Annotated in this window: 50 protein-coding genes and 2 pseudogenes; 28 read left to right on the forward strand and 24 right to left on the reverse strand. The window is 60.4% G+C overall.

Translation table 11 applies throughout. The features are described 5' to 3' along the window. Positions 1-313 precede the first annotated feature (313 nt). On the reverse strand, positions 314-754 hold the full coding sequence (locus FBY12_RS19305) for a YkgJ family cysteine cluster protein (protein ID WP_101207684.1): 441 nt from the start codon (positions 752-754) through the stop codon (positions 314-316). 270 nt (positions 755-1024) lie between these two features. On the opposite strand from FBY12_RS19305, the gene FBY12_RS19310 reads away from it, so the two are divergent. The 5 genes from FBY12_RS19310 to FBY12_RS19330 all read left to right on the forward strand — a co-directional run bounded on the left by FBY12_RS19310 (position 1025) and on the right by FBY12_RS19330 (position 10657). Continuing rightward, on the forward strand, positions 1025-3475 hold the full coding sequence (locus tag FBY12_RS19310) for a glycogen/starch/alpha-glucan phosphorylase (protein ID WP_121731623.1): 2451 nt from the start codon (positions 1025-1027) through the stop codon (positions 3473-3475). 260 nt (positions 3476-3735) lie between these two features. Then, on the forward strand, positions 3736-7395 hold the full coding sequence (locus tag FBY12_RS19315) for a DUF2339 domain-containing protein (protein WP_145255014.1): 3660 nt from the start codon (positions 3736-3738) through the stop codon (positions 7393-7395). Beyond that, entirely contained in the window at positions 7392-8765 is a 1374-nt protein-coding gene (locus FBY12_RS19320; RefSeq protein ID WP_121731621.1) for a DUF3999 domain-containing protein, read from the forward strand. Before FBY12_RS19315 ends, FBY12_RS19320 begins: the two co-directional genes overlap by 4 nt. A gap of 275 nt (positions 8766-9040) precedes the next feature. Further along, positions 9041-10051: a class 1 fructose-bisphosphatase gene (locus FBY12_RS19325; RefSeq protein WP_121731620.1), complete on the forward strand. Its 1011-nt coding sequence runs from the start codon at positions 9041-9043 to the stop codon at positions 10049-10051. Positions 10052-10054: 3 nt separating this feature from the next. Further along, complete coding sequence (locus FBY12_RS19330) at positions 10055-10657, forward strand: DUF924 family protein (RefSeq protein ID WP_145255017.1); 603 nt, start codon at positions 10055-10057, stop codon at positions 10655-10657. A 12-nt stretch (positions 10658-10669) separates the two neighbouring features. Here FBY12_RS19330 and FBY12_RS19335 read toward each other — a convergent pair whose 3' ends face one another. The 4 genes and pseudogenes from FBY12_RS19335 to FBY12_RS28175 all read right to left on the reverse strand — a co-directional run. Next, the gene (locus tag FBY12_RS19335) at positions 10670-11002 is read right to left on the reverse strand and encodes a type II toxin-antitoxin system RelE/ParE family toxin (protein ID WP_145255020.1); all 333 of its coding nucleotides are present in this window, start codon (positions 11000-11002) and stop codon (positions 10670-10672) included. Next, positions 10999-11271, reverse strand: a complete 273-nt coding sequence (locus FBY12_RS19340; protein ID WP_145255023.1) for a type II toxin-antitoxin system Phd/YefM family antitoxin — start codon at positions 11269-11271, stop codon at positions 10999-11001. Before FBY12_RS19340 ends, FBY12_RS19335 begins: the two co-directional genes overlap by 4 nt. A gap of 199 nt (positions 11272-11470) precedes the next feature. Beyond that, positions 11471-12235, reverse strand: coding sequence for a methyl-accepting chemotaxis protein (locus FBY12_RS28170; RefSeq protein ID WP_371918738.1), 765 nt, complete (start codon positions 12233-12235; stop codon positions 11471-11473). Positions 12236-12328: 93 nt separating this feature from the next. After that, a pseudogene (locus tag FBY12_RS28175) lies at positions 12329-13363 on the reverse strand (cache domain-containing protein); the annotation flags it as partial. Between the two features lie 283 nt (positions 13364-13646). Between FBY12_RS28175 and FBY12_RS19350 the strand changes: the two are divergent. Both FBY12_RS19350 and FBY12_RS19355 read left to right on the forward strand, forming a co-directional pair. Continuing rightward, positions 13647-13901, forward strand: a complete 255-nt coding sequence (locus FBY12_RS19350; protein ID WP_092274627.1) for a hypothetical protein — start codon at positions 13647-13649, stop codon at positions 13899-13901. A 31-nt stretch (positions 13902-13932) separates the two neighbouring features. Further along, positions 13933-14502, forward strand: coding sequence for a lipocalin family protein (locus FBY12_RS19355; RefSeq protein WP_092274624.1), 570 nt, complete (start codon positions 13933-13935; stop codon positions 14500-14502). Positions 14503-14625: 123 nt separating this feature from the next. On the opposite strand, the gene FBY12_RS19360 is transcribed toward FBY12_RS19355, so the two are convergent. Then, the gene (locus tag FBY12_RS19360) at positions 14626-15990 is read right to left on the reverse strand and encodes a formimidoylglutamate deiminase (protein ID WP_145255029.1); all 1365 of its coding nucleotides are present in this window, start codon (positions 15988-15990) and stop codon (positions 14626-14628) included. Positions 15991-16190: 200 nt separating this feature from the next. Here FBY12_RS19360 and hutC point away from each other — a divergent pair, with 200 nt between their 5' ends. From hutC to FBY12_RS19450, 18 genes are all read left to right on the forward strand, one after another. Continuing rightward, positions 16191-16859 carry a histidine utilization repressor gene (gene hutC, locus FBY12_RS19365; RefSeq protein ID WP_231987162.1) on the forward strand — a complete coding sequence of 223 codons (669 nt, stop codon included), beginning with the start codon at positions 16191-16193 and terminating at the stop codon, positions 16857-16859. 10 nt (positions 16860-16869) lie between these two features. Next, a complete protein-coding gene (locus FBY12_RS19370; RefSeq protein ID WP_145255032.1) occupies positions 16870-17436 on the forward strand; it encodes a HutD family protein in 567 nt (188 codons plus the stop codon). A gap of 461 nt (positions 17437-17897) precedes the next feature. Beyond that, positions 17898-19598 (forward strand): urocanate hydratase, encoded by a 1701-nt coding sequence (gene hutU / locus FBY12_RS19375; RefSeq protein WP_145255035.1) that lies wholly within the window; start codon positions 17898-17900, stop codon positions 19596-19598. A gap of 142 nt (positions 19599-19740) precedes the next feature. Then, on the forward strand, positions 19741-21210 hold the full coding sequence (locus tag FBY12_RS19380) for a cytosine permease (RefSeq protein WP_145255038.1): 1470 nt from the start codon (positions 19741-19743) through the stop codon (positions 21208-21210). A gap of 167 nt (positions 21211-21377) precedes the next feature. Then, positions 21378-22346 carry an ABC transporter substrate-binding protein gene (locus FBY12_RS19385; RefSeq protein WP_145255041.1) on the forward strand — a complete coding sequence of 323 codons (969 nt, stop codon included), beginning with the start codon at positions 21378-21380 and terminating at the stop codon, positions 22344-22346. Between the two features lie 70 nt (positions 22347-22416). Beyond that, the gene (locus FBY12_RS19390) at positions 22417-23268 is read left to right on the forward strand and encodes a proline/glycine betaine ABC transporter permease (protein ID WP_092274602.1); all 852 of its coding nucleotides are present in this window, start codon (positions 22417-22419) and stop codon (positions 23266-23268) included. Further along, a complete protein-coding gene (locus tag FBY12_RS19395; protein ID WP_121731612.1) occupies positions 23265-24095 on the forward strand; it encodes a glycine betaine/L-proline ABC transporter ATP-binding protein in 831 nt (276 codons plus the stop codon). Before FBY12_RS19390 ends, FBY12_RS19395 begins: the two co-directional genes overlap by 4 nt. Positions 24096-24263: 168 nt before the next feature. Further along, positions 24264-25787 carry a histidine ammonia-lyase gene (hutH, locus tag FBY12_RS19400; RefSeq protein ID WP_145255044.1) on the forward strand — a complete coding sequence of 508 codons (1524 nt, stop codon included), beginning with the start codon at positions 24264-24266 and terminating at the stop codon, positions 25785-25787. Between the two features lie 119 nt (positions 25788-25906). Next, complete coding sequence (hutH, locus tag FBY12_RS19405) at positions 25907-27439, forward strand: histidine ammonia-lyase (protein ID WP_145255047.1); 1533 nt, start codon at positions 25907-25909, stop codon at positions 27437-27439. 248 nt (positions 27440-27687) lie between these two features. Then, entirely contained in the window at positions 27688-28911 is a 1224-nt protein-coding gene (gene hutI / locus FBY12_RS19410; RefSeq protein ID WP_145255050.1) for an imidazolonepropionase, read from the forward strand. Beyond that, on the forward strand, positions 28904-29707 hold the full coding sequence (gene hutG / locus FBY12_RS19415; RefSeq protein ID WP_145255053.1) for an N-formylglutamate deformylase: 804 nt from the start codon (positions 28904-28906) through the stop codon (positions 29705-29707). The genes hutI and hutG overlap by 8 nt, the downstream gene beginning before the upstream one ends. 191 nt (positions 29708-29898) lie before the next feature. Beyond that, positions 29899-30870 (forward strand): prolyl aminopeptidase, encoded by a 972-nt coding sequence (gene pip, locus FBY12_RS19420; protein ID WP_121731607.1) that lies wholly within the window; start codon positions 29899-29901, stop codon positions 30868-30870. Beyond that, positions 30867-31304 carry a D-aminoacyl-tRNA deacylase gene (gene dtd, locus FBY12_RS19425; protein WP_092274581.1) on the forward strand — a complete coding sequence of 146 codons (438 nt, stop codon included), beginning with the start codon at positions 30867-30869 and terminating at the stop codon, positions 31302-31304. The genes pip and dtd overlap by 4 nt, the downstream gene beginning before the upstream one ends. Before the next feature lie 275 nt (positions 31305-31579). Further along, entirely contained in the window at positions 31580-33415 is a 1836-nt protein-coding gene (locus FBY12_RS19430) for a glucan biosynthesis protein (RefSeq protein ID WP_145255056.1), read from the forward strand. Continuing rightward, positions 33408-35978, forward strand: coding sequence for a glucans biosynthesis glucosyltransferase MdoH (gene mdoH / locus FBY12_RS19435; RefSeq protein WP_121731605.1), 2571 nt, complete (start codon positions 33408-33410; stop codon positions 35976-35978). The genes FBY12_RS19430 and mdoH overlap by 8 nt, the downstream gene beginning before the upstream one ends. Positions 35979-36550: 572 nt before the next feature. Next, entirely contained in the window at positions 36551-37348 is a 798-nt protein-coding gene (locus FBY12_RS19440) for a transporter substrate-binding domain-containing protein (RefSeq protein ID WP_092281566.1), read from the forward strand. A 60-nt stretch (positions 37349-37408) separates the two neighbouring features. Beyond that, positions 37409-38368, forward strand: coding sequence for an amino acid ABC transporter permease (locus tag FBY12_RS19445; protein WP_145255059.1), 960 nt, complete (start codon positions 37409-37411; stop codon positions 38366-38368). Then, the gene (locus tag FBY12_RS19450; RefSeq protein WP_101208534.1) at positions 38361-39095 is read left to right on the forward strand and encodes an amino acid ABC transporter ATP-binding protein; all 735 of its coding nucleotides are present in this window, start codon (positions 38361-38363) and stop codon (positions 39093-39095) included. Before FBY12_RS19445 ends, FBY12_RS19450 begins: the two co-directional genes overlap by 8 nt. Before the next feature lie 126 nt (positions 39096-39221). Here FBY12_RS19450 and FBY12_RS28180 read toward each other — a convergent pair whose 3' ends face one another. From FBY12_RS28180 to ubiE, 11 genes and pseudogenes are all read right to left on the reverse strand, one after another. Further along, on the reverse strand, positions 39222-40094 hold the full coding sequence (locus FBY12_RS28180) for a methyl-accepting chemotaxis protein (protein WP_371927501.1): 873 nt from the start codon (positions 40092-40094) through the stop codon (positions 39222-39224). Then, positions 40080-41294 (reverse strand): annotated as a pseudogene (locus FBY12_RS28185) (methyl-accepting chemotaxis protein); the annotation flags it as partial. The pseudogene FBY12_RS28185 and the gene FBY12_RS28180, both read right to left, overlap by 15 nt. Before the next feature lie 75 nt (positions 41295-41369). Further along, the gene (locus FBY12_RS19460; RefSeq protein ID WP_145255064.1) at positions 41370-42077 is read right to left on the reverse strand and encodes a 16S rRNA (uracil(1498)-N(3))-methyltransferase; all 708 of its coding nucleotides are present in this window, start codon (positions 42075-42077) and stop codon (positions 41370-41372) included. Beyond that, positions 42074-42868, reverse strand: a complete 795-nt coding sequence (tatC, locus tag FBY12_RS19465; protein ID WP_092274559.1) for a twin-arginine translocase subunit TatC — start codon at positions 42866-42868, stop codon at positions 42074-42076. The genes FBY12_RS19460 and tatC overlap by 4 nt, the downstream gene beginning before the upstream one ends. Continuing rightward, on the reverse strand, positions 42865-43353 hold the full coding sequence (tatB, locus tag FBY12_RS19470) for a Sec-independent protein translocase protein TatB (protein ID WP_145255067.1): 489 nt from the start codon (positions 43351-43353) through the stop codon (positions 42865-42867). The genes tatC and tatB overlap by 4 nt, the downstream gene beginning before the upstream one ends. Positions 43354-43363: 10 nt before the next feature. Further along, a complete protein-coding gene (locus tag FBY12_RS19475) occupies positions 43364-43642 on the reverse strand; it encodes a twin-arginine translocase TatA/TatE family subunit (RefSeq protein WP_121731600.1) in 279 nt (92 codons plus the stop codon). A gap of 31 nt (positions 43643-43673) precedes the next feature. Beyond that, the gene (locus FBY12_RS19480; RefSeq protein ID WP_008025232.1) at positions 43674-44006 is read right to left on the reverse strand and encodes a phosphoribosyl-ATP diphosphatase; all 333 of its coding nucleotides are present in this window, start codon (positions 44004-44006) and stop codon (positions 43674-43676) included. Beyond that, positions 43999-44400: a phosphoribosyl-AMP cyclohydrolase gene (hisI, locus tag FBY12_RS19485; RefSeq protein ID WP_092274551.1), complete on the reverse strand. Its 402-nt coding sequence runs from the start codon at positions 44398-44400 to the stop codon at positions 43999-44001. The genes FBY12_RS19480 and hisI overlap by 8 nt, the downstream gene beginning before the upstream one ends. A 78-nt stretch (positions 44401-44478) precedes the next feature. Next, positions 44479-46083 carry a ubiquinone biosynthesis regulatory protein kinase UbiB gene (gene ubiB / locus FBY12_RS19490; RefSeq protein WP_145255070.1) on the reverse strand — a complete coding sequence of 535 codons (1605 nt, stop codon included), beginning with the start codon at positions 46081-46083 and terminating at the stop codon, positions 44479-44481. After that, on the reverse strand, positions 46080-46703 hold the full coding sequence (locus tag FBY12_RS19495) for an SCP2 domain-containing protein (protein ID WP_092274546.1): 624 nt from the start codon (positions 46701-46703) through the stop codon (positions 46080-46082). Before FBY12_RS19495 ends, ubiB begins: the two co-directional genes overlap by 4 nt. Then, positions 46703-47473 (reverse strand): bifunctional demethylmenaquinone methyltransferase/2-methoxy-6-polyprenyl-1,4-benzoquinol methylase UbiE, encoded by a 771-nt coding sequence (gene ubiE, locus FBY12_RS19500; RefSeq protein WP_092274543.1) that lies wholly within the window; start codon positions 47471-47473, stop codon positions 46703-46705. The genes FBY12_RS19495 and ubiE overlap by 1 nt, the downstream gene beginning before the upstream one ends. Before the next feature lie 155 nt (positions 47474-47628). Here ubiE and FBY12_RS19505 point away from each other — a divergent pair, with 155 nt between their 5' ends. The 3 genes from FBY12_RS19505 to FBY12_RS19515 all read left to right on the forward strand — a co-directional run bounded on the left by FBY12_RS19505 (position 47629) and on the right by FBY12_RS19515 (position 49512). Continuing rightward, the gene (locus FBY12_RS19505) at positions 47629-47904 is read left to right on the forward strand and encodes a polyhydroxyalkanoic acid system family protein (RefSeq protein ID WP_121731598.1); all 276 of its coding nucleotides are present in this window, start codon (positions 47629-47631) and stop codon (positions 47902-47904) included. Positions 47905-48155: 251 nt separating this feature from the next. After that, on the forward strand, positions 48156-48578 hold the full coding sequence (locus tag FBY12_RS19510; RefSeq protein WP_145255073.1) for a phasin family protein: 423 nt from the start codon (positions 48156-48158) through the stop codon (positions 48576-48578). Positions 48579-48588: 10 nt separating this feature from the next. Further along, complete coding sequence (locus FBY12_RS19515; protein WP_145255075.1) at positions 48589-49512, forward strand: phasin family protein; 924 nt, start codon at positions 48589-48591, stop codon at positions 49510-49512. A gap of 188 nt (positions 49513-49700) precedes the next feature. On the opposite strand, the gene FBY12_RS19520 is transcribed toward FBY12_RS19515, so the two are convergent. The 7 genes from FBY12_RS19520 to hslV form a co-directional block, all read right to left on the reverse strand. Continuing rightward, complete coding sequence (locus FBY12_RS19520; RefSeq protein WP_109519905.1) at positions 49701-50321, reverse strand: TetR/AcrR family transcriptional regulator; 621 nt, start codon at positions 50319-50321, stop codon at positions 49701-49703. A 59-nt stretch (positions 50322-50380) separates the two neighbouring features. After that, positions 50381-52063, reverse strand: coding sequence for a class II poly(R)-hydroxyalkanoic acid synthase (gene phaC / locus FBY12_RS19525; protein ID WP_145255078.1), 1683 nt, complete (start codon positions 52061-52063; stop codon positions 50381-50383). 125 nt (positions 52064-52188) lie between these two features. Next, complete coding sequence (gene phaZ / locus FBY12_RS19530; protein ID WP_092274519.1) at positions 52189-53043, reverse strand: poly(3-hydroxyalkanoate) depolymerase; 855 nt, start codon at positions 53041-53043, stop codon at positions 52189-52191. Between the two features lie 146 nt (positions 53044-53189). Further along, a complete protein-coding gene (gene phaC, locus FBY12_RS19535; RefSeq protein ID WP_121731592.1) occupies positions 53190-54869 on the reverse strand; it encodes a class II poly(R)-hydroxyalkanoic acid synthase in 1680 nt (559 codons plus the stop codon). Positions 54870-55130: 261 nt separating this feature from the next. Beyond that, entirely contained in the window at positions 55131-55508 is a 378-nt protein-coding gene (locus FBY12_RS19540; protein WP_092274514.1) for a gamma-butyrobetaine hydroxylase-like domain-containing protein, read from the reverse strand. A gap of 129 nt (positions 55509-55637) precedes the next feature. Continuing rightward, on the reverse strand, positions 55638-56978 hold the full coding sequence (gene hslU / locus FBY12_RS19545) for an ATP-dependent protease ATPase subunit HslU (RefSeq protein ID WP_092274510.1): 1341 nt from the start codon (positions 56976-56978) through the stop codon (positions 55638-55640). Between the two features lie 54 nt (positions 56979-57032). Beyond that, positions 57033-57563 (reverse strand): ATP-dependent protease subunit HslV, encoded by a 531-nt coding sequence (gene hslV / locus FBY12_RS19550; protein WP_090176604.1) that lies wholly within the window; start codon positions 57561-57563, stop codon positions 57033-57035. Between the last annotated feature and the right edge of the window lie 108 nt (positions 57564-57671).

Consider the following 57671-nt stretch of genomic DNA (forward strand, 5'->3'; position numbering starts at 1 on the left):
TGGAGGTGCTGCGACCTGAAAGATTGAGTCGAACTCAAGTTTTGAAAAGCTTGAAGATCAGCTCCCTTTCCTCCTCTCCCTGGGGGGGGCTGGCCGAGGTGTTTAGTGGAGGTACGGCGACCTGAAAGATCGAGTCGAACTCAAGGTTTGAAAGGGGCGGAGGGGGCTGATTGGAAGTACTGCAGCCTGAAAGATCGAGTCGAACTCAAGTTTTGAAAAGCTTGAAGATCAGCCCCCTTTCCCCCTCTCCCCATTGGGGAGAGGGTTGGGGTGAGGGGAGGGTTCTGACGCCTGGCACCAACCTCAGCAACGATCAGAACTTCTCGAAGGTGCGACGGCTCTCGCTGGTCTCGCGCGCCACTTCTTTTGGCTTGTAAGCGCAATACCCCGGCCGTGGGCCGATTTTCGGGTGGTTGCGGCAAGTGTCCGGGCGCTTTTCATAAATAGTGCACAGGCGGCTCTTGCGATCCAGGTACAGGCAATCGTTGTTGCTCATGCGCTGCAGCGTAAAGATCTCGGACTTCTGGTTGTAACGCTCGACGATCCCTTCCTTCTGCAACCGCTTGGCGATGTTCTTCGCCGGTTCGCCGCGCTCGAACTCGTCGACGATGCCGATGCGGATCAGATCCTTGATCTTGACCTCGACCGGCAACGTGCAGCAGCTGGATATGCATGAGCCGCACATCGGCGCAGAGTATTTGGCCCAGGTATCGAGGCGGTCGATCTCTGCGGCAGCGATCAGGTTGGACTTCATCATCGGTTGTTACCAGCGTGTGCATCAGGGCGCGCGATCATACCGGGACTGGTGGATTTTTGAACAACCTTTCGCCGGTTTTTTTCCGCAACGCCCAATAACCCGCGTTAATCCGGCACGGCCCCTGCATTCATTCGAGTACATGACAATCTAATGCCGGCCTATCGCGCACTATCGGGCACTATCGGGATCAACCCGGCGAACCACAGTCCCGTCCGTTTGTCAGACCGTCTAGGCTCAACTACTCCACGCTCGCTCGAGGTCCTATCGATGACTCAAGAACCACTTGTTCGCGAAGCAGAGGTGGCCGCATTTCGCGATGCCGTCTTGACCAAACTCACTTACGCGGTGGGCAAAGACCCGGATCACGCCTTCGACCACGACTGGTTCGAAGCCATTGCCCTGGCCGCGCGCGACCACATGGTCGAACACTGGATGGACCACACCCGGCAGATCTACCGCAAAGGGCAGAAACGCGTTTATTACCTCTCGCTGGAATTTCTGATCGGCCGTCTGCTCTACGACAGCCTGAGCAACCTTGGCTTGCTCGACGTCGCCCGCGAAGCCATGACCGAACTTGGCGTCGACATTGAGCGCATCCGCCTGCTGGAGCCCGATGCGGCGCTCGGCAACGGCGGCCTCGGTCGCTTGGCGGCGTGCTTCATGGAAAGCATGTCGACCCTCGGCATCGCCGGCCACGGCTACGGCATTCGTTACGAGCACGGCTTGTTCCGCCAGGCCATCGTCGACGGCTGGCAGCAGGAACAAACCGAACACTGGCTGGATTTCGGCAACCCGTGGGAGTTCGAGCGGCCAGAAGTGGTTTACCCGATCGGCTTCGGCGGCAGCGTCGAAACCGTCACCGACGAGGCCGGCAAATCGCGGCAGGTCTGGACTCCGGCGGAAACCGTGCGCGCAATTGCCTACGACACGCCGGTAGTCGGCTGGCGCGGTGCGAGCGTCAACACCTTGCGCCTGTGGCGTGCCCGCGCCATGGAAGATTTGCACCTGGAACGCTTCAACGCCGGTGACCACTTGGGCGCCGTTGCCGAAGTGGCGCGCGCCGAAAGTATCTCCCGCGTGCTCTACCCGGCGGACAGCACCGAAGCTGGCCAGGAACTGCGTCTGCGTCAGGAATACTTCTTCGTCGCGGCCTCGCTGCAGGATTTGCTGCGGCGCCACCGCAACACCCACAGCTCGGTACTGACCCTGGGCGACCACGCGGCCATCCAGCTCAACGACACGCACCCCTCGATTGCCGTCGCCGAGCTGATGCGTCAATTGGTCGACGTCTACGATGTCGCGTGGGAGGCCGCGTGGCAGGTCACGGTCGACACGCTGTCGTACACCAACCACACGCTGCTGCCCGAAGCGCTGGAAACCTGGCCGGTCGGTTTGATGGAACGCATGCTGCCGCGGCACATGCAGATCATCTATCTGATCAACGCCCAGCACATCGACTCGCTGCGCGCCAAAGGCATTCACGATTTCGACGTTTTACGCGCGGTGTCGCTGATCGAAGAAGACAACGGCCGCCGCGTGCGCATGGGCAACCTCGCGTTCCTCGGTTCGCACAGCGTCAACGGCGTGTCCGGTTTGCACACGCAACTGATGCGTAAAACCGTGTTCTCCGAACTGCACAAGCTCTACCCGGAGCGGATCAACAACAAAACCAACGGCATCACGTTCCGCCGCTGGCTCTACCAGGCCAACTCCGAGCTGACCTCGATGCTGGTCGATGCGCTTGGGCCTGACCTGCTGGACAACCCGGAAGAGCGCTTGCTCGACCTCGAACCGTTCGCCGAAAAACCGGCCTTCCGCAAAGCCTTCGCCGATCAGCGACTGCACAGCAAAAAAGCCCTCGCGTACCTGATTCACGAACGTCTGGGCATTGCGGTCAACCCGGCGGCGATGTTCGACGTGCAGGTCAAACGGATCCACGAATACAAACGCCAGTTGCTCAACCTGATGCATACCGTGGCGCTGTATCAGGCGATTCGTGCCGAGCCGGAAATCGATTGGGTGCCGCGCGTGAAGATCTTCGCCGGCAAGGCTGCGGCGAGTTATCACCAGGCCAAACTGATCATCAAACTGACCAACGACATCGCCCGCGTCGTCAACAACGACCCGACCGTGCGCGGTTTGCTCAAAGTGGTGTTCCTGCCCAACTACAACGTCAGCCTGGCGGAAAGCATTATTCCGGCGGCGGATTTGTCCGAGCAGATTTCCACCGCAGGCTTCGAGGCGTCGGGCACCAGCAACATGAAGTTCGGCCTCAACGGCGCGCTGACCATCGGCACGCTGGATGGCGCCAACGTCGAAATGTGTGAACGGATTGGCGCCGAGCACATGTTCATCTTCGGCCTCAGCGCTCAGCAAGTGGAGGCGCGCAAGCAGAATCAGGAGTTCAACGCGACGCCGGATATCGCCGCTTCGCATCGCCTGAATGACGTGCTGCAAGCGATTCGCGGCGGGGTGTTCTCGCCGGATGATCCGTCGCGCTACGCCGGGCTGATCGATTCGCTGGTGGACTACGACCGCTTCCTGGTCTGCGCCGATTTCGACTCTTACTGGGAGGCGCAAATGCGCGTCGAAGCGCATTGGCATGATTCGCAGCAATGGTGGCGTTCGGCGGTATTGAACACTTCGCGCATGGGCTGGTTCTCCTCGGACCGGACGATTCGCGAGTACGCCACGGATATCTGGAAGGCATTGGAGTAACTTTTAGCAATAAATACGCGCAAGGCCCAACGCCTGTTGGGCCGGATCGATATACTAAGCGCCAGTTTTGCCGGATGTTTCAGTGACATCTGCGCGGATGCTTTCGCGGGCAAGCTCCGCTCCTACAGGTTTTGCGTGTGCCATGGATTGAGCCACGACACATAACCTGTAGGAGCGAGGCTTGCCCGCGAAGGCGTCAGCGCAGGACGCCACAGGACTTCTGGACTTGCCCGCCAATGGGCCGCTTAGGGATATCGACCATGCAATGGATTTTTGTGCTGATTGGTTTGGTGCTGGGCTGGGTGTTCGACGAGTCGTTCAGCGATGCGCTATTGGGCGCGTTGCTCGGCTTGGGCATTGGCCAGGCGATTCGCATTGCGCGCCTCGACGCGCAGGTGGCCGAGCAGCATCGGTTGACCCAAATCGCCCAGAACACGCTGCTGCAACGCCTGGCAGCGCTGGAACGCGCGGACCTCAAACCTGTCGACACACCGCAGCCGACTGCCGCGCCATCCGCCGCCGCCAGTCAGCCCGACGCGGTTGCCACACCTGAATTCATTCTCGACGACATCCTCGAAGAAGCGCCTGCGCGATCCCCGACATTGATCTGGGACTTGCCGCCCGAATTGCAACCGGTCGCCGCCAGCGCCAGCGAAGCCACTCGTCCGCTGCCCGACGATGTCTGGACGCCGCAGCCAGCCGCCCGCGAGCCGGTCACCCCTGAACCACGCCAACCCGCCGCCCCACGCGAGCCGAACATTCTCGACCGCGCGATCAGCGGCGCGCGCAATTGGCTGTTTGGCGGCAACACCGTGCTGCGCGTCGGCGTGGTGCTGTTGTTCCTCGGTCTGGCGTTCCTGTTGCGCTACGCCACCGAAGGCATGGTCGTGCCGATCGAAATGCGTTACGCCTGCGTCGCCGCCAGTGCGCTGGGCTTGCTCGGGCTCGGCTGGTGGCTGCGCCATCGCAACAACCATTACGCGCTGATGCTGCAAGGCACCGGGATCGCCGTGTTGTACCTGACGGTGTTTGCGGCGATGCGTTTGCATCCGCTGCTCGACCCGACTGCCGCGCTGGGTTTGCTGGTTGCCGTGACCGTGTTCTCGGCGATTCTGGCGATTACCCAGGACTCGCTGGCATTGGCCTGCGCCGCCGCGCTCGGCGGTTTCGCCGCGCCGATCCTGACCTCGACCGGCGCCGGCAACCACGTCGCGCTGTTCAGCTACTTCGCGCTGCTCAACACCGGCATCCTCGCCATCGCCTGGTTCAAGGCGTGGCGCCTGCTCAACCTGATCGGATTCGTCGGCACCTTCGGCATCGGTTTCGCCTGGGGCCTGCGTTCTTACACGCCGGAACTGCTGTGGAGCACCGAGCCGTTTCTGATTCTGTTCTTCCTGATGTACCTCGGTATCGGGCTGTTGTTCACCCGTCGCAAGTTGCTGGAAATGCCCGACGCACCGCAGGACGACAGTCGTCAGGCGCTGCTGCACTGGTCGGCGCGCAAGGGCGATTACGTCGACGGCACGATGCTGTTCGGGCCGCCGCTGGTGGGCTTCGGTTTGCAGTTTGCGTTGGTCCAGCATCTCGAATTTGCCGCAGCGTTCAGTGCGTTGGCGCTGGGCATGATCTACATGGCGCTGGCCCGGGTGTTGATGGGCGGGCGCGCGTTGCTGCTGGCGGAAACCTGTTTGGCGCTGGGGGTGATTTTCACCAGTCTGGCGATCCCGCTGGGCCTCGACGCACGTTGGACTGCCGCCGCGTGGGCGGTGGAAGGTGCGGGGATTTTCTGGCTCGGTTTGCGCCAGCAACGACCGCTGGCGCGGGCCTTCGCGTTGCTCCTGCAACTCGGTTCGGCGCTGGCGTTTCTCAGCGAATTGGGGGTTGGCGAGAGCAGCTTGCTCGACGGTTCATGGCTCGGCGCGCTGATGCTCGGCGTGGCGCTGCTGTTCAGTTTCTATCAATTGCACAAAGCCGCGCCGGAGCAGATTTCGACGTGGGAACGACAAGGCTCGCCAGTTTTGGCGTGCCTCGGGTTGAGCTTCCTGTACCTGCTGGCGCCGCTGTTCTTCTTCACCCAAGGCACGGCGATCACTTGGGCGCTGGCCGGTCTGGTCACGCTGTTCGCCGGCCTGCGTGTGCAATCGCGCACGTTCCTGTTCACCGCGTTTGCCGTGCAATTGCTCGGTGGCGCGTTATTCCTGTTGCGCTTGCAAGGCGCGAGCAGCGATTCGACGGCGGTGTTCAGCGCCGGTTGGAGCGGCCTGCTCAGCGCTTCGCTGATTGGCTTGGCGCTGATCGCCGGCATGCTGCTCGCGGCGCGCGACGACATGGTTCGCAGCGACGTGCGCCTGTTGCGCGGCTTGTCGGTGGTGTTGCTCGCCGGCCTGGTGCTGATCAACCTTGCGGTGCTGTTCGTGCTGCCGTGGCAAACCGCGAGTGCGGTGTGGGCGGCCAGCGGCTTGTTGATCATCTGGCTGAGTCTGTACCTCAAGCAGCGTGTGAGTTTTGTCTTCGGCCTGGTGTTGCAGGTAATCGGCGGCGCGGCGTTCCTGTTTGCCGGGCCAGCATTATTTGGTAGTGGGCTACTACGGTTTGAGATGCTGGGCCCGCTGGCCGCTGAAGGTTTGAGGCCGCTGGCGCATAGCGGTTTCTGGACGCCGTTGGTGCTGGGTCTGGCGGCATTGATTGGCGCGTGGCGCTTGCAGGTCGGCAATCATGCGGCGGCGTTCGATGGCCTGAGTTTGCAGCGCTTGTCCGACGTGTTGCTGGCGTGGGGTGCGGGTTGGTGGGCGTTGGCGTGGCTCAGCGAAGTGCTGCGTTTTGCCGCGCCGGAGTTGCAAGCGCCGCTGTTGCTGGCAGTCACGGCGCTGAGTGTAGCGCTGTGGACGCTGCTGGCATTGCGGCTCAATTGGTCGTCGCTGGGCTTGCTTTGCACCTTGCTGATGCCGGCGGCGGCACTGGTGCTGGTCGCCGCGTGGCACTCGCGTTATCACCCGGCGGCCAACTTCGGTTGGCTGGCGTGGGCGGCGCTGTTTGCCGTGCATTTCTTCTCGCTGCGCTGGTTGGCGCCGATGCTGCCGGCGCGTGCCTTGAGCGCCGCGCATGTGCTCGGCTGCTGGCTGTTGCTGGGCGTGCTGGCGCTGGAGTTGCGTTTCGGTTTGCTGTTGTTGTCCGAGCAATACAACGCCTGGCGCTGGTTGGGTTGGGCGATTCTGCCAAGCCTGTATCTGGTGCTCGCCGCCGCACCGCGCGCCTGGCCGTGGCCGGTGTCGGCGCATGCCCGCGAATACCGGGTGTACGCCGCCGCGCCGCTGGCGCTGTTGCTGCTCGGCTGGTTCTGGTTGGCCAACACCTTCAGCGACGGCAGCGCCGAACCGCTGCCGTATGTGCCGCTGATCAACCCGCTGGAATTGGGCCTGCTGTTTGCGCTGTTCGGCGTCTACGTGTGGTCGCGCAGCGCGATTGCGCAATCGACTATTCGCCAGGACCGCGCCGACAACGCCACGCAACTGATTGCTGGGGTTTCGCTGTTCGCCTTCTTCACCGCGCTGGTCAATCGCACCGCGCACCATTGGGGCGGCGTGCCGTTTGAACTCGATACGCTGCTGGCGTCGATGCAGGTGCAGGCCGGTCTGTCGATCGTCTGGACCTTGATGGCGCTGGGCTTGATGATCGGCGGCCATTTGCGCCATCGCCGGGAAGTCTGGCTGATCGGTGCCGCGCTGATTGGCGTGGTGGTGGCCAAACTGTTCTTTGTCGAATTGAGTAACCGTGGCGGACTGGCGCGGATCGTTTCGTTTATCGGCGTGGGCGTGCTGTTGCTGGTGGTCGGCTATTTCGCGCCGTTGCCGCCCAAGCGTGCCGAAACGTTGCCGGAGGCTGATAAACCGGCCGCTGAACCTGAAGGAGTGTCGTCTTGAGTCAGAAGCTGAACCTGGGTTGGTTGGGCGCCGTTGCGCTGGGCGTGGCGCTGTCGGCCGGGGCGCAGGAAAAACCGGCGGACTTCAGCACGCAAGTACCGCTGTCGGTGAGCGGCGAAGGCCCGTGGTATCGCCTCGAATTGCCGCTGAGCGTGCAACTGAATGCGCAGCAAACCGATCTCAGCGACGTGCGCGTATTCAACGCGGCCGGCGAGCCGCAGGCCTACGCCATGGCGCGGGCGACGGCGCAGTCTGCGCAAGATCGCAACGTGACCGAGGTGAAGTGGTTTCCGCTGTACAACGCGGCGGACGACACCGAGCGCGCGCCGAGCGTGCGCGTGCAATCGAGCGCCAACGGCACGCTGGTCGAAGTGCAACCGTCGAGCCAATTGGAGGCGGGCGAAGAAGTGCTGCGCGGCTGGTTGCTCGATGCCAGCGCGATCAAGGCGCCGTTGCAGCAGTTGATCCTCGACTGGACCAGCGAGCGCGACGGTTTCCAGCGCTTCAGCATTGAGGCCAGTGACGATCTGCAGCATTGGCAGTCGTGGGGCGAAGGGCAGGTCGCGCGATTGTCGTTTGCCGAGGAGCGCGTCGAGCAGCATGAAGTCGGTCTGCCGGGGCAATCGGCGCGTTACCTGCGCTTGCTCTGGAACGCCCCGCAAGCGGCACCGACGCTGACTTCGGCGCAACTGGAAAGCGCCAGCACCCGCAGCCTGCCGTTGCCGTTGGTCTGGTCGCAACCGCTGGCCGGGAGCAGCGCGAAGGCCGGTGAATACACTTGGCAATTGCCGATGGGCGTCAACGTCGAGCGCGTGCAGATTGAATTGAATCAGCCCAACAGTCTGGCGCCGGTGACGCTGGCGGGTCGGCGTGAAAGCAGTTTGCCGTGGCAACCGCTGAGCAGCGGTTTGCTCTATCGCCTGACCCAGGGCGGTCGGGACGTGGTGCAGGACGAATTGCAGTTGTCCGGGCAAACCGTGCAGCAATTGAAGCTGACCGTGGATGAGCGCGGCGGCGGTTTGGGCGCCGCGGCACCGAGCGTGAAATTTGCCGTGCGCTCGACGCAAGTGGTGTTCCTCGCGCGCGGCGCCGGGCCGTACACGCTGGCGCTGGGCAACGCGACGGTGAAAGCGGCGAACCTGCCGTTGTCGACGCTGATTCCGGATTACAGCGCGGCGAAGTTTACGACGCTGGGCAAGGCTGCGATCGATGGCGGGGCCGTGGTCACGCAAGCAGCACCGGCGGTTGCCGCAGCGACGGCGGACACCAACTGGAAGAAATTCGGGTTGTGGGCGGTGTTGCTGCTGAGCGTGCTGTTTCTGGCGGTGATGGCGTTCAGTCTGCTGCGCAAACCGCCGGCCAAATCCTGAGAATGGCCGGCGCTGCGCGCCATTCGCGGGCAAGCCTCGCTCCCACAAGTTCGCGTCGTGCCAATGTCCGCGAACGACACAAAACTGTAGGAGCGAGGCTTGCCCGCGAAGGCGGCTTGCCTGCCACCAAAAATCCCGAAACCGCGTCGGTTTCGAACTACGCTCAACCCGACGCATGAACTCTCTTCGGCGTATCACGTCTGATAGGAGGAAATGCGCCCCGACTCGCGCTAAACTGCGCGGGTTTTTAGCCCCCCATTCCACCGGAGCCGTCCATGTCCCGCGTTACCCTGAGTCGCTATTTGATTGAGCAGACCCGTAGCAACAACACCCCTGCCGATCTGCGTTTCCTGATCGAAGTGGTGGCGCGCGCTTGCAAGGAAATCAGCCACGCCGTTTCCAAAGGCGCCCTGGGCGGCGTTCTGGGCAGCATGGGCACTGAAAACGTCCAAGGTGAAGTGCAGAAGAAACTCGACGTGATGTCCAACGACATCCTGCTCGAAGCCAATGAATGGGGCGGTCACCTGGCCGGCATGGCGTCCGAAGAAATGGACAATGCCTACCAGATCCCGGGCAAATACCCGAAAGGCGCGTACCTGTTGGTATTCGACCCACTGGACGGCTCGTCGAACATCGACATCAACGCCCCGGTCGGCACGATCTTCTCGGTACTGCGTTGCCCGAACGAATACCTGACTCAGAACGAGCCTCTGAACGAGAAGGCCTTCTTGCAGCCAGGCACTCAGCAAGTCGCCGCCGGTTACGCGATCTACGGCCCGCAGACCATGCTGGTGCTGACCCTGGGCAATGGCGTCAAAGGTTTTACCCTGGACCGTGAAATGGGCAGCTTCGTGCTGACTCATGAAGATATCCAGATCCCTGAGGCGACTCAGGAATTCGCGATCAACGCCTCCAACCAGCGTCACTGGGAAGCGCCGGTGCAACGCTACGTCGGCGAATTGCTGGCCGGCGATGAAGGCCCGCTGAAGAAGAACTACAACATGCGCTGGGTCGCCGCGATGGTCGCCGATGTGCACCGCATCCTGACCCGTGGCGGCTTGTTCATGTACCCGCGCGACAGCCGCGAGCCATCCAAACCGGGCAAACTGCGTTTGATGTATGAAGCCAACCCGATGTCGTTCCTGGTCGAGCAGGCCGGCGGCGCATCCACCGATGGCCACCAGCGCATCCTCGATATTCAGCCAGATGGCCTGCACCAGCGCGTAGCGGTGTACCTCGGCTCGAAAGAAGAAGTCGACCGCATTACCGCTTACCACAAGGAATAAACCATGACTGAGCCTTGGCAGCCGTTGCTCGACTGGTGGTTCGGTTCAGCCGAAACCCCCGACGACATCGCGGCTGACAAGGGCAAGTTATGGTTCGGCAAGCGTGACAGCCAGGACCTCGAAGCGCAGACGCGTTTCGGCGACTGGGTCGAGCAGGCACTGGCCGGCGGTTTGATCGAATGGGCGCAACGCCCTGAAGGTTGGCTGGCCCTGGTGCTGCTGCTCGACCAACTGCCGCGAATGATCTTTCGCGAAAACCCCAAATCTTTTGCCGGTGACCTGCGCGCGCAAGCGCTAGTGGCACAAGGCATCGCCGCGGATTTTGATCGGCAGTTGCAACCGATTCAGCGCGTGTTCATCTATTTGGTGTTTGAGCATTGCGAGAATCTGGCGGTGCAGAACGAAGCGGTTTCGCGCTTCCTCGATCTGACCCAGCAACAGCCCGAAGCGCAGCGCGCAGTGTTCGCCGACAACCTCGATTACGCCGAACGGCACCAGAAAATCATCGCAAGGTTTGGCCGCTTCCCGCATCGCAATAAAGTGCTGGGGCGAGCGTCAACGGCTGAAGAGATCGAGTTTCTGTCGAAACCGGGTTCGCGGTTTTAACCGCCGCACAGCTCAAGCATTGCTTTGCAGCAGTCGCTTCATCAGCAGCGATGGCAAATCTTTGCGGGTGTCAGCAATGATATGGATGTAGACCGTACGGTCTCGCACTTCATAAATCACGCGATTCATTCCCGACAGGACTTGCCGGTATTGGCTGAGGTGCAACTTCTCGATTTCCTCTGGAATTGACCCTGCATACGGCAAGGTTCCCAAACGGTTGATAGCCGCTTTCAGCTCGCTGAAAGTGCTGCGCCATGTTTGCTCGGAGAAACTTTTGTTCAGATAGCTACGAAGTTCTTTGAGGTCTGTTTCAGCTGACTGAAGAATCACGACCTTAAAGCTCATTGATGATCGGCCTTGTCCAGTTCTGCGAACACGTCTTCGGCATCCCGAAATTTGCCGTCCTCAATCTCTCGGTTACCCATCGCCAATAGCTTCAACAAGGCCATGGTGTTCTCTTGCTCTTCAAAACTTTTCACATCCATAACGACAAGTTTCGCCTCACCGTTTTGAGTGATGACCAACGGTTCGCGGCTCTCAGTGATTGTTTTGACGATTTCAGCTGTGTGGCTTTTCAGGTAACTGATTGGCTTGATTTGAGATGAAAATTTCATGGTGAAAGTCTCGGCGGGGTGAGTGCGACCGAGTTTAGTCTTAATTCAGTCCTGCGTCTGGTTGTGGCGACCGGCGCATATTTCGACAGGGTAGACCTTCATTGCCAGTGATGCCGCCTTCGCGGGCAAGCCTCGCTCCTACAGGCGACACCATTCCTGTGGGAGCGAGCTTGCTCGCGATGAGGCCGTCAAAAGCGCCTCAGATCCTGAAGCTACCAACCAATTGCTTCAGCCGCGCCGCTTGCTGTTCGAGGTCGGAACAGGCGCGCAGGGTGGCTTGCAGGTTTTCCACTCCTTCCTGGTTCAGCGTGTTGATTTCGGTGATGTCGACGTTGATCGATTCGACCACCGCGGTCTGCTCTTCGGTCGCGGTCGCCACGGACTGGTTCATGCCGTCGATTTCGCCGATGCGCTGGGTCACGCTGCCCAGGCGTTCGCCGGCCTGGTTGGCGATGCCGACGCTGCTTTCGCTCTGGCGCTGACTGTCGGTCATGGTGCTGACCGCTTCGCGGGCGCCGATTTGCAGTTCTTCGATCATCTTCTGCACTTGCTGCGCCGAGTCCTGAGTGCGGTGGGCGAGGTTGCGCACCTCATCCGCGACCACGGCAAAACCACGGCCGGCCTCACCGGCACGCGCGGCTTCGATAGCGGCGTTGAGCGCGAGCAAATTGGTCTGCTGCGAAATACTGGTGATCACTTCGAGAATCTGCCCGATGTTCACCGTGTTGCTGTTCAGCGTTTCGATGTTGCCGCACGAATCGCTGATCTTGGCCGACAGCTGCTGCATCGCCGCGATGGTTTTATCCACCACTTGCTGACCGTCTTCGGCCAATGCGCGGGCGTCGCTGGAATGTTGCGAGGCGAGGGCGGCGTTCTGCGCGATTTCCTGGGCGGCGGCGCCCAATTCGTTGATCGCCGCAGCGACGCTGCTGGTGCGCGAGGCTTGCTGGTCGGAGTTGAACATCGACGAGTTCGAGGCCGCGACCACGCGCAACGCCACTTCGTTGACCTGGCCAGTCGCCGAAGCCACTTCGCGGATCGAGGTGTGAATGCGTTCGACAAAACGGTTGAACGAGGTGCCCAGCGCACCGAATTCGTCGTGGCCGTGGATGGTCAGGCGTTTGGTCAGGTCGCCTTCACCTTCGGCGATGTCATGCATGGCGCGGCCCATGGTCAGCAGCGGCTGCATCAGGAAGCTGATCAACATGCCGAGCAACGCGATGATGATCACCACGGCAATGACCATGGCGATGATCGCCGAGGTGCGGAATTCGCTGAGCATCGCAAACGCGGTGTCTTTGTCGAGCACCAGCGCCACGTACCAGTCGGCCGACGGCACGCCGTTGACGTGGGTGAACGAAACGAATTGGGTCTTGCCGTCGAGCTCGACTTCTTTCAGGCCCGGGCTGACCTGCGGCGCGCCGTTCGGGTAGGCCTCGGCGAGGGTCTTGAGCACGAGTTTGCTGTCCGGGTGAATCAGGATCTTGCCATCGGCGCTGACGATAAAGGCGTGGCCATGGCCACCAAAATTGAGCGAGTTGATGATCGCGCTGACACTCGACAGATCAATGTCGGCGCCGGCGACGCCGATCATCTGGTTCTGGTGCTGCACCGGCGTGGCCACGGTGATCACCAGCTTGCCCGACGACGCGGCGATGTACGGTTCGGTGACGATGGTTTGCCCGGCGCTGTTCGCCGCTTTGTACCAGCCACGCGCGCGCGGGTCGTAATCGGCGGCGCGGTTGCCGGCCGGGATCGAGAACATTACGCCGTCGGTGCCGCCAAAGTAGCTCAACTGGAAATTGCTGGTGTAGGCCGGCAAGTCGATCGCCCGTTTCAGGCTGGCCGGGGCGCTGCCGTCGACGCTGATCTGCTGCGACAGCGATTGCAGCAACTGAATGCGGCTTTCCAGCCAGGTCTGGATGTTGCTGGTGGTCAGGCTGCCGAGTTCCTGCATCGAGGACTCGGTACTGCTGCGCAAAGTCTGGCGCTGGCGGTAGTCGTTGAACAGGATGAAACAAGCGAATGCAACGGCCACCACGAGGGCAGCAGCCAACAGGATTTTGTGGCTGAACTTCATGTTTCTGGTCATTTAATGAGCTACCGCGGAGGGGGCTGGTCAACAAGGGGCGTCAATTTGCCACAGTGATGGGCTTTGCGCTGCTCTTATGTCGACTGGTCCGCGCCAAAGATTAGGCGGCTTTTGGCGAAAACCGACGAAATACCGGACAGCCCGGCAAAGTTCCTGATTTATCGGCAAAAGCCAGACGGGCGGCAGAATAAATAGCCGGGCGCTCGGGGAACCAGACAGGGGTTTTCTCTTCTAAGCTCAAGCTTGGCAGCCATGCCAATTCTCGTTCCCCAGGAGTTTCACCATGTCGCTGCGATCTTTCGCCTTGCTCTCGTTCTGCGTCTTGTTGGCCGCGTGCAGCAAGGTCAATCAGGAGAACTACGCCAAGTTGTCGGCCGGCATGCCCAAAGCCGAGGTTGAAACCTTGTTGGGCAAACCAACCGATTGCTCGGGCGCGCTCGGCATGTCGAGTTGCACTTGGGGCGACAAAAACAGCTTTATCAGCGTGCAGTACGCCGGTGACAAAGTGCTGATGTTTTCTGGCCAAGGCCTGAAGTAAACCGGGGCCACGCGCCCACGGGAGAAAAACAATGAAGCGGTTATTTTTAGTTCTTTTCGCTGGCCTGGTATTGGCTGGCTGCGCCTCTTCTGGCGTAGATCCGTTGGCACCGAAAACCGTCAACAGCGTCAATCTCAAGAAGTACCAAGGGACCTGGTACGAGTTGGCGAGACTGCCAATGTATTTCCAGCGCAATTGCGCGCAATCCGAAGCCCGTTACACGCTCAAACCTGACGGCAACGTGGCGGTGCTCAATCGCTGCCTGACCCCGGACTGGCAATGGGAAGAGGCCCGAGGCACGGCTTATCCACAGGTGCCGGGCAAGACCGACAAGTTGTGGGTCGAGTTCGATAACTGGTTCTCGCGGCTGATTCCGGGTGTGGCGAAGGGCGAATACTGGGTGCTGTACGTCAGCGACGACTACAAGACTGCCATCGTCGGCGACCCGAGCCGCAAGTATCTGTGGCTGCTGTCGCGAACGCCGAAGGTCAATGGAGTGGTCCGTGAAGAACTGCTGAGCAAGGCACGTCAGCAGGGTTACGACACCACGCGCCTGATCTGGCGCGCGACGGATACGCAGATGGCCAAGACCTCGAACTAGCGGCGTAGCGCGGATTAAAACTGTGGGAGTGAGCCTGCTCGCGATTGCGGTCTGTCAGTCGACATCTCTGTTGGATATGACGGCCCCATCGCGAGCAGGCTCACTCCTACAATTCGTTCTGCGTTAACCCAATAAGTCGCGCAGCACTTGGGTGAACGCCCGGTTACTTTCTTCTTCCCCCGCATGCCGGCCATCGCGCACCACCCACTGTCCGTTGACCAACACATCGCGCACTTGGCGATCGCCGCCAGCAAACAACCAGCGATTCAAAATCCCGTCGCCGCTCGCCGTCGCCAGGTATGGATCGTTGCCATCGAGCACTAGCCAATCCGCGCGTTTGCCGACTTGCAGCGCGCCAATCGGCTGACCGAGCGCCTGCGCGCCGCCATCCAGCGCGGCATCGTAAAGCGTGCGGCCGACCATCGGCTGATCCGCGCCATACAAACGGTTACGCCGCTGATCGCGCAGACGCTGGCCGTATTCCAGCCATCGCAGCTCTTCGACCACGCTTAATGACACATGGCTGTCGGAACCGATGCCCATGCGCCCGCCCTGAGCGAGGAAGTCCACCGCCGGGAAAATCCCGTCGCCAAGGTTGGCTTCGGTGGTCAAACACAAACCGGCGATGGCCCGACTCTTGGCCATCAGCGTGACTTCTTCCGGGTTGGCGTGGGTCGCGTGCACCAGGCACCAACGCTGATCGACCTCGGTGTTTTCGTACAGCCATTGCAGCGGCCGACGACCGCTCCAGGCCAGGCAGTCGTCGACTTCTTTCTGCTGTTCGGCAATGTGAATGTGCACCGGGCAATGCGCGTCGCTGGCGGCCAGAACTTCGCTGATTTGCTCCGGAGTGACGGCGCGCAACGAATGGAAACACAAACCCAGCGACTGCGCCGGTTGCTGCGCCAGCAACGGCTTCAGACGCGACTGCAGGGTGAGGTAATTTTCGGTGGTATTGATGAAACGGCGCTGGCCATCGTTGGGTGTCTGGCCGCCGAAACCGGAGTGGCTGTAGAGCACCGGCAGCAGGGTCAGGCCGATTCCGGCGGAGCTGGCCGCCTGGCTGATACGCAGCGCCAGCTCAACCGGGTCGGCGTAAGGCTGGCCGTTGGTGTCGTGATGCACGTAGTGAAATTCGGCGACCGAGGTGTAACCGGCCTTGAGCATTTCGATGTACAGCTGCCGGGCGATCACGCCGAGTTGATCGGGGCTGATTTTTCCGACGAGGCGATACATCAAGTCACGCCAGGTCCAGAAACTGTCGTTCGGATTGCCCGCCACTTCCGCCAATCCGGCCATCGCCCGTTGGAACGCATGCGAGTGCAAATTGGGCATTCCCGGCAGCAACGGGCCGTTCAGCCGCTCGGCGCCATCTGCGTGGGAATCGGCCTGGATATAGGTCAAAACGCCGTCAGCGTTGACCTCAAGACGTACATTGTTGGCCCATCCACTAGGCAGCAGCGCGCGTTCGGCAAAGAAGGCGGACATGGTTCAGCACCCCATCGTGTGTTATTTGTATATACATATACAGACGTTTGCCTGCTCGGTAAACTCCGGCAAGCTAGCCATCTCTATCGAATGAACAAGGATTAAACGTGCCGACTCCGCCTGCCACATTGCCGCCAAATGCCAATCTGAGCGCCAATCTGGGCGACAGTCCGGCGCCCTTGTACGCCCGCGTCAAACAGATGATCACCCAGCAGATCGACAGTGGAAACTGGCCGCCGCACTACCGCGTGCCATCCGAAAGCGAGCTGGTCAGCCAGCTCGGTTTCAGCCGCATGACGATCAACCGCGCACTGCGCGAGATGACCGCCGACGGCCTGCTGGTGCGCATGCAAGGTGTCGGCACGTTCGTCGCCGAACCGAAGAGCCAGTCGGCGCTGTTTGAAGTGCATAACATTGCCGACGAAATCGCTTCGCGCGGTCATCGCCATACCTGCAAAGTCATCACGCTCGAAGAAGAGGCCGCCGGTTCCGAGCGCGCGTTGGCGCTGGACATGCGCGAAGGGCAGAAGGTCTTTCATTCGCTGATCGTGCATTTCGAAAACGACATTCCGGTGCAAATCGAAGACCGTTTTGTCAACGCGCTGGTGGCTCCGGATTACCTCAAGCAGGACTTCACCCTGCAAACCCCCTACGCCTATTTGAACCAGGTCGCGCCGCTGACCGAAGGCGAGCACGTGGTCGAGGCGATTCTGGCCGAGGCCAGCGAATGCAAATTGCTCCAGATCGAAAAAGGCGAGCCGTGCCTGCTGATCCGCCGCCGCACCTGGTCCGGCCGGCAGCCCGTGACTGCTGCGCGGTTGATCCACCCAGGTTCGCGCCATCGTCTGGAAGGCCGCTTCCACAAGTAGAGAGCCGCACATGAAAGTGAAGGTTTTACGCGCCATCGATTACCCGCGCATGCCGTGGAAAAACGGCGGCGGCAGCACTGAAGAAATCACCCGCGACGCCGGCGCCGGTCTTGACGGTTTTGGCTGGCGTCTGTCGATTGCCGATATCGCTGAGTCGGGCGGCTTTTCGACGTTCGCGGGTTATCAACGGGTGATCACCGTGCTGCAAGGCGAGGGCATGACCCTGCGCGTGGACGGTCACGACACCCGCGCCTTGTTACCGCTGGACCCGTTTGCCTTCAGCGGCGAGAGCCAGGTCGCGTGCACGCTGCTCGGCGGGCCGATCCGCGATTTCAACCTGATCTATGCGCCGCAACGTTACAGCGCGCGGCTGCAATGGCTGGACGGCGAGCAGCGGTTTTTCAGCTCGGCGGCGACGCTGGTGGTGTTTAGCGTCAGCGCTGAGCTTGAGGTCAAGGTCGGTAACAGCGCCTCGCAACTCGGTCGGCATGATTGCCTGCAATTGGAGGGCAATAGCGGTTTGCTCGAAGTCTCGACCAGCGGGCCGTGCTGCGTGATTGAGCTGATCGCACGCTGATCCCGAATTGCTTTCGCGGGCAAGCCTTGCTCCTACAGGATTTGTGGCGCACGACGGCCAACACAAACCCTGTAGGAGCGAGGCTTGCCCGCGAAGCTTTTAGCCGCCAACACCGTTCCCAAATCTCGCACCACTTTGTTACCTAACGCCCCAGCGTGGCGCAAAACCGCGCTCAAGTAACAGCCGCCACTCCCAGCAAAAATCCCCCGCGAAAAATTTCATACTCGCCACAACCCTCAATCCACAAGCCTCCCAGCCCCACAAGAAAATTTCTCGATCACCCCTCCAACAAGTTGGCCGCTCGATTGCATATGCTTGTATGTACAAGTAAAGACGTATGCGTATGAGTCGCTTGAGACTCTCCGCAGCGTCCACTGATTCGCAGGTCGCACCTTGAGGCGCACCCGCTCGCTTGCCCGCTGCCAGGGTTGGTTTGAATTGATCGCTGAGGAGTCTTTTTCGTGACTGACAATACCCAGAAACCTACGCCTACCTTTACCAAGCGCCGTGACGTCGAAATCCGTGCCGCACGCGGTAACACGCTGACCGCCAAGAGCTGGCTGACCGAAGCGCCGCTGCGCATGTTGATGAACAACCTCGACCCGGAAGTCGCCGAGAACCCTAAAGAACTGGTGGTTTACGGTGGCATCGGCCGCGCGGCACGCAACTGGGAATGCTACGACAAGATCGTCGAAAGCCTGACCAACCTGAACGACGACGAAACCCTGCTGGTGCAATCCGGCAAACCGGTCGGCGTGTTCAAAACCCACAGCAACGCCCCGCGCGTGCTGATCGCCAACTCCAACCTGGTGCCGCACTGGGCGAGCTGGGAACACTTCAACGAACTCGACGCCAAAGGCCTGGCCATGTACGGCCAGATGACTGCCGGCAGCTGGATCTACATCGGCAGCCAAGGCATCGTCCAAGGCACTTACGAAACCTTCGTCGAAGCCGGGCGCCAGCACTACAACAGTGACCTCAAGGGCCGTTGGGTCCTGACCGCCGGCCTCGGCGGCATGGGCGGCGCGCAACCACTGGCCGCGACGCTGGCCGGGGCCTGCTCGCTGAACATCGAATGCCAGCAAGTCAGCATCGATTTCCGCCTCAACAGCCGTTACGTCGACGAGCAAGCCACCGACCTCGACGACGCCTTGGCGCGCATCGACAAATACACTAGGGAAGGCAAGGCGATTTCCATCGCGTTGCTCGGCAACGCTGCAGAAATTCTACCGGAACTGGTCAAGCGCGGCGTGCGCCCGGACATGGTCACCGACCAGACCAGCGCCCACGACCCGCTCAACGGTTACCTGCCGGCCGGCTGGACCTGGGACGAGTACCGCGCTCGCGCCAAGACCGAGCCTGCCGCTGTGGTCAAAGCCGCCAAGCAATCGATGGCGATGCACGTCAAAGCCATGCTCGAATTCCAGAAAATGGGCATTCCGACCTTCGATTACGGCAACAACATCCGTCAGATGGCTCAGGAAGAAGGCGTCGAAAACGCTTTCGATTTCCCGGGTTTCGTCCCGGCTTACATCCGTCCACTGTTCTGCCGTGGCATCGGCCCGTTCCGTTGGGCTGCGCTGTCGGGCGATCCGCAAGACATCTACAAGACCGACGCCAAAGTCAAAGAACTGATCCCGGACGACGCCCACCTGCACAACTGGCTGGACATGGCCCGCGAGCGCATCAGCTTCCAGGGTCTGCCGGCGCGTATTTGCTGGGTCGGCCTCGGTCAGCGCGCCAAGCTGGGTCTGGCGTTCAACGAAATGGTGCGTAGCGGTGAATTGTCGGCACCGATCGTTATCGGTCGCGACCACTTGGACTCCGGCTCGGTGGCCAGCCCCAACCGTGAAACCGAGTCGATGCAGGACGGTTCCGACGCTGTGTCCGACTGGCCACTGCTCAACGCTCTGCTCAACACCGCGAGCGGCGCGACCTGGGTTTCCCTGCACCACGGCGGCGGCGTCGGCATGGGCTTCTCGCAGCATTCGGGCATGGTGATTGTCTGCGACGGCACTGACGAAGCGGCCGAGCGCATTGCCCGCGTGCTGCACAACGACCCGGCGACCGGGGTGATGCGTCACGCCGATGCGGGTTATCAGATCGCGATCGATTGCGCCAAGGAACAAGGGCTGAATCTGCCGATGATTACCGGCAAATAACACGGGCTGGCTTAGCGCAATACCTGTAGGAGCGAGGCTTGCCCGCGAACCGCGGTGTGTCAGAACAGACGCCTTCGCGGGCAAGCCTCGCTCCTACAAGGGATAGCACCAACAACGAATAACAATCCACAGAGGTTGAATCATGGCTGTCACCACCGATCGTGCAGGCAATAAACCGTTGATCGAGAAGCGCTCGATCGACTACATCCCGGAAGCGGAAAGACACGGTCGTCTGTTGAGCCAATTCACCCTGTGGATGGGCGCCAACCTGCAAATCACCGCGATTGTCACCGGGGCGCTGGCCGTGGTGTTGGGCGGTGATGTGTTCTGGTCGTTGATCGGTTTGTTGATCGGTCAACTGCTGGGCGGCGGGGTGATGGCGTTGCACGCGGCGCAAGGGCCCAAGCTTGGGCTGCCGCAGATGATCTCCAGCCGAGTGCAATTCGGCGTCTACGGCGCGGCGATTCCGATCGTGCTGGTGTGCTTGATGTACCTCGGTTTCACCGCGACCGGCACGGTACTTTCCGGGCAAGCGCTGGGGCAGTTGTTCAGTGTCAGCGACAGCGCCGGGATCCTGATTTTCGCCAGTGTCATCGTGCTGGTAACGGTGCTCGGTTATCGGGTGATCCACTTCATTGGCCGGGTCGCCAGCGTCATTGGCGTGATTGCTTTCGTTTACCTGTTCAGCCGCTTGATGAGCCAGACCGATGTCGGCGCGCTCCTGCAAATCCGCCACTTCAGCTGGAGCAGTTTTCTGCTTGCGGTGTCGCTCGCGGCGTCCTGGCAGATCGCTTTCGGGCCTTACGTGGCGGACTACTCACGGTATCTGCCGAGCAAGATTTCCTCGGTCAAAACCTTCTTCGCCGCCGGCGCCGGTTCGGTGATTGGTGCGCAAGTGGCGATGATCCTCGGCGTGTTCGCGGCGGCCTCGGCCAACGGCCAGTTCGCCGGTCACGAAGTCGCTTACATCGTCGGTTTGGGCGGCACCGGTGCCACCGCAGCGCTGCTGTATTTCAGCATTGCGTTCGGCAAAGTGACCATTTCCACACTCAACTCTTACGGCAGCTTCATGTGCATCGCGACCATCATCAGTGGCTTTCGTGGTCACCTGCAGGTCTCGCGTTTGCAGCGGCTGGTGTTCGTATTGGTGATTGTCGGCGCCGCGACGCTGATCGCGTTGCTCGGTCAGCACTCGTTCCTCGGTGCGTTCAAGTCGTTCATCCTGTTTCTGCTAGCGTTCTTCACACCGTGGAGCGCGATCAATCTGGTGGATTACTACTGCATCACCCGCGAGCGTTATGACGTGCCGGCGCTAGCCGATCCGAATGGTCGCTACGGGCGCTGGAACCCGCTGGGCATCAGCGTCTATGTTTTCGGTGTGCTGGTGCAATTGCCGTTCATTTCCACCAAGTTCTTCACCGGGCCGCTGGTGGAGGCCATGGGCGGCGTGGACATTTCCTGGATCATCGGTCTGGTGCTGCCCGCAGGCCTGTATTACGTATGTGCGAAAAAATGGCACGGCAGCGTGCCCGACCACCTGATCCTGCCGGTCGAGCAGGACACGGTCACCGAACAAAAGCTGAGTAAGGCGGGTCGTGCAGCTGCGATCTAGACCTTCACGGACGTGGACAGGGCTGGATGCCATTTGACCTGCAGGAGCAAGACTTGCGCGCGAACCGATGCACCATGGTGCGTCAGGAATGACGCCTTCGCGGGCAAGCCTCGCTCCTGCAAGGACTGACTGCCGTAAGCCAACTCATGATTAGGAGCGTCACCACAATGAAATCGAACAAGACCCTGCTGACCACATTACTGTCCATGGGCCTGCTCGCCAGTGCCGGCGCCACCCAGGCGGCCGGTTGGTGCGAGTCGGGCAAACCGGTGAAATTCGCCGGCCTGAACTGGGAAAGCGGCATGTTGCTGACCGACGTGATGCAAGTCGTTCTGGAGAAGGGCTACGACTGCAAGGTCGATAGCCTGCCGGGCAATTCGATCACCATGGAAAACGCCCTGAGCAGCAACGATATTCAAGTGTTCGCCGAAGAGTGGGTCGGCCGCAGCGAGGTCTGGAACAAAGCCGAGAAGGCCGGCAAAGTCGTTGGCGTCGGCGCGCCGGTGGTCGGTGCCATTGAAGGCTGGTACGTGCCGCGCTACGTCATCGAGGGCGATGCCAGCCGCAAGCTCGAAGCCAAGGCCCCGGACCTGAAAAACATCGCCGACCTGGGCAAATACGCCAGCGTGTTCAAGGACCAGGAAGAGCCGGACAAAGGACGTTTCTATAACTGCCCGGCCGGTTGGACGTGCGAGCTCGACAACAGCGAAATGCTCAAGAGCTATGGCCTCGAAAACACCTACACCAACTTCCGCCCAGGCACCGGCCCGGCGCTGGATGCCGCGGTGTTGTCGAGCTACAAACGTGGCGAGCCGATCCTGTTTTACTACTGGTCGCCTACGCCGCTGATGGGTCAGGTTGACCTGGTCAAACTCGAAGAGAAACCTGGCGTCGACAAGCGCGTGACCATCAAGGTCGGCCTGTCCAAGACCTTCCACGAGCAAGCTCCGGAACTGGTGGCGGTGCTGGAAAAGGTCAACATGCCGATCGACCTGCTGAACCAGAACCTCGGGCGCATGGCCAAGGAGCGCATCGCTTCGCCGAAACTGGCGAAGATCTTCTTGAAGGAACATCCTGACGTCTGGCACGCATGGGTGAGCGAAGACGCAGCCAAAAAGATCGACGCGGCCTTGTAGGTCGAGTGTCGCCGGCTGCTGGCAACGGCAGTCGGACGCTTGATCGCAACCCCTTGATTGAGAGCCTCTTATGTTTCCCGAAAGCTTTACTTTTTCCATCGCCGACTGGGTCAACGGTTGGGTCGATTCGCTGGTCACCAACTACGGCGATGTGTTCCGGCACATCTCCGACACGCTGTTGTGGGCCATCGTCAATCTGGAAGGCTTGCTGCGTGCCGCGCCGTGGTGGCTGATGCTCGCCATCGTTGCCGGTGTTGCCTGGCACGCGACGCGCAAAATTGTCACGACTGCGGTGATCGTCGGTTTGCTGTTTCTGGTCGGCGCCGTCGGCCTCTGGGACAAGCTGATGCAAACCCTGGCGCTGATGATGGTGGCGACGGTGATTTCGGTGCTGATCGGCATTCCGCTCGGCATCCTCTCGGCGCGCAGCAATCGCCTGCGTTCGGTGCTGATGCCGTTGCTCGACATCATGCAAACCATGCCGAGTTTCGTGTACCTGATCCCGGTGTTGATGCTGTTCGGTCTGGGCAAGGTGCCGGCGATTTTCGCCACGGTGATCTACGCCGCGCCGCCGCTGATTCGCCTCACCGACCTGGGCATTCGTCAGGTTGACGGCGAGGTGATGGAAGCGATCAATGCTTTCGGCGCGAATCGCTGGCAGCAACTGTTCGGCGTGCAATTGCCGCTGGCGCTGCCGAGCATCATGGCCGGGATCAACCAGACCACCATGATGGCCCTGTCGATGGTGGTGATCGCCTCGATGATCGGTGCCCGTGGCCTGGGCGAAGATGTGTTGGTGGGGATTCAGACCCTCAACGTCGGACGAGGTCTTGAGGCCGGTCTGGCGATCGTGATTCTGGCAGTGGTCATCGACCGCATTACTCAGGCGTATGGTCGGCCACGGCATGAGGTGAACAAATGAGCAGCGAAGCCATCAGCAAAATCGAAGTCAAAAACGTCTTCAAGATTTTCGGCAACCGTTCCAAGGAAGCGCTGGCAATGGTTGGCCAAGGCAAAACCAAGGATCAGGTGCTGGCCGAAACCGGCTGCGTGGTCGGCGTCAATGACTTGTCCCTGAGCATCGGCACCGGCGAGATTTTTGTGATCATGGGCCTATCGGGCTCCGGCAAATCGACTCTGGTCCGCCACTTCAATCGGCTGATCGACCCGACCAGCGGCGCGATCCTGGTGGACGGCGTGGACATCCTGCAATACGACATGGAGGCTCTGCGCGAATTTCGTCGGCACAAGATCAGCATGGTGTTTCAGAGCTTCGGTTTGCTGCCGCACAAAACAGTGGTGGAAAACGTTGCGTATGGTTTGAAAGTGCGCGGCGAGAGCAAGCAAATGTGCTCGGAGCGCGCGCTGCACTGGATCAACACTGTGGGCCTCAAAGGCTACGAAAACAAATACCCGCACCAGCTCTCCGGCGGCATGCGTCAGCGTGTGGGCCTGGCGCGCGCATTGGCGGCGGACACCGACATCATCCTGATGGACGAAGCGTTCAGCGCCCTCGATCCGCTGATCCGCGCCGAGATGCAGGACCAGTTGCTGGAGCTGCAAAAAACCCTGCACAAGACCATCGTGTTCATCACCCACGACCTCGATGAAGCGGTGCGCATTGGTAACCGAATTGCGATTCTCAAGGATGGGAAATTGATTCAGGTCGGCACGCCGCGCGAGATCCTGCATTCGCCGGCGGATGAGTACGTCGACCGGTTCGTCCAGCGGCGGGCTGCGGTGGTTTAAGCGTTTTGCGGTGTCTGTGGTGGCCCCTTCGCGGGCAAGCCTCGCTCCTACAGGTTTTGTGTCGTTCCCATATTGGATGGCAAACCTGAACCCTGTAGGAGCGAGGCTTGCCCGCGAAGAGGCCGGCAAAGCTGCACAAATATTCAGGATTCACGATTGAGGTCAAAGATGTCCCACGCGCAAAAAATCGTTATCGCCGACGCCCCGTTGCGTTGGCAGGATGTGCTCGCCGTCGCCCGTCATGGCGCGCAGCTTGAGCTGTCTGCCGAGACCTGGGCGCGCATCGATAACGCGCAGGCAATCGTCCAGCAAATCGTCAGCAGCGGCGAGCGCGCGTATGGCGTCAACACCGGCCTCGGCGCCTTGTGCAATGTCTCACTCAAGGACCAGCAACTCAGCCAGCTCTCGCGCAACACCTTGCTCAGCCACGCCTGTGGCGTCGGTGCACCACTGGCCGACGAACAGACCCGGGCGATCATCTGCGCCGCGATTCGCAATTACAGCCACGGCAAATCCGGGATTCATCGGCGCGTTGTCGAAGCGCTGCTGGCGCTGCTCAATCGCGGCATCACCCCGCAAGTGCCGTCCCAAGGTTCGGTCGGTTACCTGACGCACATGGCGCACGTCAGCATTGCGCTGTTGGGTGTCGGCAACGTCAGCTATCGCGGGCAGATCGTCGCGGCGCAACACGCGTTGGCCGAAGAGGGGCTGGCGCCGGTTCAGCTCGGCGCCAAGGACGGTTTGTGCCTGGTCAACGGCACGCCGTGCATGACCGGCCTGAGCTGCCTGGCGTTGGCCGATGCAACCAATCTGCTGCAATGGGCCGACGTGATCGGGGCGATGAGTTTTGAAGCGCAGCGTGGCCAGATCGCCGCGTTCGATGCCGACATCATCGCGCTCAAAGCGCACCCGGGCATGCAGCAGGTCGGCAGCAATCTGCGCGCGCTGCTCGATGGCAGTGAAGTGATCGCGGCCAGCAAAGGCATTCGCACTCAGGATGCGTTGAGCATTCGTTCGATTCCGCAAGTCCACGGCGCCGCGCGCGATCAACTGCAACACGCGCAAAACCAGATCGAAACCGAGCTCAATTCGGTTACCGACAACCCGATGCTGCTCGGCACGCCGGAGAATTTCCGGGTGATGTCGCAGGCCAATCCGCACGGTCAATCGGTGGCGATGGCTGCCGATTTGCTGGCGATTGCAATGGCCGAAATCGGCTCGATTGCCGAGCGCCGTCTCGACCGTTTGATCAACCCGCACGTCAGCGGTTTGCCGGCGTTTCTGGTGGCCAATCCCGGGGTCAATTCCGGAATGATGATCGTCCAGTACGTCGCCGCTTCGCTGTGTGCGGAAAACCGCCAATTGGCGCAACCGGCGGTGCTCGATAACTACGTCACGTCGGGGTTGCAGGAAGACCACTTGAGCATGGGCACCAACGCGGCGCTGAAGCTGCATCGCGCGTTGGAAAACTGCACGCAAATCCTCGCCATCGAATATCTGCTGGCGGCGCAGGCGTTTGAATTTCTCAAGGAGCAACGCTTCGGCGCGGGCACCGATACCGCGTGGCGTCTGCTGCGCGAACGCGTTCCGGCTTACGACGAGGACCGTTGGCTGGCGCCGGATATCGCCGCTGCTGCGAGCGTATTGAAAGACCCGATTTTGCTACACAAGGCTTTACCCAATCTGAACTGAAATCCACAACACCAGCGTGCCAAGGCGCCAGCCCCCCCAAAAGGCGGGAAGCGACGGACAACGGACATTTCCGGAGCGTCTGGTTAGTTAACAAGAAGACTCTCAAAAGGAGAATAAAAGTGACTGCGCTAAATTTGATTCCCGGCCAACTGAGCCTTGCCCAACTGCGTGATATCTATCAGCAACCGGTCAAAATCACCCTCGACAGCAGCGCCTCGGCTCAGATTGAAGCCAGCGTGGCGTGCGTGGAACAAATCCTCGCCGAGAACCGCACCGCGTACGGCATCAACACCGGTTTTGGCCTGCTGGCCTCGACGCGCATTGCCAGCGAAGACCTGGAAAATCTGCAGCGCTCCTTGGTGCTGTCGCACGCCGCCGGTGTTGGCGAGCCGATCAGCGACGCGCTGGTGCGGTTGGTCATGGTGCTCAAGGTCAATAGCCTCAGCCGTGGTTATTCGGGCATTCGTCGAGTGGTGATTGACGCGCTGCTGGCGCTGATCAACGCCGAGGTGTATCCGCACATTCCGCTGAAAGGTTCGGTCGGTGCCTCGGGTGATCTGGCGCCGTTGGCGCACATGTCGCTGGTGCTGCTGGGCGAAGGCAAGGCGCGCTACAAAGGCGAGTGGCTGCAAGCCACCGAAGCGCTGAAAGTCGCCGGTCTGACGCCGCTGACCCTCGCTGCGAAAGAAGGCCTGGCGCTGCTCAACGGCACGCAGGTGTCGACCGCTTATGCGTTGCGCGGCTTGTTTGAAGGCGAGGATCTGTTTGCCGGTGCGATTGCGCTCGGCGCGCTGACCGTTGAAGCGGTATTGGGCTCGCGCTCGCCGTTCGATGCGCGCATTCACGCCGCACGCGGGCAGAAGGGCCAGATCGACGCTGCCGCCGCTTACCGGGATTTGTTGGGCGAGCGCAGTGAAGTCTCCGACTCGCACCAGAACTGCGACAAGGTTCAGGATCCGTACTCGCTGCGCTGCCAGCCGCAAGTCATGGGCGCCTGCCTGACCCAGTTCCGTCAGGCTGCCGAAGTGTTGGCCGTCGAAGCCAACGCAGTGTCCGATAACCCGCTGGTGTTTGCCGCTGAAGGCGATGTGATTTCCGGCGGCAACTTCCACGCCGAACCCGTGGCAATGGCCGCTGACAACATGGCGTTGGCAATTGCCGAAATCGGTTCGCTGAGCGAGCGTCGGATCTCGCTGATGATGGACAAACACATGTCGCAATTGCCGCCGTTTCTGGTGGCGAATGGCGGGGTGAATTCCGGTTTCATGATTGCCCAGGTCACGGCCGCCGCACTCGCGAGCGAGAACAAAGCGTTGTCGCATCCGCATTCGGTGGACAGCCTGCCGACCTCGGCGAACCAGGAAGACCACGTGTCGATGGCCCCGGCGGCCGGCAAGCGTTTGTGGGAAATGGCCGAAAACACCCGCGGCGTATTGGCGGTGGAATGGCTGGCGGCGTGTCAGGGCCTGGACCTGCGCGAGGGTTTGAAGACTTCGGAAAAACTCGAAAAGGCGCGGGCGATTTTGCGTAAAGAAGTGCCGTTTTACGAGAAGGACCGCTTCTTTGCGCCGGACATCAATGCGGCCACGGAACTGCTGGCGACGCGCTGCCTGAACGAGCTGGTGTCGGCGAAGTTTTTGCCGAGCCTGTAAGTACTTGAGGGGGATTTTCGGCGTGTTTGAAAACCACCCCTCACCCCAGCCCTCTCCCCATAGGGGAGAGGGGGAAAGGGAGCCGATCTCTATGCTTTTCAAAACTTGAATTCGACTTTCGATTTCAGGTCGCAGTAAGCCGAACAAACAACTCGGTCAGTCCCCTCGCCCCTTGGGGAGAGGGTTAGGGTGAGGGGTCAATCTCCATGACACCCCGTAAAAACCAACAAACAACGGAGACCCCGACAATGAAAACACTCTGGCAACACTGCCACGTCGCGACCATGGCGCACGGCGTCTACTCGATCATCGAGGACGCGGCCATGGTGACGTCCGGTGCGCACATTGAGTGGATCGGCCCGCGCGCTGAACTGCCGTCCGGCGAATACCCGGCGGTCAACGATTTGCACGGGGCCTGGGTCACGCCGGGCCTGATCGACTGCCACACCCACACGGTGTTCGGCGGTAACCGCAGCGGCGAATTCGAACAACGTCTGCAAGGCGTCAGCTACGCAGAAATCGCTGCGGCCGGTGGCGGCATTGCCAGCACCGTGCGCGCCACCCGCGCGGCGAGCGAAGACGAGTTGTTCGCCAGCGCCGCCAAACGTTTGAAAAGCCTGCTGCGCGACGGCGTAACCACGGTCGAAATGAAATCCGGCTACGGCCTCGACCTCGCCAGCGAACGCAAGATCCTGCGGGTGATCCGTCGCCTCGGCGCCGAATTGCCGGTCAGCGTGCGCAGCACCTGCCTGGCCGCCCACGCCTTGCCGCCGGAATACGCCGATAATGCCGACGCCTACATCGAACACATCTGCGCCGAAATGCTCCCGGCATTGGCCGCCGAAGGATTGGTCGACGCGGTAGATGCGTTCTGCGAATACCTGGCGTTCTCGCCGGCGCAAGTCGAGCGCGTGTTCATCACCGCGCAAGCGCTTGGTTTGCCGGTCAAACTGCACGCCGAACAGCTGTCGTCGCTACACGGTTCGAGCCTCGCCGCGCGGTATCACGCACTGTCCGCCGATCATCTGGAATTCATGGACGAAAGCGATGCGATCGCCATGGCCGAATCCGGCACCGTCGCGGTATTGCTGCCCGGCGCGTTCTACTTTCTGCGCGAAACCCAATTGCCGCCGATGGACGCGTTGCGCAAACACAAAGTCAAAATCGCCATCGCCAGCGACCTCAATCCCGGCACCTCGCCGGCGTTGTCGTTGCGCCTGATGTTGAACATGGCGTGCACCTGTTTCCGCATGACCCCGGAAGAAGCCCTGGCCGGCGCGACGATTCACGCCGCCACCGCACTGGGCATGGCCGACACGCACGGTTCGCTGGAAGTCGGCAAAGTCGCCGATTTTGTCGCGTGGCAAATCGATCGTCCCGCCGACCTTTGTTATTGGCTCGGCGGCGACCTGGAAAAACGCGTCGTGCGTCACGGCGTAGAAACAAATCTTCAGGAGAGCACTCGTGGATAAGGTTCTGCATTTCCAACAAGGTCGCGTGCCGCTGCTGATCAGCATGCCCCACGCCGGCCTGCGCCTGACCCCGGTGGTCGAGGCCGGATTGATCGCCGATGCGCGAAGCCTGCCGGACACCGATTGGCACATTCCGCAGCTTTACCAGTTCGCCACCGAGTTGGGCGCCAGCACCCTGGCCGCCGAATACTCACGGTTCGTCATCGACCTCAACCGGCCGTCCGACGACAAACCGATGTACGTCGGCGCCACCACGGGCCTGTTTCCGTCGATCCTGTTCGACGGGATTCCGCTGTTTCAAGAGGGCATGGCGCCGTCGGCGGCCGAGCGCGCGACTTATCTGGAACACATCTGGGCGCCATACCACCGCACGTTGCAGGACGAACTGGCGCGACTCAAAGCCGAGTTCGGCTATGCGCTGCTGTTCGACGCGCACTCGATCCGTTCGGTGATCCCGCATTTGTTCGACGGCAAACTGCCGGACTTCAACCTCGGCACCTTCAATGGTGCGAGTTGCGACCCGCAATTGGCTGCGCAAATGGAAGCGATCTGCGCCAAGTACAGCGATTACAGCCATGTGCTCAACGGGCGCTTCAAGGGCGGCCACATCACCCGGCATTACGGCAACCCGGCCGAGAACATCCACGCGGTGCAACTGGAACTGTGCCAATGCACCTACATGGAGGAATTCGAACCGTTCCGCTATCGCCCGGACCTGGCCGAGCCGACGCAAGTGGTGCTCAAGGAATTGCTCGAAGCGTTCGTGGCCTGGGGGCAGAAAAAATTCGCCGCATAACGGTGCCGGATCACGACCGTCGGCAGCACCTGCGGGGATGTCGGCGGGGCGCAATGGCGGTCGAGTTTATGGCTGACAAACTCTGAGGTTGCAAGGGCATGCTCATTGGCGTATTTCGGGTTTATGATGCCGGACGGCAGAATAATTGAAGTCCCCAGCAGGGATGACCTCGACCCCTTACGGAGCGTGCAATGCAGACTTTGTACCCGCAGATCAAACCCTACGCCCGGCACGATCTGGCCGTCGATAAAACCCACACGCTGTACGTCGACGAAAGCGGTACGCCGGAAGGTTTGCCCGTCGTGTTCATCCACGGCGGCCCCGGCGCCGGGTGTGATGCGCAGAGCCGGCGGTTTTTCGATCCGAATCTGTATCGCATTGTCACCTTCGACCAGCGCGGCTGCGGCCGCTCCACGCCGCACGCCAGCCTGGAAAACAACACCACCTGGGATCTGGTCGAAGACCTCGAGCGCATTCGCAAACACCTGAAGATCGAAAAATGGGTGCTGTTCGGCGGTTCCTGGGGGTCGACCTTGGCGCTGGCCTACGCGCAGACTCACCCGGAGCGCGTGCATGGCTTGATCCTGCGTGGGATCTTTCTCTGCCGGCCGCAGGAAATCGAGTGGTTCTACCAGGCTGGCGCCAGCCGTCTGTTCCCCGATTACTGGCAGGACTACATCGCGCCGATCCCGCTGGACGAGCGCGACGACTTGCTCACGGCTTTCCACAAACGCCTGATCGGCAATGACCAGATCGCGCAGATGCACGCGGCCAAAGCCTGGTCGACGTGGGAAGGGCGGACCGCGACCCTGCGCCCGAATCCGCTGGTGGTCGATCGCTTCTCCGAGCCGCAACGCGCCTTGTCGATCGCGCGCATCGAATGCCACTACTTCACCAACAAAGCCTTCCTTGAACCGAACCAGTTGATCCGCGACATGGGCAAGATTGCGCATCTGCCAGGCGTCATCGTGCATGGCCGTTACGACGTGATCTGCCCGTTGGATAACGCCTGGGAATTGCACCAGAACTGGCCGAACAGCGAACTGCAGGTGATCCGCGATGCTGGCCACGCCGCCTCGGAACCGGGTATCACCGATGCCTTGGTGCGTGCCGCTGGTCAGATGGCCCGGCGTTTGCTCGACTTGCCGCCAGAAGAAGCATGAAGGGTCTGCTGCAACGGGTGCGCGGCGCGCGCGTCGAGGTAGCGGGGGAGGTGGTGGGCGCGGTCGATCAGGGTTTGCTGGTGCTGGTCGCCGTCGAGCCCGGCGACACTCGGGCCAGCGCCGACAAACTTCTGCATAAGCTGCTTAACTATCGGGTGTTCAGTGACGCTGACGGCAAGATGAATCTGTCCCTGAAGGATGTCGACGGTGGCCTGCTGCTGGTCTCGCAGTTCACCTTGGCGGCTGACACCAAGAGCGGCTTGCGCCCGAGTTTTTCGACGGCGGCGACTCCGGCCCTCGGTGAAGAACTTTTCGACTATCTATTAGGCAAAGCGAAAGTCATGCATGGCACTGTGGCATCAGGTAGATTCGGCGCGGATATGCAGGTGCATCTGGTCAATGATGGCCCGGTGACCTTCCTGTTACAGTCCTGAAAGGCCCTGAAACATGTTTTTACGGGCATTTCGACTGAAAACAGGGGTTTTTCGCGATAAATACTTTGTTACCCCTGATGCGTTGTAACGCGGCCTACTAGATAATCGCGCGCTACGGGGATCAGCGTTCGTTGGCCCATTTGACTTAGGTAGAGCCTTGCCCGGAACCTGTTGGGGAATCATTTTGCCCCACGGGAGTCGGAACATTGCTCGCCAACCTGGCATATAGATAGCTGGCCGTTGGTTTTTTGATCTGTTTTCGGCGAGGGTTGCTCGTGATTGTTAGTCCCTGTAATGCACCAAAATTGTCTGCCAAACGGTTCCGAAGCGCTCTGGTAGCGGGCTCTGCACTGCTCTGCCTATTCAGCGCCGGTCAGCTTTGGGCATTCAATCTGGATGATGTGTCGGTCAAGGCGAAAGAGCTGGCCGGGCAGAAATACGAAGCCCCGCGCAGTAACCTGCCGAACGAATTCCGCGAAATGAAATTCGCGGACTATCAGAAAATTCGTTTCCGCACTGAAAAAGCCGAGTGGGCCGATCAGAAGACTCCGTTCAAACTTTCGTTCTATCACCAGGGCATGCACTTCGATACCCCGGTGAAAATCAACGAAATCACCGCCAGCACCGTTCAGGAAATCAAATACGACCCAAGTCGTTTCGATTTCGGCGACGTGCAGTTCGATCCTAAAGCCACCGATCAACTGGGTTATGCCGGTTTCCGTGTGCTGTACCCGATCAACAAGGCTGACAAACAAGACGAAATCATGACCATGCTCGGCGCGAGTTACTTCCGCGTTGTCGGCAAGGGTCACACCTATGGCTTGTCCGCTCGCGGCATGGCCATCGACACCGCATTGCCGTCCGGCGAAGAATTCCCGCGTTTCACCGAATTCTGGATTCAACAGCCAAAACCGGGTGACAAGCACCTGGTGATCTTTGCGTTGCTCGATTCCCCGCGTGCTACCGGTGCTTATCGCCTGACCCTGCGTCCAGGCAGCGACACCGTGGTCGACGTCAAAGCGCAGATGTTCCTGCGTGACAAAGTCACCAAGCTCGGCGTTGCGCCGCTGACCAGCATGTTCCTGTTCGGCGCCAACCAGCCGTCGAAAGTGCTCAACTACCGTCGCGAACTGCACGACTCCAGCGGTCTGTCGATCCATGCCGGCAACGGCGAGTGGATCTGGCGCCCACTGAACAACCCGAAACACCTGTCGGTAAGCAACTTCGGCATCGAGAACCCGCGCGGTTTCGGTCTGCTGCAACGTGGTCGTGACTTCAGCCATTACGAAGACCTCGACGACCGCTACGACAAGCGTCCAAGTGCCTGGATCGAGCCAAAAGGCGATTGGGGCAAGGGTTCGGTCGATCTGGTGGAAATCCCGACCGCCGACGAAACCAACGACAACATCGTGGCTTTCTGGAGCCCGGAAAAACTGCCTGAGCCAGGCCAGCCGCTGGATGTCGCCTATCGCATGCACTGGACCATCGACGAAGCTGCCCTGCACGCCCCGGACAGCGCCTGGGTCAAACAGACCCTGCGTTCTACCGGCGACGTCAAGCAGTCCAACCTGATTCGTCAGCCCGATGGCAGCGTTGCCTACCTGGTCGACTTCGAAGGTCCGTCGCTGGCCGCATTGCCGGAAACCGCTGATGTGCGCAGCCAGGTCAGTGTTGGCGACAACGCCGAACTGGTCGAAAACAGCGTGCGTTACAACCCGGACACCAAAGGCTGGCGCCTGACCCTGCGCATGAAGATCAAAGACCCAAGCAAGGCCACCGAAATGCGTGCCGCGCTGGTCGAGAACATCGTGCCTGAAGACCTCGCCAAGACCTCGCTCCCAGCCTCCAATTCCTCCGTGGCCAAGGCCGACAAAGTCGCCGCCAAGCAGCAGGAGAAAGCGGACAAGGAAGCCAAGGACGCCAAGCAGGTTGACGCCAAACAGGCTGAAGCCAAGCCGGTTGCCGATGCCAAGGATCAGAACCAGGACAAGGACAACAAAGACGCCAAGCAGCCTGCTGCTGCGGACGCGGCCCCAGCCACACCGGAATCGACAGCGACTGAACAAGTCCTGACCGAGACCTGGAGCTACCAGTTGCCTGCCGATGAGTAATTCTCAAGTACAGCCAGAGACTCTTTCCGAGTATCTGGCGCATTTACCGATGACCGACCAGCAGCGCGCGGAACTCGCGGGCTGCCAGTCCTTCAGCGAACTGCACCAGCGTCTGTCGTCCTCGACGTTCGACGCACCTGCCGAGGCCGCTCAGGCCTCGGTGGGCAAACGCCTGCTGTTGAACAGCGCGGAAGAACTGGAAGAAGCGGAGATGCTCGCCGTTGATGCCAGTGGCCGCGTTGTGCTCAAGGCGACTCCGCCGATCCGTCGGACCAAAGTCGTTCCGGAACCGTGGCGCACCAACATCCTGGTGCGCGGCTGGCGCCGGATGACCGGTCGCACCAACCCTCCGGCACCGAAAAAAGACGAGAACGTGTTGCCGGCTGCGCGCTGGCGCACCGTCGGTTCGATCCGTCGTTACATTTTGCTGGTGTTGATGCTCGGCCAGACCATCGTTGCCGGCTGGTACATGAAAGGCATCATGCCGTACCAGGGCTGGTCGTTCGTCGACCTCAACGAAGTCCTGCACCAACCGGTCCTGCAGACCATCACGCAAGTGCTGCCGTATGCGCTGCAAACCAGCATCCTGATTCTGTTCGGGATTCTGTTTTGCTGGGTCTCCGCCGGTTTCTGGACTGCACTGATGGGCTTCCTCGAGTTGCTCACCGGTCACGATAAATACCGCATCTCCGGCAAAAGCGCCGGCAACGAGCCGATTGCCAAGGACGCACGCACCGCACTGGTGATGCCGATCTGCAACGAAGACGTGCCGCGGGTATTCGCCGGTTTGCGCGCGACGTTCGAGTCGGTGGCGGCCACGGGTGACCTCGACCGTTTCGACTTCTTCGTCCTCAGCGACAGTAACGAAACCGATATCTGCGTTGCCGAGCAGCAAGCCTGGCTGGACGTCTGCCGCGAAGCCAAGGGCTTCGGCAAGATCTTCTATCGTCGCCGTCGCCGTCGCGTAAAACGCAAAAGCGGCAACCTCGACGACTTCTGCCGTCGCTGGGGCGGTGACTACAAGTACATGGTCGTGCTCGACGCGGACTCCGTGATGAGCGGCGAATGCCTGACCAGTCTGGTGCGCTTGATGGAAGCCACGCCGGACGCCGGGATCATCCAGACCGCGCCTCGTGCGTCGGGCATGGACACCCTTTATGCGCGGATGCAGCAATTTGCCACCCGCGTGTACGGTCCGCTGTTCACCGCTGGCCTGCACTTCTGGCAGCTGGGCGAATCGCACTATTGGGGCCACAACGCAATCATCCGCATGAAGCCGTTTATCGAGCACTGCGCCCTCGCGCCGTTGCCGGGTAAAGGTGCTTTTGCCGGGGCGATTCTGTCCCACGACTTCGTCGAAGCTGCGCTGATGCGTCGGGCCGGTTGGGGTGTGTGGATTGCCTACGATTTGCCGGGCAGCTACGAAGAACTGCCGCCGAACCTGCTCGACGAACTCAAGCGTGACCGTCGCTGGTGCCACGGCAACCTGATGAACTTCCGGCTGTTCCTGGTTAAAGGCATGCACCCGGTGCACCGTGCGGTGTTCCTCACCGGCGTGATGTCTTACCTGTCGGCGCCGTTGTGGTTCTTCTTCCTGGTGCTGTCCACCGCGCTGTTGGCGGTGAACACGCTGATGGAACCGCAATACTTCATGGAGCCGCGACAGCTGTATCCGTTGTGGCCGCAATGGCATCCGGACAAAGCCGTCGCGCTGTTCTCGACGACTGTCGTGCTGTTGTTCCTGCCGAAGTTGCTGAGCATCATCCTGATCTGGGCCAAAGGCGCGAAAGAATTCGGCGGCAAGTTCAAAGTGACGTCGTCGATGTTGCTGGAAATGCTCTTCTCGATGTTGCTGGCGCCGGTGCGGATGATCTTCCACACCCGTTTCGTCCTCGCCGCTTTCCTCGGTTGGGCCGCGACCTGGAACTCGCCGCAGCGTGACGACGACTCGACGCCATGGAGCGAAGCGGTCAAGCGCCACGGGCCGCAAACGTTGCTGGGTTTCTTCTGGGCGCTGCTGGTGATCTGGCTGAACCCGAGCTTCCTCTGGTGGCTGGTGCCGATCGTCGGTTCGCTGATGCTGTCGATCCCGGTGTCGGTGATTTCCAGCCGTGTCGGTTTGGGCCTGAAGTCGCGCGACGCGAAGTTGTTCCTGATTCCTGAGGAATACAATCCGCCGCAGGCTCTCGTTGCGACCGATCAGTACACCCACGAAAACCGTTATCACGCGTTGAACGACGGTTTCGTTCGGGCCGTGGTCGATCCGCAGCAGAACGCCTTGGCGTGCTCGCTGGCGACTTCGCGTCACGGTCAGGCCGAGCCGATCGAGTGGTTGCGCGTCGAACGTGTCCGTCATGCGTTGAAAGTCGGCCCTGCCGGGCTGGACAACCATGATCGTCTGCAACTGCTGAGCGACCCGGTGGCTTTGGGTCGTCTGCATGAGCAGGTGTGGAGCGAAGGTCATGCCGAGTGGTTGGAGGCCTGGCGCCAATCGGTGAAAGCCGATCCGCATGCGCCGCTGCTGCCGCTCAAACCGCTGAGCGCACAGCCTCAGTTGGCGTAATGAAAAACCCCGTGAAAGCGGGGGTTGTTTGTTTGTGGGGTGGCTGGGATTTGGATTGGCCTTTTGAACCACCCCTCTCCCTAACCCTCTCCCCAGAGGGGCGAGGGGACTGACCGAGGTGTCTTGCGTCATACATCGACCTGAAAGTTCTGAGTCGAACTCGAGTCCTGAAAAGCCCCGATTTGCTCCCTTGCCCCCCTCTCCCCAGAGGAGTGAGGGGACTGACCGAGTTGACTATCCGAGTTACATCGACCTGAAAGTCCCGAGTCGAACTCAGGTCCCGAAAAGCCCCCGATCTGCTCCCTTTCCCCCTCTCCCCTCTGGGGAGAGGGCTGGGGTGAGGGGTGGCCCTTGAATGTTTAAAAAACCAACAACCACCCACCTCCCTCCGCAGTGTATTTCCTGCCCCTTAGCCAACAAATCCCAACCAAACACTTGTGCAAACACCCCAGTGCGTTAGCATCCGTCCCCGAATTGGTGCGCCCGGACAGATTTCTGTCCGTATCGAGCGGTTTCCCAGTGGAATCCGCCGATTGCGCGCCTCACAACGCAATGGTTTTGGGGACTTGATGATGAAGAAGTATCTCTCGATGCTGCTGGTCGGCGTCACGGCATTGGTTGCAGTCAACGCGGCGCAGGCCGGTGCCATTGATGACGCGGTCAAGCGCGGCACGCTGAAAGTCGGCATGGACCCGACCTACATGCCGTTCGAAATGACCAACAAGCGCGGCGAGATCATCGGTTTCGAAGTCGACATCCTCAAAGCCATGAGCAAAGCCATGGGCGTGAAACTGGAGCTGGTCTCCACCGCCTACGACGGCATCATCCCGGCGCTGATGACCGACAAGTTCGACATGATCGGCAGCGGCATGACCCTGACCCAGGAACGCAACCTGCGCCTGAACTTCAGCGAACCGTTCATCGTTGTCGGCCAGACCTTGCTGATCCGCAAGGAGCTGGAAGGCACCATCAAGACCTACAAAGACCTCAACACCGACCAGTACCGCATCACTTCCAAGCTCGGCACTACCGGCGAAATGGTCGCGAAAAAGCTGATTTCCAAAGCCAAGTACCACGGCTACGACAACGAGCAGGAAGCCGTGCTCGACGTGGTCAACGGCAAGGCCGATGCGTTCATCTACGACGCGCCGTACAACGTCGTCGCAGTCAACAAGGTCGGCGCCGGCAAACTGGTGTTCCTCGACAAGCCGTTCACCTACGAGCCATTGGCCTTCGGCCTGAAGAAGGGCGATTACGACAGCCTCAACTTCATCAACAACTTCCTGCACCAGATCCACGAAGACGGCACCTACGATCGCATCCATGACAAGTGGTTCAAAGACACCGCTTGGCTCAAGGACATGGAATAGCCTTACCGCTGATCGTTCCCATGCAGAGCGCGGGAACGAGCGAATCTGAGAGTCCTGCAAATGAAACAGAAAAAAGCCCAATGGCCCTGGCACGTCCTGACAGTGCTGGTGCTGATCGGCCTGGCCGGCGCGCTGTATTACGCCACCTCGCTGATGTCCTACGAATGGCGCTGGAACCGCGTGCCGCAATACTTCGCCTATCACGCCGAAGAATCCCAGCGCGCCGCCGACATCTCGACCGTCAGCGAACTGGTGCGCAAGGGCGACAAGGCCGACGTCACGCTACGCAACGACGCTGGCGACGAGCAACACCTGACGGTCGACGAAAACAGCCTGCAAGTGGCGCAGGGCGATGACGTGGCGGAGGGCGACGTCGTCGGCGTGACCCGGCATTGGGCCGCCGGTCCGCTGTTGTGGGGTTTGTGGACGACGTTGTGGTTGTCGGTGGTCTCGGGCGTGCTTGGTTTGCTGATCGGCCTGGTCACCGGCCTCTGCCGCCTATCCAGTAACCCGACCCGGCGTGATCTCTCGACCATTTATGTCGAACTGGTGCGCGGCACGCCGCTGCTGGTGCAGATCTTCATTTTCTACTTCTTCATCGGCACCGTGATGAACCTGTCCCGCGAGTTCGCCGGGATCGCCGCGCTGTCGCTGTTCACCGGTGCTTACGTCGCCGAGATTATTCGTTCAGGCGTGCAGTCGATCGCTCGTGGGCAGAATGAAGCGGCGCGCTCGCTGGGCCTGAGCGCCGGCCAGTCGATGCGTCACGTGGTGTTGCCGCAAGCGCTGAAACGCGTGCTGCCGCCGCTGGCCGGGCAGTTCATCAGTCTGGTCAAAGACACGTCGCTGGTGTCGGTGATCGCGATTACCGAGCTCTTGAAAAGCGGTCGGGAAGTCATCACCACCTCGTTCTCGCCGTTCGAAATCCTGTTCTGCGTGGCCGGGTTGTACCTGTTGATCAACCTGCCGCTGTCGAAAATCGCCAGCCGGCTTGAGCGGAGGCTCGCGCAAAGTGATTGAAGTCCGCGATCTGGTAAAAGTCTTCGACACCCGTGGCCAAGTGGTGCGCGCGGTGGATAACGTGTCGACGCACGTGGCCAGGGGCGAAGTGTTGGTGGTGATCGGCCCGTCCGGTTCCGGCAAATCGACGTTCCTGCGCTGCCTGAATGGCCTGGAAGAATTTGATTCGGGCTCGGTGAGCATCGACGGTCTGCAACTGGCCGACCCGAAAACCGACGTCAACGCCTACCGCCGGGAAGTCGGCATGGTCTTCCAGCATTTCAATCTGTTCCCGCACATGACCGTGCTGGAAAACCTCTGCCTCGCGCAGAAAGTCGTGCGCAAGCGCGGTAAAAAGGAGCGCGAGGCCAAAGCCTTGGCATTGCTGGAAAAGGTCGGCATCGCGCAGAAGGCCAATGAGTTTCCATCGCGCCTGTCCGGCGGCCAGCAGCAACGCGTGGCGATTGCCCGGGCGTTGGCGATGGAGCCGAAGGTCATGCTGTTTGATGAGCCGACGTCGGCGCTGGATCCGGAAATGGTCGGCGAAGTGCTGGACGTGATGAAAACCCTGGCCGTGGAAGGCATGACCATGGTTTGCGTGACGCATGAAATGGGTTTCGCGCGGGAAGTGGCGGATCGGGTGTTGTTTTTCGATCACGGCAAACTGCTCGAAGATGCCGCGCCGGCGGAGTTCTTCGATGCGCCGAAAGACCCGCGGGCACAGGCGTTTTTGCGTCAGGTTTTGTAGCTTCGGCTTCTGTTCTGACGCCTTCGCGGGCAAGCCTCGCTCCTACAGTTTTGAGGTGTTACGCAATTACGCGGTACACACAACCCTGTAGGAGCGAGGCTTGCCCGCGAACGGCGCGACGCGGTTTCAAACCTTGAACTTGCCCACCAGCATCTGCAGATGCGTGCCCAATCGTGCCAGCTCAACGCTCGACGCCGCGGTTTCTTCGCTCGCCGCCGAGGTCTGCTCGGACACGTCGCGCACATTCAGCACGCTGCGGTTGATCTCTTCGGCCACGGCGCTCTGCTGCTCGGCCGCTGCAGCGATCTGCTGATTCATCGACTGAATCGCCGACACCGTGCGCGTGATGCTTTCCAGCGAACCACCGGCGCGGCGGGTCAGTTCGACGCTGCTGTCGGTCAGGCTGCGGCTGTTGTCCATGATGGTTGCGACTTGCTGGGTGCCGGTTTGCAGGCCGACGATCAACTCTTCGATTTCCTCGGTGGACTTCTGCGTGCGCTGAGCCAGGCTGCGCACCTCGTCGGCGACCACGGCAAAACCGCGTCCAGCCTCACCGGCACGCGCGGCCTCAATGGCGGCGTTGAGTGCCAGCAAGTTGGTTTGCTGCGCGACAGACTTGATCACGTCGAGCACGCTGCCGATCTTGTCGCTCTCGCGCTTCAGATCGCCCATGGCGGCCGTGGAGTTGCCGACTTCGATGGCCAGGCGCTCAATCTGCGCGATGGCTTCGCCGACCACTTTGTCACCTTCACGGGCCTGTTGATCGGCAGCGACTGCCGCTTCCGAAGCTTCCTCGGCGTTGCGCGCGACTTCCTGCACAGTGGCGGTCATCTCGTGCATCGCGGTGGCGACTTGATCGGTTTCGATTTTCTGATTATTGACCCCGGCGCTTGTCTGCTCGGTCACCGCTGACAATTCTTCGGCAGCGCTGGCGATTTGCGTAACGCCATCGCTGATGCCGCCGATCAATTCGCGCAGGCCCAACGTCATGCTTTGCATGGCGCGCTGCAATTGACCGAGTTCGTCTTCACGCTTGGAAATCAGGTTGTGCGTCAGGTCGCCAGCGGCAACGCGCTCGGCAACTTTCAAGGTTTCGCTCAGCGGAATCACGATCTGCCGGGTGATCGCCCACGCCGCCAGCAGCCCGACGACCAGCGCCAGAATCGACGCCATCAGCAAATGGATTTTCGCCTGCGCCGCATCGGTGTCACGCACCACCGTTTGCGAAACGGTGAGTTTTTGACTGAGGTCGAGCAATACATCGCCTTGCGCGACCATGCGTTTGAGGGCGGCAGCATTGGCTACTTGCGAGTCGCGGAACTGGCTGACTGCAGCGCGATAAGCCTTCAGCGATTCGGCGGCCTGTTGCAGGTTGGCGTTGTGCTGTTCGTTCAGTTGCTCTGGCAACTGGGTTGGCAGGCTGGCAATGTTTTTCAGTGCGTTGTCGATGGCGTCCAGCGCCGGTTGCTCGGCTTCAGTCTTGGCGCTGTAGGTGTAACCGCGCACCTGGAAGCGGGCTTGCTGGATCAATTTGCTCAGATCGACCACCGCGTTGAATTGCGCGACGTTTTCGCCCTGGAGCAGGGATTTCTCGACTTCAGCAACTTTCGCCACGGCATTGTCGGCCGTGGCGCCGAGCTTGCTGCGCGCGTCTTCGCGGGTGGCGGCGGCCTGGGTCATGGCGCTGAACGCTTGTTTGTACTCGCTGACGGCGGCCAGTTGCTGGTCGATCATCGCCACGTCGGCCGGTTGTTCGATCAGCTTGCGCGCGGTTTGCAGGCCGGCGTCGAGGCGCCCGAGCATCTCGTTGACCGCGCCCGGGCCTTGTTCGCCACGACGCGTTTCGTATTCCTGGCGGGCGAGGCGCAAATCTTTGGTCATATCGTTGAGGCTGGCGATGAACCCCAGTTTGTCGCCACGACTCATCACACCCGTCAGCCCGGTCCAGCCGGTGAAGGCGATCAACAAAGTCAGGAGCAGGACGAGACCGAAGCCGACACCCAGTTTGCGTTTAACGCTTACGTTTCCAAGCTTCTCGGCTAGCCAACGGTACATGCTGCTACTCCCCCACGAACTGCGTTTTGGTTTTATGAGGAATGTATCGGCTAGTGGCCGGGAATCTGAAGATCGACGCGCCATTGAATACATGATCTGTGGGAGCAAAGCTTGCTCGCGATAGCGGACTATCAGGCAACACATCTGTTGCCTGACCTACCGCCATCGCGAGCAAGCTATGCTCCTACAGGTTTTGTGTCAGGCAGATCGGGTGGTGATTTAAAAGAGGCGGGCGAGCAGGGCGGTGACGGCGGTTTCGACGCGCAGAATGCGCTCGCCGAGTTGCACCGGTTGCAGGCCGGATTTGCCCAGCAGTTCGATCTCGTAAGGAATCCAGCCACCTTCCGGGCCAATCGCCAGGGTCACCGGTTCGTCGAGTCCGCGCGGGCAGGGCGGGTAGTTGCCGGGATGCCCGACGAGGCCCAAAGTGCCCTCGGCAATGGCCGGCAAACGGTCTTCGACAAACGGCTTGAAGCGCTTCTCGATCACCACCTCCGGCAACACGCTGTCGCGCGCCTGTTCGAGGCCGAGGATCAATTGCTCACGAATCGCCTCAGGTTCGAGGAACGGCGTCTGCCAGAAGCTCTTCTCGACGCGATAGCTGTTCACCAGCACGATGCGCGGCACACCCATGGCCGCAACAGTCTGAAACACCCTACGGAGCATTTTCGGCCGTGGCAGCGCCAACACCAGGGTCAGCGGCAGCTTGCTCGGCGGCGATTGATCGAGTGTCACGCGCAATTCGGCCTCGCCAGCCTCCAGCCGCAACACTTCGGCCGAACCCATCAACCCGCCGATGCGCCCGACGCGCATGCTGTCGCCGACTTCGCAGCGATGCACTTCCTGCATGTGCGTCAAGCGCCGATCACGCAGGACCACGCGGTCGGGCGCGATGAAATCGGCCTCTTCAAGCAGCAGCAGGTTCACGGTTGGGTCGCTGGCGGCTGGTCGTTGTGATCGTCAACCGGCTGGTCTTCCGGTCGATCGCCACGCTTGCTGATGAGGCTGCCGAAGATGATGCCGATCTCGAACAGCAACCACATCGGCACGGCCAGCAAGGTCTGCGAGAAGATGTCCGGCGGGGTCAGGATCATGCCGACGACGAAGCAGCCGATGATCACGTACGGGCGGATTTTCTTCAGGTAGATGACGTCGACCACGCCGATCCACACCAGCAGCACCACGGCCACCGGGATCTCGAACGCGACGCCGAAAGCAAAGAACAGCGTCATGACGAAATCGAGGTAGCTGCTGATGTCAGTCATCATTTCGACACCGGCCGGGGTGGCGGCGGCGAAGAATTTGAAGATCAGCGGAAACACCAGGTAATAGGCGAAGGCCATGCCGGTGTAGAACAGCATGATGCTCGAGACCAGCAACGGCACGGCGATGCGCTTTTCGTGCTTGTACAGGCCCGGCGCGATGAAACCCCAGATCTGATGCAGGATTACCGGGATCGCGAGGAACAGCGACACCATCATCGTCAGCTTCAGTGGCGTCAGGAACGGCGACGACACGTCGGTGGCAATCATCGTCGCGCCGACCGGCAGATACTGGCGCAGCGGCGTGGAGACGAAGGTGTAGATCTGCTGGGTGAACGCGAACAGCCCGGCGAAGATGATGAAAATCGCCGCTACGCAGCGCAGCAGGCGGGTACGCAACTCGGTGAGGTGCGAAACCAGCGGCATGTGCTGGTCGTTTTCAGGGAGATCGCTCATGGGGCTCGCGGCGGCAATGGAGTGTCGTGAGGTGCCGGCGTGGTCGGCGTGGTCGGCGTGGTCGGCGCGGCGGCAGGCGCAGCAGGTTGTTCGGGTGCTGCGGGCGCAACAGGTACCGGCGCTTCCAGCACTGGCGCAGGTTCGACGCCGCCCATGCTTGGCACGGCTTCAGTGGCCGGTGCGTGAATGGTCTGCTCCAGCACCGGCTCGACCGGTTTGACTGGCGTGGCTTGCTGCTGAGTCGGCGTGAAAATCTTCCGCGCCTCCTGCTCCAGCGACAGAATGTGTTCGTTGTGCAGTTGCCGACGAATCTCATCGGCACCGATTTCACGTTCAACTTCCTGTTTGATCGCGTTGAAACTGCGCTTCAACCGCCCGACCCACAGGCCAGCAGTGCGCGCAGCACCCGGCAGACGCTCGGGGCCCAGCACCAGCAGGGCCACGAGGCCGACGAGCAGCAGTTCAGAGAAGCTGATACCAAACATTAGTCAGTGCTCACACGTCTTTGCGGATCGGCTCATCGACTTTCTGTGCCTGCACGTCGATGGTGTGCGGCTGGTTCAGTGGCGAAGTGGCCGTAGGTTGCGCAGGTGGCACTGGTTGCGCCGGGGGCACGATCGGATCGGCCGGTTTTTCGTCATCGTTCATGGCTTTGCGAAAGCCCTTGATCGACTCGCCGACGTCGGTACCGAGGTTTTTCAGTTTCTTGGTGCCGAACACCAGCACCACGACAACCAGGATGACGATCCAGTGTTTCCAGTCAAAAATGCCCATGTTGCTGTTCCTCTAAATACTAAATAGTTGTTCAGGCGGACGGGCGCGAGGCTTTCTCGGCGTGTCCGGACAGACCGAAGCGACGGTCCAGTTCATCGAGCACAGCCTGTGGATGCTGCCCCAGCTGGGCGAGCATGACCATGCTGTGGAACCACAAGTCGGCGGTCTCGTAGATCACGTCGCTGCAGTCGCCGCTGATCGCGGCGTCCTTGGCGGCAATAATCGTTTCGACCGACTCTTCGCCGACTTTCTCCAGAATCTTGTTCAAACCCTTGTGGTACAGGCTGGCGACATACGAGCTGTCGGCGGCCGCGCCTTTGCGCGCTTCCAGCACTTCGGCCAGACGGGTCAGGGTGTCACTCATGGCTGTGTCCTGCGGAATAAATGGAGTGCGGATCTTTCAGGACCGGGTCGACGGTTTTCCAGTCGCCGTTCTCGTAAACGCGATAGAAGCAGCTCTGGCGACCGGTATGGCAAGCGATGTCGCCGATTTGCTCGACCATCAGGATGATCACGTCGGCGTCGCAGTCGAGGCGCATCTCATGCAGGGTTTGCACGTGGCCGGACTCTTCACCCTTGCGCCACAACTTGCCACGCGAACGTGACCAGTAGATGGCACGGTTCTCGGCGGCAGTCAGTTCCAGCGCTTCGCGATTCATCCAGGCCATCATCAGGACGCGCCCGGTTTGGTGATCCTGGGCAATCGCCGGCACCAGGCCATCTGCGTCCCATTTGATCTCGTCCAGCCAGTTTTTCATCTTCGACTCCGACAGCGGCCCGACACTTCATTAGTCGGGCAGGCGTTGAAACAGTGTGCCAGCGTGTGCCGGCTCTGGCTATCGGCGCACGACCAGATACAAACCGACAATCACCATCACAGCGGCCGGCCAATGCCCCAGTTCATTCAGCGGGCCGCCCGCCGCGAGCACCGCGCCGCCGCCCAGATGCGCGCAACCGAGCAGCCGCAGGAACCAGTCGTCCTTGCGTTTATGCCACGGTGGCGGTGGGTCGTAGGCGTGTGGCTGGGACATGCGTTCGAGCAGATCGCGGGCCATGTTGGCCAGGTGCGGCAGTTGCTCGAACTGGCTTTGCACGTTGCCGATCAGGGTTTTCGGGCTGACGCGCTCGCGCATCCAGCGCTCGAGGAACGGCTGCGCGGTGTTCCACAAATCCAGGTCCGGGTACAACTGCCGGCCCAGGCCTTCGATGTTCAGCAGGGTTTTCTGCAGCAGTACCAACTGCGGCTGCACTTCCATGTTGAAGCGTCGCGCGGTCTGGAACAGGCGCATCAGCACTTGGCCGAAGGAAATATCTTTTAACGGTTTTTCGAAGATCGGTTCGCAAACAGTGCGGATCGCCGCTTCGAATTCATTCAGTTTGGTTTCCGCCGGCACCCAACCGGAATCGATGTGCAACTGCGCCACACGCCGATAGTCGCGCTTGAAAAACGCGAACAGGTTACGCGCCAGATAATCCTGATCTTCCGGGGTCAGGCTGCCGACGATGCCGCAGTCGATCGCGATGTACTGCGGGCTCCACGGGTTGACGGTGCTGACGAAGATGTTGCCGGGGTGCATGTCGGCATGGAAAAAACTGTCGCGGAACACTTGAGTGAAGAAAATCTCCACACCGCGCTCGGCGAGCATTTTCATGTCGGTGCGCTGGTCGGCCAGCGTCGCCAGGTCCGTTACCTGAATCCCGTAGATGCGCTCCATCACCAGCACTTTCGGCCGGCACCAGTCCCAGTAGACTTGCGGCACGTACAGCAGATCGGAGCCTTCGAAATTGCGCTTCAACTGGCTGGCATTGGCCGCTTCGCGCAGTAGGTCGAGCTCGTCGTAGATGGTTTTTTCGTAGTCCAGAACCACGTCCACCGGGTGCAGCAGGCGTGCATCGGCCGAGAGCTTTTCGGCGGCGCGGGCAAGGATGAACAGCCACGCCAGATCCTGCGCGATGATCGGTTTCAGCCCCGGACGAATGACTTTGACCACCACTTCTTCGCCGCTTTTCAACTGCGCGGCATGCACCTGCGCCACCGAGGCCGAGGCCAGCGGTTCGACGTCGAAACGGCTGAAGACTTCGCTGATTTTTTTCCCGAGCTGCTCTTCGATCAGATTGATCGACAGTTGCGAGTCGAACGGCGGCACGCGGTCCTGCAGCATCATCAGCTCATCGGCGATGTCTTCCGGCAGCAGGTCGCGGCGCGTGGAAAGAATTTGCCCGAACTTGATGAAAATCGGCCCGAGGTCCTGCAACGCCAGGCGCAATCGCGCGCCACGGCTCAGTTCCAGGGTCTTGCGCGGGAACCAGCGCCACGGCAACGCATAACGCAGCGCCAGCAGAAACCACGGCAGCGGCAGGGCGAACAGCAGGTCATCGAGGCGGTAGCGGATCACAACGCGCTGGATGCGCAACAAACGGCGGACGGCAAGCAGCTTCATGCGTTATCGCTTGGGTCGAGGGATCGGGAAAGGCGCTCGAAACGCGCCTCGAGACGTTCCAGATCAAGTTTGATCTGGTCCAGTTCACTGAAACGGGCTTCGGCTTCGCGCTGACCGACGAGGGTGCGCGATTCTTCGGCCAGGTATTCGCCAAGGTTCTGATTGAGGCTGGCGAACCCTTGTTGATAAAAGCGTGCGCGGCTGCGCAGATGACCGCCGACCAGTTGCGTGGCCACCGGCCCGAGCCAGCGCGAGAGTTCGTACTCCCAGTCCAGCTCGAGGTCCTGAAGGATCGCCGCAAGGTCCAGCAGCACGCCGCTGTCGCCGTCGAGTTCGACTTCAGGGCCGTGCAGCACGGCAGTCTTGTCCTTGCTGGTCGCCAGTTTCAACAGGCTCGCGGCCGGTGCACGCAAGGTGCAATCGGCGCCGGTTTCCCACTGCGAGGCGAGCATCAGGCCTTCGTCGCTGGGCAGGATAAACAGTTGCAGCGCCGGGCTGCGGCAATCGACGGCAATCACTTTGCCGCTCAAATGCGCGAGGCGCGGCAGCGCTGTGCTGTCGAGGCGCAGCACCCGGTTAATCCCGAGTTCAACGCTGGCGAGCAGTCCGGCGAGCAGCATCAGGGTTTGATGCCACGGTGCAGGGCAACGATGCCTGCGGTCATGTTGTGATAGGTCACGCGGTCGAAACCGGCCTCGACCATCATCGACTTCAGGGTTTCCTGATTCGGGTGCATGCGGATCGATTCGGCCAGGTAGCGATAGCTTTCCGAATCGTTGGTGATCAGCTTGCCCATCAACGGCATGAAGGCGAACGAGTAAGCGTCGTAGGCTTTGGACATCAATGCGTTGGTCGGTTTGGAGAACTCCAGCACCAGCAAGCGACCGCCCGGCTTGAGCACGCGCAGCATCGAACGCAGGGCGTCTTCCTTGTGCGTGACGTTGCGCAGGCCGAAAGCGATGGTCACGCAATCGAAATGGTTGTCCGGGAACGGCAGCTTTTCAGCGTCGGCCTGGACGAATTCAACGTTGCCGGCGACACCCAGATCCAGCAAGCGGTCGCGACCGACCTTGAGCATGGATTCGTTGATGTCGGCCAACACTACGTGGCCGGTCGGGCCGACGAGGTGCGAGAATTTTTTGGTCAAGTCACCGGTGCCGCCGGCAATGTCGAGCACGCGGTTGCCGCTGCGAACGCCCGACAGTTCAATCGCGAAACGCTTCCACAAACGGTGCATGCCGCCCGACAGGAGGTCGTTCATCAAGTCGTACTTGGCGGCTACCGAGTGGAAAACTTCAGCGACTTTTTCCGCTTTTTGGCTTTCCGGAACGTTTTTGAAACCGAAGTGAGTGGTGGGTTCGGCATCGCTGCCTTTGCGCTGATCAGTCATATCGCTGTCACCAGAAGAGAATGCGGGACATTCTAATCCCGGTGGCCTGCTTTGTCTTGGAGTGGCTAAAGGTAAGATGTCGAACCGCCGGGACGTTTTGCCGCAGCAGCGGTCAAGATGCTTCAGGAAAGTATCCCTATAGAAGGAGTCATTCAATGGCCCGAATCAGTGTTGAACGTACCCACGACCTGGGCAAGGAAGCGGCCCGCGAGAAGGCTGACCTGCTGGCGAAGAAGCTCTCCGACCAATACGGCCTGGAGCCGCAATGGTCCGGCGACACCCTCAACCTCAAGCGCTCGGGCGTGAAAGGCGCGGTGCATGTCGGCGAAGATTCGATCAAGGTCGATGTCGAGCTGGGTCTGTTGATGTCAGCCATGAGCGGCACGATCAAGTCAGAGATCGAAAAAGCGTTGGACAAAGCGTTGGCCTGAAGGCCTTTGGATGTGTGAATGCAGCCCCTGTGGGAGCCGAGCTTGCTCGCGATGACGGTGTATCAGTGCACATTGATGTTGAATGATGAATTGCTATCGCGAGCAAGCTTGGCTCCTACAGGTTGAGTTGTGTGAAGCCGAAGATCTATGTCAGTTGTTAGGGTGCCGTTTCTAATTTTTCTGCCTACTTTGTGCCAGAGCCCGACACTTTCGCGGGCAGTTCCTCAAACCTTCTGCGCGTGAGGTGCACCATGGCCAAAGTTATTTTGAAGAAAAAAATCGACTCCTCGACTAACGCTCGGCACGACGTCAAATCGTATGCCCGCAAGATCTGGCTGGCAGGCCTGGGTGCCTACACCAAGGTTGGCCAAGAGGGCAGCGAGTACTTTCAAGAGTTGATCAAGGCTGGTCAAACTGTTGAAAGCAAAGGCAAAAAAGTAGTTGCCGAGAAACTTGAAGCGGCTAACTCCGAGATCGATGAAGCCAAGAGTGAAGTGAACACTTTCAAAGGCAAGGTCGAAGTTCAACTCGACAAGGTTGAAAAGGCTTTTGACTCGCGTGTCGCAAGTGCCTTGAATCGTATCGGCATTCCGTCTAAACATGACGTTGAGACACTGTCTGCTAAGCTCGATGAGTTGACGGCATTGCTCGAACGCGTCGCGCGTAAATCTTAAGGAGAACGGGATGGCTGGTAAAAAGAATACTGACAAAGAAGGCAGCTCGTGGATCGGGAAGGTCGAAGACTACTCCCGCAAGATCTGGCTGGCTGGTTTAGGCGTGTACTCGAAGATCGACACTGACGGCAGCAAGCTCTTCGATACATTGGTCAAAGACGGCGAGAAAGCCGAGAAGCTCACCAAGAGTGCAGTGGGCAAGAAAGTCGACTCCGCCAAGGATTCCGCTTCCTCTGCCAAGTCGCGCATCAGCGGCGTGAAAGACCGCGCACTGGGCAAGTGGGATGAACTGGAAGGAGCTTTCGACAAGCGCCTGAACAGCGCCATTTCGCGTCTCGGTGTACCGAGCCGCAATGAAGTGAAAGCGCTGCACAGCAAGGTCGATACCCTGACCCGGCAGATCGAGAAACTCACCGGCGCCAAGGTTGCGCCAGTTGCGAGCAAAACCGCAGCTGCAAAACCTGCGGCTAAAACCGCTACGGCGAAAACGACCGCTGCTAAAACGACCGCTGCTAAAACGGCTGAGGCGAAACCGGCAGCCAAATCCGCGGCCAAGCCACTGGTCAAAGCCGCTGCCAAAGCAGTTGCCAAACCTGCTGCCAAAGCCGCCGCTAAAACCGCCGCGGCCAAACCTGTAGCCAAGGCCGCCGCGAAAACTGCAGCCAAGCCTGTCGCGGCAAAAACCACTGCGAAACCAGCCGCCAAAACCGCCGCCGCGAAACCTGCAGCAGCCAAGCCAGCGGCAAAACCTGCCGCCGCGAAAAAACCTGCTGCGAAGAAACCGGCCGCCGCCAGAGCTGCCGCGCCAAAACCCGCAGCGCCTGCCGCCAAACCGGCAACCCCGGCCACTTCAGCGAATTCCGCTGCCGCGCCGACCCCTGCTGCAACCCCGACTGCGACGCCAACCCCGGCGACCCCAACCAGTCAGTCCTGATTTTCAGGACTCAAGAAAACGCCCGGCCTGCGAAGGTCGGGCGTTTTTTTTCAGAACTCCGTCAACCGCGCAGATCCCCTGTAGGAGCGAGCTTGCTCGCGATCGCGGTGTTTCAGTCGATGCACATCCTGAATGATCAATCGCTTTCGCGAGCAAGCTCGCTCCCACAGGTTGGTCCGTGATCAGTGTCACTCATGTTCTTCCAGATATTGCAGCGCCAACTGCTCAGTCGCAGCCTTGACCGGCGGCAACAGGTGCGGCGCTACCAGCATCATGATCTGGTACACCACCAACCTGACTTCGCCCTCGCGATCAAGAATCCGCTGGTAGTCCAGTGAAAACAGCAGGGTCATGGTGATTTGCTCCACCAGTTGCCCCAGTGCCTGGGTGTCGCTGACCAGTTGCCCCTGCGCTTTCAGCCGCGCCAGCAGTGAGGCCAGCGTGCGTTTCAGTGCATTGAGCAGGTTGCGGATGCCTTTCGCCAGTTTCGGCAGGCGACCGGCGAGGTTGGAGAGGTCCTGGAACAGGAACCGGTAGTGCGCCAGGCGCTCGACGATCAAGTGCAGAAACAGCCAGTAATCTTCCGGCGCCAGTTCGACGTCGGACGGCGGATCGAGCAGCGGTGCGAGTTCGTTCTGGAAGCGTTCGAACAGCCCCAGAATCAGCGGCTCCTTGCCGTGGAAGTGATAGTAGAGGTTGCCCGGGCTGATCCCCATTTCATTGGCCACTTCCAGGGTGGAAACGTTGGGTTCACCTTTTTGATTGAACAACTGCAGGGCACATTCGAGGATCCGGTCGCGGGTTTTCATCCAGTCTTCTTAATGGTCGAGTCAGGCCACGGCCAGCGCCGGCCGTGGGTTGTTGAACGTCAGCGCACGCGCACGTAGGTGCCGGGTGCGGCTTCCATCGGTGGGTAGGCCGGGTTGCCGAGGGCCATTTGTGTTTCTTTTTGTGCGCCCGAGCGCTGCTGAATCCACTCCAGCCATTGCGTCCACCAACTGCCGTCGGTTTGCTTGGCGTCGTAGTACCAGGCGCGTGGGTCGCTGGTGAGTTTCGGGCTCTCGATGAAGTTGGCTTTGGGGTTGGACGGCGGGTTGAGAATGCTCTGCACGTGGCCGCTGTTCGACAGCACAAAACGCCGCTCGCCACCCAGCAGCAGGGTCGAGCGATACACCGCGTCCCACGGCGTGATGTGGTCGTTGATGCCGGCGACGCTGAAACTGTCGACCGTGACTTTTTGCAGGTCGATCGGCGTGCCGCACACTTCCAGACCGCCCGGATGGCTCGGCGGGTTGTGCTTGAAGAAGTCCAGCAAGTCGCCATGAAACGCCGCAGGCAGGCGCGTGTTGTCGTTGTTCCAGTAGAGAATATCGAACGCTGGCGGCTGTTTTCCGAGCAGGTAATTGTTGACGAAATAGCTCCAGATCAAATCGTTGGGGCGCATCCAGGCGAATACTTTGGCCATGTCGCGGCCGTCCAGCACACCTTTCTGATACGAGCGGCGCTTGGCCGCTTCGAGGGTTTGCTCATCGGCAAACAACGTCGCCGGGCTGTCCATCTGACTGTCGAGCAAACTCACCAGATACGTCGCGCTCGAGACCCGCCGCAATTGCCGTTTGGCCTGCAAATGCCCTTGCAGCGCGGCAATCGTCAGGCCGCCAGCGCAGGCGCCCATCAAGTTAACTTCGCGCGCGCCAGTGATTGCGCGGCAGACATTCATCGCTTCTTCGACCGCTTCGACATAGCTCGACAGCCCCCATTCGCGATGGCGCACATCCGGGTTACGCCAACTGATCATGAAGGTTTGCAGGCCGTTTTTGAGGGCGAACTGGACGAAGCTGTTATGCGGGCTGAGGTCGAAAATGTAGAACTTGTTGATCTGCGGCGGCACCACCAGCAGCGGTTTCGAATACTGCTTTTCGCTCATCGGTTTGTACTGGATCAGCTCCAGCAACTCGTTGCGAAACACCACCGAGCCGGTGGTGGTGGCGACGGTCTTGCCGATTTCAAAGGCCTGTTTGGTGACCTGCCGGGGCAAGCCATCGTTGTGCAGGAAGTCGTCGATCAGGTGCCCGGCGCCACGGATCAGGCTGTTGCCGCCGGAGTTGAAAATCTCCTTGAGCGCCAGCGGATTGAGCAGTGTGTTGGACGGCGACACGGCGTCGTTGAGCAGGGCGAACGCGAAGTGCGCGCGGGCGCGATCGTCGGGGCTCATGTTGCTTTCGTCGATCCAGCTCTTGACCTCTTTCTGCCAGCTCAGGTAAGCCTGCAAACTGCGTCGATAAAACGGATTGAGGCTCCATGCGGGGTCGGCAAAACGGCTATCGTGCGGATTGGTCGGGTGCAGGGTTTCGCCCAGCAACACACGGCCTAACTGGCCGCCGAGTTTCAGCGCGTGGCGCGCACTGTGCAGCGGGTTGCGCAAACCGTGGGCGGCCACGCTGCGCAGGGTCGACAACATGTCGCGGCCGCGCAGGCCGGTAATTGCACTCTGTGCGTTGATGAACGCGGCGGGAGTGGGCAAAAACTCCCTCACTGGTTTTTCGCGCATGAATCAACACTCCTTCGTCTTCAGGCCAAAAACAAACACACCGAACCCAAACACCATAGACGCTCAAACGCGTTGTTGCGCGGCGCGGCGTCCTGCCGCGCGGTTTCCATCGACCCAACGGTGGCTCAGCCGCCCAATGGCGCCGGGTGCGGATGCATCACCGCACGCTGACGTTCTTCCTCGAGGAATTTCATGATGATCGGCGCCACCGCTTCGGCGCGGGTGATCAGGAACAGGTGACCGTCATCGATGATGTGCAACTGCGCGTTGGGAATGCGCCAGGCGAGCATGCGCATGTTGATCAACGGGATCAGCGGATCGTCGTCGCCGGCCAGCACCAGCGTAGGTTGGTGGATCTTGTGCAGCCAGTGAATGCTGGTCCAGCCGAGGCCGGCGAACAATTGCCAGTAATAACCGAGCTTGCCGGCCGAACGCACTTTCGCCGCGTGATTGGCCGCCAGTGTCGGGTCGCGACGGAACGAACCGCCGTAGATCATCGGCGCGATGCGGATCACGTGCGATGGCTGGATATAGCGCCGTGGGCTCGCCATCATCCACAGCACTTTCGGTTTGCCCGGCACCATCACCGCGCCCGCCGCAGTGGCTGCGAGCACGAGTTTTTTGCAGCGCTCGGGATAGTCATAGGCGAACTGCTGCGCGAGGGCGCCGCCCCACGACACACCGATCACGTTGACTTGCCCGTAGTCGAGATAATCGAGCATGCGCGCAGTGAGTTTCGCCAGGCCTGGAAAGCGATAAGGACGATTCGGCGTCGACGAACCGCCGACTCCGGGCACGTCGAAAGCGATGACTTCGAGGTCCGGGTCCAGCGCCGCGACGAACGGAAACACCAGCTCCAAGTTAGCGCCGATGCCGTTGAAAATCAGCAAGGGCGTCAAGTGAGGCTTGCCGGGGCGTACCGCAGTGCGGAGGGTCTGGCCATCCAGGTCGACGGTACGAAAAACGAACGGTTGCGGCATGCTTCAGGCCCTGTGGGTGTTATTCATCCCCGGTCCCTGTAGGAGCACAGCTTGCTGGCGATGGCGCCGGGTCAGTCGACATCAATGTTGAATGACCGACCGCGATCGCGAGCAAGCTGTGCTCCTACAGAAGAGTGGGGTTTCAGTTACCGCTCGTGTACGTAAGTGCCCGGCGCAGCTTCGCCGGCGGTGTAGGTTTTGTTACCGAGGCTGGTCGGGGATTTCTTCAACTTGCCGGAACGCTCGGCCTGCCATGCCTGCCAGTGCAACCACCAGGAATCGGTGTGTTTGGTGGAATTTTCCTGCCAGTCCTCAGCCTTCGTCGGCATCTCGGCACTGGTCATATATCGTGACTTCGGATTACCAGGCGGGTTCAGAATGCTTTGGATGTGGCCGCTGCTCGACAACACAAACTCGACATTGCCGCCAAACAACTGCGCCGACTTGTAGCAAGACTTCCACGGCGTGATGTGGTCGTTGGTCCCGGCCAGGGAAAAGATGTCGGCGGTGACCTGCTTCAAGTCAATCGGCGTGCCGCACACTTCCAGTGCATTGGAGCGCGTCAGCGGATTGTTTTTGAACATCTCGATCAGGTCGCCGTGGAACGCGGCCGGCAAGCGCGTGGTGTCGTTGTTCCAGAACAAAATGTCGAACACCGGTGGCTCGTTGCCCAACAGGTAATTGTTGACCCAGTAGTTCCAGATCAGATCGTTGGGGCGCATCCAGGCGAACACTTTGGCCATGTCGCGACCTTCGAGCACGCCGGCCTGATAGGAATGGCGCTTGGCGGTTTCGAGGGTTTGTTCATCGACAAACAGCGCGACGTCGCTGTCCAGCGTGGTATCGAGCACGCTCACCAGCAGCGTCAGGGCGTTGACCTTTTTCTCGCCAATCGCCGCGTAATGCCCGAGCAACGCGGTGCAAGTGATGCCGCCGGAGCAGGCCCCGAGCATGTTCACGTCTTTGCTGCCGGTGATCGCGGTGACCACATCGACCGCTTCCTTGAGCGCTTCAATGTAGGTCGAAAGGCCCCATTCGCGCTGTTCCTTGGTCGGGTTGCGCCAACTGACAATGAAGGTTTGCACGTTATTGCGCAGGCAAAACCGCGCCAGGCTCTTGTCCGGGCTGAGGTCGAATACGTAGAACTTGTTGATCTGCGGCGGCACCACCAGCAAGGGTCGTTCGTGCACTTGCTCGGTGATCGGCCGGTACTGGATCAGCTCCAGCACGTCGTTGCGAAACACCACCGCGCCTTCGGTCACGCCCAGCGATTTGCCGACTTCGAACGCGCCCATGTTGACCTGGCTCGGCATGCCGCCGTTGTGCACGATGTCTTTGGCCAGGTGCGAGAGGCCGTCGAGCAAACTCTTGCCGCCGGTTTCGAAGAAGCGTTTGACCGCAGCAGGGTTGGCCGCACTGTTGGTCGGGGCCATGGCTTCGGTCATCAGGTTGATCACGAAATGCCCGCGCGCAACGTCTTTGGGCGACAGGCTACTGTCGTCGATCCAGGCGTGCAGTTCTTTGCGCCAGGCCAGGTAAGTCTGCAGATAACGTTTGTAGAGCGGGTTCTGGCTCCAGGCCGGATCGACAAAGCGACGGTCGTCGCCGGGAGGTTGCAGTTCGGATTTGCCGAACAGCACGTTTTTGAGTTCAAGACCGAAATGCGCGACATGCTTGACGCTGTGAATCGGTTGTTTGATGGCTTGGCGCAATACCATTCGAGCAGAAGCCAGTAGATCCTTTCCACGCAGCCCAACAACAGGATTAAGCCCCAGGGTGTTTTCCGAGGCTTGGTACTTCAGGTCATCGTTGTTCTTGTCACTCATCTACGACGCTCCATTGTCCTGAGACGAGTACCTGGGCCCGCTGCATCGTCACGCAGCCAATGTCAGGTACTGCTGCTCGGGTTGACCGTTAATTCTGCAATTACGCCGCTTTTCACATCACAGAGCGTTGCAGGGAACTTGCCAGTTCCATTGGTTACCCGAGTTTAATTTTTTTCGCAAGCGGGCCGATCCTCGGCGCCGTAGCGGAGCATTCAAACAGATGAAATTAGAAAATGCGCTCTAAAGAGCGAGAGGCCTGAGCTAGAGCATCAGCTTGACGATGGACTGGCTCGGATCGCGGGTTTTGCCGGCCGCTTTGAGTTCGGCAAGATAATCGTTCCACAGATCTTCCTGGCGCACGGCCAGTTGGTAGAGGTATTCCCACGTGAACAGGCCGCTGTCGTGGCCGTCGTCGAAGGTCAACTTCAGGGCGTACTGACCGGCCGGCTCGACCTTGCTCAGGCCTACCGCGATCTTGCCAAATTGCAGGATAGGTTTGCCGTGGCCCTGGACCTCGGCGGAAGGCGAATGCACGCGCAGAAATTCGGCGGGCAAGTGAAATTCCTCGCCGGACGCGTATTTCAGCGACAGGGTTTTCGAGGCTTTGTGCAGTTTGATGTCGGTGGGAAGTTGGGTCATGGAGTGAGTTCCGTTATGGATGGAACCCTGTAGGAGCGAAGCTTGCTCGCGAAAGCGTCAGGTCAGTCGACATGTATGTTGAATGGATGACCGATTTCGCGAGCAAGCATCGCTCCTACAAGTTTGGCTCTACAGAATGTAGCGGGACAGGTCTTCGTTTTCCGCCAATTCGCCGAGGTGGCTGTTGACGTAGGCGGCGTCGATCAGGATTACCTTGTCGTCATGCGCGCTGGCCAGATCACCGGCGCTGAACGATACCTCTTCAAGCAAACGCTCAAGCAGCGTGTGCAAACGACGGGCGCCGATGTTTTCGGTTTTCTCGTTGACCTGCCAAGCGATCTCGGCGATGCGCTTGATCCCGTCCGGCTGGAACTCGATGCCCAGGCCTTCGGTTTTCAGCAGTGCGCAATATTGCTCGGTCAACGAGGCGTGCGGCTCGCTGAGAATGCGTTCGAAGTCTTCCGGCGTCAGCGCTTTGAGCTCGACGCGAATCGGCAGACGACCTTGCAGTTCCGGCACCAGATCGCTCGGCTTGCTCAAGTGGAACGCGCCGGACGCGATGAACAGGATGTGGTCAGTCTTGACCATGCCCAGCTTGGTGTTGACCGTGCAACCTTCGATCAGCGGCAGCAAATCGCGCTGCACACCTTCACGGGAAACATCGACGCCGCCGGAATTGCCGCGCTTGGCAACCTTGTCGATTTCATCGATGAAAACGATGCCGTGCTGCTCGACCGCTTCCAGCGCCTTGGCCTTCAATTCTTCTTCGTTGACCAGACGCCCGGCTTCTTCATCGCGCACCAGTTTCAGCGCTTCTTTGACCTTGAGCTTGCGGCTCTTCTTTTTGCCCTTGCCCATGTTGGCAAACAGGCTCTGCAACTGGTTGGTCATCTCTTCCATGCCTGGTGGCGCGGAAATATCGACGCCGGCCACTTCGGCGACTTCGATGTCGATTTCCTTGTCATCCAGCTGACCTTCGCGCAGACGCTTGCGGAACAGCTGACGGGTATTGGAATCGGCCGACGAAGTCGATTCTTCGTTGCTGAAACCCATGCGCGCCGGTGGCAGCAGGGCGTCGAGAATGCGGTCCTCGGCAGCGTCTTCGGCGCGGTGGCGAACCTTGGTCATTTCCTGTTCGCGCAGCAGCTTGAGCGCGGCGTCGGCGAGGTCACGGATGATCGATTCGACGTCGCGGCCAACGTAGCCGACTTCGGTGAATTTGGTCGCTTCGACCTTGATGAACGGCGCGTTGGCCAGTTTCGCCAGGCGCCGGGCGATTTCGGTTTTACCGACACCGGTCGGGCCGATCATCAGGATGTTCTTTGGCGTTACTTCAACGCGCAGCTCTTCCGGCAGTTGCATCCGGCGCCAGCGGTTACGCAGCGCGATGGCGACGGCGCGCTTGGCATCGTCCTGGCCGATGATATGGCGGTTGAGTTCGTGGACGATTTCACGGGGAGTCATGGACATAGTTTTTGGCGGTCCTCTAGCAAAAGCGAGCCGTGGCGCGTGGCCGAAACAGGCTTACTCGGCGAGGTCCTGCTCCTCAATGGTAAAGGTGTGGTTGGTGAATACGCAGATGTCGCCAGCGATGCCGAGCGCGGTTTCAACGATTTCCCGCGCCGACAGATCGGTTTTCTTCAGCAGGGCGCTGGCCGCTGCTTGAGCGTAGCCGCCACCGGAACCCATGGCGATCAAGCCTTGTTCGGGTTCGACCACGTCACCGTTGCCGGTGATGATCAGCGAGGCGTCTTTGTTGGCGACCGCGAGCATGGCTTCGAGGCGGCTGAGGGAGCGGTCGGTGCGCCATTCTTTGGCGAGTTCGACGGCGGCGCGAACGAGGTGACCTTGATGTTTTTCGAGCTGGCCTTCGAAACGTTCGAAGAGGGTGAAGGCGTCAGCGGTGGCCCCGGCAAAACCGGCAATGACTTGGCCGTGGTACAGGCGACGGACTTTCTTGGCGTTGCCTTTCATCACGGTATTGCCGAGAGAAACCTGGCCGTCGCCGCCCATGACGACTTTGCCGTGGCGGCGAACTGAAACGATGGTGGTCAAGGGAGAGTCTCCACGCAGCGGGGCGAAAATGCCTTATGCCAACTCATATGGGGGTGGTGGAGAATTTTTCAACTGCAGGCAGCGGCGGGGGACGAATGGCGTTAAGCG

The organism is Pseudomonas sp. SJZ131 (assembly GCF_007828705.1).
Classification (GTDB): Bacteria; Pseudomonadota; Gammaproteobacteria; order Pseudomonadales; family Pseudomonadaceae; genus Aquipseudomonas; species Aquipseudomonas prosekii.

Bases quoted from the DNA above. Each gene is read 5' to 3' on its own strand.
- FBY12_RS19515 (WP_145255075.1), top strand. From the start codon at position 48,589: ATGGCTGGTAAAAAGAATACTGACAAAGAAGGCAGCTCGTGGATCGGG.
- tatC (WP_092274559.1), bottom strand. From the start codon at position 42,868: ATGAGCGATCTCCCTGAAAACGACCAGCACATGCCGCTGGTTTCGCAC.
- pip (WP_121731607.1), top strand. From the start codon at position 29,899: ATGCAGACTTTGTACCCGCAGATCAAACCCTACGCCCGGCACGATCTG.
- FBY12_RS19340 (WP_145255023.1), bottom strand. From the start codon at position 11,271: ATGAAATTTTCATCTCAAATCAAGCCAATCAGTTACCTGAAAAGCCAC.
- FBY12_RS19335 (WP_145255020.1), bottom strand. From the start codon at position 11,002: ATGAGCTTTAAGGTCGTGATTCTTCAGTCAGCTGAAACAGACCTCAAA.
- FBY12_RS19445 (WP_145255059.1), top strand. From the start codon at position 37,409: ATGAAACAGAAAAAAGCCCAATGGCCCTGGCACGTCCTGACAGTGCTG.
- FBY12_RS19330 (WP_145255017.1), top strand. From the start codon at position 10,055: ATGACTGAGCCTTGGCAGCCGTTGCTCGACTGGTGGTTCGGTTCAGCC.
- tatB (WP_145255067.1), bottom strand. From the start codon at position 43,353: ATGTTTGGTATCAGCTTCTCTGAACTGCTGCTCGTCGGCCTCGTGGCC.
- FBY12_RS19475 (WP_121731600.1), bottom strand. From the start codon at position 43,642: ATGGGCATTTTTGACTGGAAACACTGGATCGTCATCCTGGTTGTCGTG.
- FBY12_RS19325 (WP_121731620.1), top strand. From the start codon at position 9,041: ATGTCCCGCGTTACCCTGAGTCGCTATTTGATTGAGCAGACCCGTAGC.
- ubiE (WP_092274543.1), bottom strand. From the start codon at position 47,473: ATGACTGATCAGCGCAAAGGCAGCGATGCCGAACCCACCACTCACTTC.
- FBY12_RS19370 (WP_145255032.1), top strand. From the start codon at position 16,870: ATGAAAGTGAAGGTTTTACGCGCCATCGATTACCCGCGCATGCCGTGG.
- phaC (WP_121731592.1), bottom strand. From the start codon at position 54,869: ATGAGTGACAAGAACAACGATGACCTGAAGTACCAAGCCTCGGAAAAC.
- FBY12_RS19310 (WP_121731623.1), top strand. From the start codon at position 1,025: ATGACTCAAGAACCACTTGTTCGCGAAGCAGAGGTGGCCGCATTTCGC.
- mdoH (WP_121731605.1), top strand. From the start codon at position 33,408: ATGAGTAATTCTCAAGTACAGCCAGAGACTCTTTCCGAGTATCTGGCG.
- FBY12_RS19510 (WP_145255073.1), top strand. From the start codon at position 48,156: ATGGCCAAAGTTATTTTGAAGAAAAAAATCGACTCCTCGACTAACGCT.
- FBY12_RS19315 (WP_145255014.1), top strand. From the start codon at position 3,736: ATGCAATGGATTTTTGTGCTGATTGGTTTGGTGCTGGGCTGGGTGTTC.
- FBY12_RS19440 (WP_092281566.1), top strand. From the start codon at position 36,551: ATGAAGAAGTATCTCTCGATGCTGCTGGTCGGCGTCACGGCATTGGTT.
- FBY12_RS19495 (WP_092274546.1), bottom strand. From the start codon at position 46,703: ATGCTGCTCGCCGGACTGCTCGCCAGCGTTGAACTCGGGATTAACCGG.
- FBY12_RS19480 (WP_008025232.1), bottom strand. From the start codon at position 44,006: ATGAGTGACACCCTGACCCGTCTGGCCGAAGTGCTGGAAGCGCGCAAA.
- FBY12_RS19380 (WP_145255038.1), top strand. From the start codon at position 19,741: ATGGCTGTCACCACCGATCGTGCAGGCAATAAACCGTTGATCGAGAAG.
- FBY12_RS28170 (WP_371918738.1), bottom strand. From the start codon at position 12,235: ATGTTCAACTCCGACCAGCAAGCCTCGCGCACCAGCAGCGTCGCTGCG.
- FBY12_RS19305 (WP_101207684.1), bottom strand. From the start codon at position 754: ATGAAGTCCAACCTGATCGCTGCCGCAGAGATCGACCGCCTCGATACC.
- FBY12_RS19350 (WP_092274627.1), top strand. From the start codon at position 13,647: ATGTCGCTGCGATCTTTCGCCTTGCTCTCGTTCTGCGTCTTGTTGGCC.
- FBY12_RS28180 (WP_371927501.1), bottom strand. From the start codon at position 40,094: ATGCAAAGCATGACGTTGGGCCTGCGCGAATTGATCGGCGGCATCAGC.
- ubiB (WP_145255070.1), bottom strand. From the start codon at position 46,083: ATGAAGCTGCTTGCCGTCCGCCGTTTGTTGCGCATCCAGCGCGTTGTG.
- hutI (WP_145255050.1), top strand. From the start codon at position 27,688: ATGAAAACACTCTGGCAACACTGCCACGTCGCGACCATGGCGCACGGC.
- FBY12_RS19395 (WP_121731612.1), top strand. From the start codon at position 23,265: ATGAGCAGCGAAGCCATCAGCAAAATCGAAGTCAAAAACGTCTTCAAG.
- phaC (WP_145255078.1), bottom strand. From the start codon at position 52,063: ATGCGCGAAAAACCAGTGAGGGAGTTTTTGCCCACTCCCGCCGCGTTC.
- hutH (WP_145255044.1), top strand. From the start codon at position 24,264: ATGTCCCACGCGCAAAAAATCGTTATCGCCGACGCCCCGTTGCGTTGG.
- FBY12_RS19520 (WP_109519905.1), bottom strand. From the start codon at position 50,321: ATGAAAACCCGCGACCGGATCCTCGAATGTGCCCTGCAGTTGTTCAAT.
- FBY12_RS19390 (WP_092274602.1), top strand. From the start codon at position 22,417: ATGTTTCCCGAAAGCTTTACTTTTTCCATCGCCGACTGGGTCAACGGT.
- FBY12_RS19385 (WP_145255041.1), top strand. From the start codon at position 21,378: ATGAAATCGAACAAGACCCTGCTGACCACATTACTGTCCATGGGCCTG.
- FBY12_RS19505 (WP_121731598.1), top strand. From the start codon at position 47,629: ATGGCCCGAATCAGTGTTGAACGTACCCACGACCTGGGCAAGGAAGCG.
- FBY12_RS19355 (WP_092274624.1), top strand. From the start codon at position 13,933: ATGAAGCGGTTATTTTTAGTTCTTTTCGCTGGCCTGGTATTGGCTGGC.
- hisI (WP_092274551.1), bottom strand. From the start codon at position 44,400: ATGAAAAACTGGCTGGACGAGATCAAATGGGACGCAGATGGCCTGGTG.
- FBY12_RS19360 (WP_145255029.1), bottom strand. From the start codon at position 15,990: ATGTCCGCCTTCTTTGCCGAACGCGCGCTGCTGCCTAGTGGATGGGCC.
- dtd (WP_092274581.1), top strand. From the start codon at position 30,867: ATGAAGGGTCTGCTGCAACGGGTGCGCGGCGCGCGCGTCGAGGTAGCG.
- phaZ (WP_092274519.1), bottom strand. From the start codon at position 53,043: ATGCCGCAACCGTTCGTTTTTCGTACCGTCGACCTGGATGGCCAGACC.
- FBY12_RS19540 (WP_092274514.1), bottom strand. From the start codon at position 55,508: ATGACCCAACTTCCCACCGACATCAAACTGCACAAAGCCTCGAAAACC.
- hslU (WP_092274510.1), bottom strand. From the start codon at position 56,978: ATGTCCATGACTCCCCGTGAAATCGTCCACGAACTCAACCGCCATATC.
- hutC (WP_231987162.1), top strand. From the start codon at position 16,191: ATGATCACCCAGCAGATCGACAGTGGAAACTGGCCGCCGCACTACCGC.